The organism is Pararcticibacter amylolyticus (assembly GCF_003130405.1).
GTDB classification, from domain to species: Bacteria; Bacteroidota; Bacteroidia; order Sphingobacteriales; family Sphingobacteriaceae; genus Arcticibacter; species Arcticibacter amylolyticus.
On record NZ_QEAS01000005.1, the window covers coordinates 33,318 to 90,988 of the forward strand.

A 57,671-nucleotide genomic window follows, 5' to 3' on the forward strand; every position below is an offset into this window, starting at 1 on the left:
GCCTGATGGGGCATCTGCTGCTGCCGCTTTTGACCTTGCTGTTTTTGCTTCTCTTGTCTGCCTGCGGGGCCTGGCTGTATATGCGCAGGATAAACTCCTTGCAAGGGACGAAAATGATTTCCTGGCGGATAGGGAAGGGGAGCCTGGGCTTGCAGTATCTTCTTTACAGGCAGAAGCGGGCGATAGTGGTAGTGAAGGGTCTTTCGCTGGCTCTTGGGGTTTTTATTTGGGCTGCCTTTAGCCATTCGCGTGACCTGAGGGTGGCCGGTTTCTTCATCCTGACGGTGGTGGTGTCGCACTTTTATCTTTTTGTGAAGCATCACCAGTTTACGGAAGAGTTCTTCGGGCTTGACCGCAACCTGCCGGTCTCCCGCTTGCGGCGGATCCTGGTGCTGCTTGCTGAAGGGCTGTTTTTGATGAGCCCTGAGCTGGTATGGCTTTTTTATGAGTTTAAGCTTGTGGTGGCTGGTGAGGGTTTGTTGTTCGGTGCGGGGATCTTGCTGTTGCTCAGAACGGTGCTGTACGTAGGAGGGATTGGGCTGAAGCGGCTCTTTCAGCTGGCGTTTGTGGTCTATTTTGTTTTCCTCTTCCTGATCTTGTACCAGCAGACGCTTTTTCTGGCTGCATCTGCCGGGGTTTGTGGTTTTGTGATGTTTTATAGGGGGTATTATAAGGGGGGAAGGGGGGGACTTATTTCCCTGCAACCAATTGGTAATACTCCAGGCTTTGCAGGATGTGCTCTTCTTCAATAAACTGATTGTAGCCGCAATCGCCGATAGCATTTAGTAAAGCGAAACCGATCTGTCCGTTGCTGTTCTTCTTGTCGTTCTTCATGAATTCCATGATTGCGGGGAAAGAAGAGGTGTGGAGAGGATAGTCGGGGAATACTTTCCGGATATATTGGACGATCTCATTGAGCTCGTTTTCCGTGAGGGTGTTGTGTTTGACGGAGAGATAAGCTTCGCAGATCATGCCGAGGGCGATGGCTTCGCCGTGTAGCAGTGGATCGGAATCGTTTTTGAGGGAGAATGTTTCTACTGCGTGGCCGATGGTGTGACCGAAATTCAGGGTCTTTCTGAGTCCTTTTTCGAATGGATCGATGGTGACCACCTTGTTTTTGATCTCTACGGAGCGGTAAATAATTTCTGAAGGGATCTCTTCGGGACTGATCTTCTGTACCTGGTAATAGTAATCACGGTCGGCTATGAGGCCGTGTTTGACGATCTCTCCAAAGCCGGAAACCAACTGCCTTGCGCTGAGGCTTTTCAGGAATTCGGTGGAAATGAATACGGCTTTGGGCTGGGTGAACGTGCCGATGATGTTTTTGATGCTGCCGAGGTCGATTCCTGTTTTGCCGCCGACGGATGCGTCGACCTGTGACAGCAGGGTAGTGGGCACCTGCACGAAGTCGATGCCGCGCTTGAAGGTGGATGCTGCAAAGCCGCCCATGTCGGTGATGACACCTCCGCCGAGGTTGATGAGCAGGCTGTTGCGGTCGGCTCCGAAGTCGAGCAGCATCTGCCATACGCCGATACAGTAATCGATGTTCTTGTTCTCTTCTCCGGGATCGACTTCTATGATGTCGTAATTATCGAGCTCCGGAAGGTATTTCCCGATGAGGGGCATGCAATGTTCTGACGTGTTGAGGTCTGTCAGGAAGAATACTTTTGAATAGCTGGACTCTCTGAGAAAGGTGGCCAGCTCTGCGAGACTGTTATCAAAAAAAACGGAGTAGCCGTTACTCTCAATAGGAAGCATCATTATTTTACGATTATTTTTTTCCGGTCGAATTCTATTATGTCACCCTTTTTTACCTTCATGCGTTTCCTGAGCTCTACTTCGCCGTTGCACTTTACCTGTCCGTCGGAAACTACTATCTGGGCTTCGCCGCCTGTTTGTACCAGGTTAGTGGCCTTTAATAGCTGGATAAGGGGGATAAATTCTCCCGCGAGATGAAATTCAATCATATCACAAACCTACATAAAATCTTTTACAGAGTGATTTTTATGCTCATATTCTGGTACTTTCCTGTCGGTGACTGATTTGGATATCAATTTTTCATAACTTAGCGTAATCATGGAAAGTAAATCAGAAGCATATCCGAAAAGTGTACAACTACCTGATTTCAACAATACCGAAATTGCTTTTAGGGGAAAAAGCAGTGATGACCTTAAGCGGGCTTACTGGCTTTTTAAAGCTATCGGGAATAATTTTCTCGTGAAAGTAGGGCCGGGCATCACCAACTCGGCTATTAAGATGGGTCTTCCGGTGATCCCGTTGATCAAGAAGACCATTTTTGCACAGTTTTGCGGAGGGGAAAGCATTGATGAGTGTGATGCCACGATTGCGCAGTTGGCAGCCGGCGGCGTGGGAACGATCCTGGATTATTCGGTAGAGGGGAAGCAGGAGGAGAGGAGCTTTATTGAGACTGCTGAAGAGATTATGGCGATCATCCGCAAGGCGAAGACGGACCCGCGGATCCCGCTGACGGTGTTTAAGCCGACGGGGGTGGCGAGGTTTGAGTTGCTGAAGAAGGTGAGTGCAGGGGATAAGCTGACGACGGGGGAGGAAGCGGAGTATGTGAAGGTGAAGGCGCGCATCAACCAGATCTGCCGCCTGGCGTATGAACTGGATGTTCCGGTGATGGTGGATGCGGAGGAATCGTGGATCCAGAATGCGATTGATGATATTACCCTGAGCATGATGAGCCTTTATAATCATGAAAAGCCTATTGTGTTTAATACGTACCAGCTATACCGTCATGATAAGCTGGAATCCTTGAAGACGGACATCGCGCAGGCGGAGGCGGAAGGGTTTGTCCTGGGCGCGAAGCTGGTGAGGGGTGCGTATATGGAAAAGGAGCGGGAGAGGGCGCAGCGGATGGGCTATCCTTCGCCGATTAATGCGACTAAGGAGGCTACAGACCGTGATTACGATGCGGCGATGAAGTTCTGCGTGGAGCATCTGGACCATGCTTGTTTTGTTGCGGGTACTCATAACGAGGATAGCTGCAGGCTGCTGGTGGAGCTGATCCATAAGCACGGACTGGACCATAATCATCCGCATGTGTATTTTTCGCAATTGCTGGGAATGAGCGATAACCTGAGTTTTAACTTAGGGCATTCGGGATATAACGTGACGAAATATGTGCCTTACGGGCCGGTGAAGTCGGTGCTGCCTTATTTGTTCAGGAGAGCGGAGGAAAATACCGCGATTGCCGGGCAGATGGGGAGAGAGCTGAAGCTGATTGTTAAGGAAAAGGAAAGACGCCGGAAATAATTATTCCGGCGTATTCAGTTTTTTGAGGAGCTCTTCAGATATATCATCTGAGTAAACGCCGTATGCATTTACGAAAACCCCCTTCACATTGTATTTATCAGAAACTATTCCGTAAACGATAGAGTTATCTCCGGGGTCAGACATGCCTTCGAACCGGTGTACTTCGGTAATGCTGAAGTCTTCGGGCTGCAGGACTAAGTTTTCCTCGGTGTTGTGTAAAACTCCGTTGGCAAGATTGAAGTCGAGGGTGTAGCCCCGTTCTTTTAATCCATTGAGAGCTTCGACTAATGTTTGATAGTTTTCCATATCGCAATAACAACACTCGGGGGAGTTTGTTTAGCCCTGCATGCCGCAATTATTCGCTCAGAAGCCCTGAACGGTAGAGGAATTTCTCCAGTGAATCGTCCTTTGTCATGAGGTGGGTGTGGAGGCCAAGCTCCTGCCCGGTTTTGAGATGCTGGGGGCTGTCGTCAATGAACAGTGTTTCAGCGGGATCGAGATTGTTCTCCCTAAGCACGAGCTCGAAGATGTCGCGGTTGGGCTTGCGCATCCTGACGAGGTGCGAATAGTAAACTTTTTCGAAAAATATGTCGTTTGATTCTACCTGGTGTTCTCTTTTGAGATAGCCGGTGATGAAATCGAGATGTATTTCGTTGATGTTGCTGAGCAAAAAGGTGCGGTACTGCTTTTTGGCTTTCAGCAAAAGTTCGTGGTTGACCGGGGGCACGCCGATGAGGAGGCTTGTCCAGGCCTTGTCGATCTGCTCGTCGGTGAGTTCGGGCTTTTCGGTGATCTTGCGGATGCCGTCGCGGAACCCGGCTGCGGTGATGTTGCCTTTTTCAAATTCGTCGAACAGAGGGTCGTGACCGGCATGGGCGAAGAAGCGATCTACGTTTTTGATCCCCAGTTCGGTAAATGTATGCTGGGTTTTGAGGAAGTCAATGAGGAAGATGACGTTGCCGTAATCGAAGATAATGTTTTTGATTTGTTGCATGACGCAAATTTAAGCGGGAGAGGTTAAGATTGTGTATTCTTTTTTAATACTTTTTGCGAAATTGAAACGAATTGCTACATTTGCACACGCAAAAAACGCAAGTTTTAGCAGCGCCTATAGCTCAGTCGGTTAGAGTAGAAGACTCATAATCTTTTGGTCCCTGGTTCGAGCCCAGGTGGGCGCACTGAAAGAGCCTTAAAAAGCTTCAAAAGCCTGTAAATTGATTGATTTACAGGCTTTTTCGTTTTTTGTGATATCAAGATAAATCAAACTTTCGCAAGGTTTTCGATACCTATTCCGTAACCTGTTCTCATTTTTTACCTTCGAGATATTGAAAAGTGGTGTAATTTTCTGTGATACAGGATTTTACAATTCTCGGAAGATGCTATTTTCTGACGTTTTTTGACCCTTTTTTAGCGCTAAAATCCGAAGGTATTTATACGCCTTTCACAATAGTGTTTAATAAAAACAATACCGGGTTGCTTTTGTGTATCTTTAGTCGTCCGGGACAAATATTCATAAAATTTGACACTCCTCTAATAACCATAACATACTAGTGAAGCTTTATATTAAAAATATGGTATGCATCCGTTGCAAAATGGTTGTAAGTCAGGAACTCAAAAAACTAGGCCTGCATTTGGTAGTTGTCAATCTGGGAGAAGTAGAGATCCTGGAAAACATATCATCTGCACAGAGAGAAAAATTTAAAGCATCATTATACAGGTTTGGACTGGAATTGATGGATGATAAAAAGAGTATTCTGATTGAAAAAATCAAGAAGGTGATTATTGAACTGGTCCACTATACTAACGAATCCTTAAAAGTGAATTTTTCTGATCATCTCAGTGAAAAGCTCAATTACGACTATACTTACTTAGCTAATCTCTTTTCCCAGGTGGAAGGCATGACTATCGAGCATTTTATCATAATTCACAAAATTGAACGCGTAAAAGAATTACTTGTTTACGAGGAACTTTCGCTTAAAGAGATTGCGTTTAGATTACACTACAGCAGTGTTGCCCACCTGGCAAACCAGTTTAAAAAAGTTACCGGACTAACTACCTCTCATTTTAAGAATTTAAAGGAATACAGACGTAAAGGCCTTGAAAACATGTGAATTATGTAACTATTCTCTTCGGTGATGTAATTCTCCTTGCGTATCCACTCCTACCTTTGTAAAGATAATTTATTGGGGCATTATCCTGCCCGGTATTACCGCAACAGCTAAACAATGGAAAGCAAGGGACAAGTTGAGAAGGCAAAGGTGTTTATCCTTGCAAATACTGTGGAATATCTGCCTGATTCGGTCGTTTGCAAAACTATTATTAAGAAAATCACCGGGTCGGTAAGCGTGATGTCGTTTGACGCAGGTGAAGGGCTAACTGAAAAGATTTCCCCCTTCGACACTTATGCACAGATCATTGACGGACGTGCTGAAATTGTAATAGATGGAATTATCAGTCTGCTTGAAATAGGAGAAGGTATTATTCTGCCTGCCCATATACCAAATAGTATAAAGGCCAACGAAAGGTTCAAAATGGTACTCACTTTAATTAAAAGCGGTTATGAATAAACCATCTGAGAGAATTCCACTTACTGTAAAAATAAATGGGGCAACCTGGGTATGGACTGACTATACGTGACTTTCTTGATCAATGTTTATCGCCTTTCTCTTGATAAAGAATTCTAATAATCACTATTTGAAATAATTACGAAAAAAATGAATAAATACTATCGCGTTTATCTGAATGACACATCTGTTACAGAAGTGTCTGCAAACGATTTCAGCCGCCGGAATATACAGCGTGTTTCCAGCGATGTGTATTCTATCCCCCGGGAGGGAATGTTTTATGGCTATTCAGACAGAATTCATGCCATGGAAATGGCAAAAGCCGGTGCATTAAGTTATATAAACTCGATGGTTAAGCAGGTGCAAGCGGGGATAGACAAATTGATACAGTACAGGGAGGATCATTACGAGGATCTGAACGGCAATCTTCTTGAGGCGCGCATCAGGGAGCTGGAAAAAGAAATGTATATTAAATAGTAAGCGGAGAATTACGATACTCCTCCCGGGATTTTGCTTCTTCCAGATTCCCCTGGAGAGAACACCAATGCAGGAATACATTGTTGTTTACAATCCTGGAAAGCAAGATCAGGAATACCCTGATATGTGAATTATGTAAGTTTCATATTTAAAAGTATAACTCTTCAGGCCTGTTGTCTTATAGATTTGTATAAATGTCAATGATATAAAATAAAAGAGGATAACTTATTAAGCAAAAAAATATAATGAATCAAAAATCCGGATTGAAGTTATCTTTAGGTAAGTCATTAACCCGGCGGGCGAACAGTGGCAAAGACAAATTCATACCAGGGCAAAACCTGCGTTATTGTGGAAAAGGATTTGCGGGATTTATAAAAAATCAACCCTACATGGTGTTTATCTCCTACTATCGGGAACATGATGCACTTGTTAGCTACAATGGCATAAATCTCGTTATTAACAGATATCATGTTAATCCGGTGCAGTAGTACCGGTTCACAATCATCTGTCTAATTATTAATAAATGACGTTATTCCCCGACGTCCTTAACGGGCAATTTATAAATCCCTGCTTCTCGTAGGGATCACCGGTTTTATACTGGGATTTGTGCTCAGCCTTCAGTCTGCACCCACACTGAAAGACTTTGGAGCAGAAAGCTTTGTGCCGGGAATGGTAGCGATTTCTGTAATAAGGGAGATGGGATCTGTGATTATAGCACTGATCTGTACCACTCAGGAAAAGAACAACGGAGCGCAGAAAACCGTCGTCGTACCTGAAACTATTGCTTCCGGTATGGAAGAAAAAGAATTGACCGGAATCATAGCAGAGGCACAAAAAGCACTCGGTGAAAAACGCCTAAAAGATAAAAAATAGAATAAAAAGACAGAGATACATTTCCACTTCCGGAACTGAAATTGTCGTTTTTGTTAAATAAATCAATGTACGCAACTGCCTCTATTTGGCTAGTTATTTAATCTGTTCTAATGAAAATTAATCAGCATAATACTCCTTCAGTTTTATTTGTTACTACTTTCCCTCCCCGTGAATGCGGAATCGCGACTTACTCTGATGATTTGATCAAAGCACTTCGTAATAAGTTCGGTCAATCATTTTTACTGTCTGTATGCGCGCTCGAATCAGAACAAGAGGTTCATAGTTATCCTGATGAGGTCCGATATGTGCTGAATACATCAGACAGCACTTCCTTTGTGCAGGTATCCGGTGAAATTAATCGGGATGAAAATATTCAAATTGTGATGATACAACATGAATACGGTCTCTTTGATGCGGAACATGATCCTGATTTTCTGCTTTTTTTGCGTAACATCGAAAAAACGATTATCCTCACTTTTCATACAGTTTTGCCCAGGCCGGATATTCTGCAGCGCTTAAGGGTAATAAAAATAGCAGAACTCTGTGCACAGATTGTAGTCATGACCCAGAACTCGGCGGATATTTTAGTGAAAGACTATGGTTTGAATTATAGCACGATATCTGTCATTCCTCATGGGGTTCACCTTGTTCCCTATTCAGATAAGAAAAGTTTGAAATCAAAATATGGAGTTGACGGCCGTACCATTCTCTCTACCTTTGGACTTATCAGTTCCGGAAAAAGTATTGAGACGACAATAGATGCCCTTCCTTCGATCGTAAATAATCATCCTGATGTGCTGTTTCTTGTGATTGGAAAGACCCATCCAACCGTTGCAAAACATGAAGGCGAAATTTACCGGACTACACTGGAAAAAAAAGTAAAAAGCATGAATCTTGATCACTATGTCAAATTCATCAACGCTTATCTTCCACTGGACGAGCTGCTTGAATATCTCCAAATGACTGATATTTACCTTTTTACATCTAAAGATCATAACCAGGCGGTGAGCGGAACTTTCTCTTATGCAGTGAGTTGTGGTTGTCCGATAATTTCAACCCCAATCCCTCACGCGCGTGAGGTGCTGAATAACGATGCCGGATTGCTTGTAGATTTTGAAAACTCTGTTCAACTGGCTGAGGGTGTAAACCTTTTGCTTACTGACGAATCACTCCGGGCTTCCTATAGTTATAATGGATTGCAGCGAATTGAGTCGAGTGTATGGGAAAATGTAGCTTTAACCTATGCTTCTCTATTTCAGTTGCTTTCAGGAAAGATTCAACTAAAACTGGAACTCCCGGAGATCAAACTCAAACACATACAGGAGATGACAGACGAAGTAGGAATTATCCAGTTTGCAAAGATCAATAAACCGGATATCAGTTCGGGATATACAATTGACGATAATGCACGGGCTTTGGCAGCTCTGATCATGCATTATAAAAAGACAAAAGACGCTGAAGATCTTCGCTATATCAGGATATATCTCAAATTTATAGCCTCCTGCCAGCAACAGGACGGTGCTTTTTTAAACTATGTAGATGAAAACGGAGATTTTACCGATCAGAATCAGCAGGTCAATCTTGAAGATTCTAACGGAAGAACTATTTGGGCATTAGGTTTTCTGCTCTCTGAAAGTGATCTCCTCCCTGGCGAAGTCAGCATGATGGCTGAGCGAATCATCAGACAGGCTTTACAGATAGTAGATTCGCTGTGTTCTCCCAGAGCTATTTCATTTGCGATAAAGGGCTTGTATTACTTCCACACCTACAAAAAATCAGATCTTGTTCGCAATCTTGTTACAGTTCTGACCGAGCGTCTTATGGTAAGCTACAGGCATGAAGGCGAGCTGGGATGGGAATGGTTTGAAAGCTACCTGACATATGGGAACAGTATGCTGCCTGACGCCATGTTATGTGCTTACAAACTAACAGGAAATCCCATTTATAAAGAGACAGCCCAGGTCACATTCTCTTTTCTTATTAGTCAGACTTTCCAGGGGAATAGTATTAAAGTAGTATCCAATCAAGGTTGGCTGCAAAAAGGAAAGAAAGCTGCTGCTTTTGGAGAGCAGCCTATCGACGTAGCTTATACCATACTGGCATTAGATAACTTTTACACTGTTTTTAAAGATATTGAATATTTGAATAAAATGCACATAGCATTTGAATGGTTCCTGGGGAACAACCATCTAAATCAGATTATCTATAATCCGTGTACAGGAGGATGCTATGACGGTCTTGAGGAAGAAAGGGTAAACCTTAATCAGGGAGCAGAGTCTACGGTCACTTACCTGATGGCAAGGTTAACAGTGGAGGGATACAGAGAAAAAAAACAGGCCCTGCAGGTGCTGGCCGTGTAGTTAATTCCCTGGCAGCTCTGGTACTCTTTCATTCAGAATGCTTCCCCCAGCGGGGCATAGTGTAATCATAATCTGTTAGCATCCCATTATTATTGTATAATAGATTGTTATCAATCTATTATTCTCTTTGCCAAGCAATTTTAATAGCTGAAATTTTTGAGGATTCAATACGGCTATTGGGAAGAATACTAAATTGATTTTTGGTGTAAAAAGTCAGAGGCGAAAGATATTTATCCCCGTTCACCTTTAAATCCCGTTCGTGGTCAATTACCCATCCAACTAAATGTTGTTCCTCTTTTTTTATTTCGTTTAGAATTGCAGTGCCGTGACCCATTCCGTGAATTGCGCTATTTACGATGATGGCAAACCACTTTTCATTATTACGTTCGAATGTAGCAGCCCATGCAACTATAATTTCCTCATCGTCAATAAGGAAGTAATGTTTTTTTCTCTGTAGTCCATTTAAATATTCATCAAATTCTGTTATGGTTTTGTATCGCAGGTTTTGAGGATATTCATTATTCCACAAGTTGTATGCGCATTCTTTCTGAAACTCTGTTAAGCATATTGAGGAAGTAATCTTCATTTCGTTCTTGCCTGATGCATATACCCCCATTTACGTATTTCCCTGATAATCGGGTATAGAGTCTCCCCGTAATCACTCAAGGTATATTCGACTCTGGGCGGAAGTTCCGCAAAGCTGTGGCGCTCTATGATTCCGTCGCGCTCGAGTTCGTCAAGTTGTTTGGAGATCATTCGGGGACTGATGGTAGGCAGTGTCCTGCACATCTCCCCATAGCGGTTCCTTCCTTTTTTGATCAGGACAATCAATGTCGTCTTACATTTTCCTTTAATGATCCCGAGGAAAGTATCTGAGGGGCAAATGAACTCCGTCTGTCCAATCTCTTCCATAAAATTAAGCCTTTGATTATCAGTATTAGGGAACTTTATTTCCCTATGGGAACAAAATGTAACTACTTGTTTGGATGTAGTTTTAATGACAAATTTACAAAAAAAAGCATGACAAAAAGATTCAAAGGCTATAGGGTTGTCCAGGACGGGGATCGCTTTTATGGTGAAATTTCGGAACTAACCACCGACTCGCTAAAGGCAGGAGAAGTATTGATCAAGGTCGCTTATTCATCCCTCAACTATAAGGATGCACTATCTGCATCGGGCAATAAGGGTGTTACAAAAAATTATCCCCATGTGCCCGGAATTGATGCGGCAGGTGTCGTTGTTTTTTGCGGGGACGGGACTTTTTCAACCGGGCAGGAGGTTATCGTTACCGGTTTTGACCTTGGAATGAATACTTGGGGCGGTTTCGCTGAATATGTCCGTGTTCCTTCCAGCTGGGTTATTGAACTGCCGCACGCACTTTCCCTCAAAGAGGCAATGTGTTTTGGTACAGCGGGGCTGACTGCCGGGCTCTCCGTGCATAAGATATTAAGCTCTGCGATATTGGCCAAAGGAGAAAGTATAGCCGTGAGCGGGGTGTCTGGTGGGGTTGGGAGTATCGCTGCATCTATCCTGCTTAAGCTTGGTTATCAGGTTACAGGTATTTCAGGGGGAAAGAATGATGACTTTTTACATAACGTTATCGGTTTGGAGCAGATTATATCCCGTGAGGATTTTATCAATACCTATAATACTAAGGCTTTGTCCCCCCAGCGGTTTGCAGCGGGCGTTGATGCTGTAGGAGGAGAGATACTTTCGGGAATGATAAAAAGTTTGGCTTACAATGGAATAGTAAGCTGCTGTGGCAATGTTTCCGGACATGGGCTGGATACATCAATATATCCTTTTATATTGAGAGGAGTTCAGTTGAGCGGTATTGATTCCGTGAATGCTTCTGTGGGGCTTCGCAAAATAATCTGGGAAATGCTTTCCTCGGAATGGAAACCTGATAACTTACAAGAGCTCTGTGAAGAGATTTCGCTGGAACAGCTCCCGGAAAAACTTCATCTGATGTTAAGCGGAGGGGCAAGGGGAAGGTATGTATTGAAACATGACCCATCATAAATCTGCTGCTATGTCATTTCAGGCCGTAATGAAAAATAAGATCCCTCTTGGCTCTTCTGCGCTAAGAGGGTTTCTGTCTCGCTTAAAAAGTTCTCCGCTGCCTGCCTGATGTCAATATTTATGGGTTGGCCAGCACAATAATCCACCAGATCGATTCACTTAGCTTATGGTCACGATGATGTCGTGTTTGCCCTGCGGGCTTGCAACAAAACTGTAATGTGATTTTTCTTGTTAGTTTATAAAAATCGTTTGGAATGAATGCGGAAGAAGTTAGAGCCTTTTATCGTCGCTACATTGATTGCCTGAACAGGCGCCAATTGAATGAACTTGATCAGTTCGTTAATCCGACACTTACATATAATAGCGATTTCATCTCCTTGTATGATTATCAGGAAATGCTCTCTCAGAACTTTAGTGATATACCGGATCTGTACTTTGCAGTAGATTGGCTGATACCGGCCGAAGACCAGGTTGCAAGTCGCCTTATTTTTGATTGTACACCAGCTGGTGAATTTATGGGAATAGCCATATCCGGCAAAAAGGTAATATTTACAGAACATGTATTTTACGGGTTGCAGGACGGGAAGATCGGCCAGGTGTGGTCTCTTATCGATAAAGATGCAATCCGGAAACAGGTAAGCGACTGAGGCAATCTTCAGAGGCTGTTCAGTAAGTTCGCTTTCTTTATGACGAATTTGATTTGACGTCCTCCTGGCGTTTGTTGCGCATGAGTTCGTAAGACTCCCGGATGTAGACGAATAAGGCCGGTTTGATATCATCAACCGTTTCGATGCGAATGTGGTCCTCGAATTTGTTGCCAGAGGCCGTACTCCTGATAACCGGTTTCTCCGGATGCGCCACTGCTGAATAAAATTTGATGTCCAGCCATTTTTTCATCGGGCGTATAATGAGGAAACCGACCCTTCTGGTAAAAACAATACAGTTCGGCGTTACACCCACCAGCACTTTTTCCCAATCGGCCACCTCAGCCAATATCTTATCAAATGCTAATACCAGTTCCGGGGAGCGGCCTTCGAATAAGCTGTCCAGGCTTACCCGCTGGCAATAATGCCGGTAATCTTTCCATGGTAATTCACGATCGCAATTCGGGCAAGTCCAGCTCATACTTATATTTAACGCGATATTGCTAAAATTATGCCGAATGCTTTGATGAAGCGGCTGATGGTATGTCTTCAGGTTCTATTGCATAGCATCATTGAAAGTGATGAGATTAAAGCGCTCGTCATTTTTAATGAAGTCAAATATAATAATAATCTTATTTCACTGCCTTGAGGCTTGGTCAGGCGTGAAACCATGAACCAGGAACTGTTTAAGGTCCAATCGTCGTGATCGGACCTTATATGTAAGTAGTAAATTATGGGGATTTGCAAAGATTTACGCTCAAACGATATTATCCCACCACGGGTAAAGAACCGCCATCTATAGCGTAGATGGTACCAGTCAGGTAAGCAGCAGACGGGGATACCAGGAAATGTACAAGCCGGGCGACTTCTTCCGGCTCAGCCATGCGTCCCATCGGAATGCCGCCGGTTTGTGCCATCAGTTGTTTCATGCCTTCCTCCGGCGTAATGCCTGCTGAAGCTGCGTAGTCATTTAAAAATTTGACCATCGGTTCTGTTTTGGTAGCACCGGGTGCCACGGTAAGCACACGGACGCCCTTCCCGGCCAGCTCTGTGGCCAGGGCCTTGCTGTAACTGTTCAGGGCCGCCTTAGATACTGCATAAGCCATGTTCAGATTCCACAATGCTTGTTTACCGGCGACAGAAGAGATATGGATGATTACGCCGCCTTGTTGCCTGGTCAGTTGTGGCAGCAAGATCCTGTCCAGCCGGATGGCGGAGATCAGGTTAAGGTCCAGTTCCTGTTGCCAGTGTGCATCGGTCAATGTGCTGTGACCACCGCCCGGGGTAGTGAGCCCACCCACGTTATTGATCAGGATATCGATACCGCCAAAAGTATCCGCTATCTCTTTTGCAAGCCCGGCTACCTGGTCGGCATCGGTCAGATCTGCAGCGATAAAATGATGAGATGTCTCTTCCGGTTTCGTTCTGGCGCTTACAATCACCTGTGCTCCCGCTGCCGCCAATTCATCGGCGATCGCTTTACCAATGCCTTTGGTACCACCGGTTACCAATGCTCTTTTTCCTTGAAGATCTTTTGTTTCCATGTTCATGTAAGTAAATATTATGAAACGTTTGTTTCAGAATTAGTTAAAAAAATTATTTAGTTAATTGTCTGATAAAATATTCTGCCATACGCTTGATCTTGACCGGGTCTCGATGCAGAATAAACGATTCATACCAACCGGTCCAGGTGCTGTTGAAATAATCAGCCAGCAAAGCCGGATCTTCGTCATTGCGGATCTCGCCCTTGTCCATCGATTTTTTGATCAGGTCATGTAGAAATTGGTAGCAACGCTGGTCGTCGGCTGCCAATATCTGTTTTACCCGCTCATCATTTGTAGCCACTTCGAATGCACTTTTTACGGCCATGCAACTGTCTTCGCCATTGATGATCACTTTCACCGCTTCATGAATGTAATCGACTAAGACGGCTAAAGGCGACCTTTTACTTGCCAGGCGCTTTTCCCAATCCTGTTTCCGTATATCGGTATAGTGCTGTACACAACGTACAAACAGTTCCTGTTTGTCACCAATGGTGTTGTACAGGCTGCTGCTGTTGATCTGCATAGCATCCGTCAGGTCACGGAGCGAGGTAGCGTTATAGCCCTTCTTCCAGAAAACTTCCATTGCTTTCTGAATCGCAAGTGATTCGTCGAATTCTACATTCCTGGCCATAACGATACAAATGTATTGCAAATCTGAAACAACTGTTTCAGATTTGCGTCATAATTATTTGAGAGTCCTCACCTCAGTCTGCATTTATAAAAGGTCAAGGTCCCGGGCTACATAGTAGCTTGGCACCAAGGGCCGGAAGCCAGTTTTGCTGCGCAGTTTTGAAATATCCTGCACTCCCTGGAATGGATCCTTAAGCGGGCCTTCTGCTTCGTCAAAGGTCTCTGCCGCCTTCCCGAAAGATTCGGCCAGTTCATACAATGAAATTGGAGCGTCGTCGGCTACGTTGAAGATCTCTCCGTCCAATCCCCCGGTGGTGAGCAGCAGGATTACTGCCTGGGCAACATCGAGGTGATGCACCATATGCATGCGCGCCCCTGAATGCATATTTAGCTTTTTGATGTATGGAATAATTTCGGCTATGTGCGGGTCTTTGTCACCGTACACGAAGCCAAGGCGCAAAATACGTACGTCGAATCCCTGGTCTTGGTGCATGGCGATCAATTCCTTTTCTGCGGCGATCTTGCTGGAAGAGTAGGCACGGGGATCATTAATATCTAATTGTTCATCTTCTCTTGCAGGGCGGCGGTATCCTGAACTATATACATTGGAAGTGCTGGTAAAAACGAAGCGTTTGACGCCGGCCTCGTATGCGGCCTGTGCTAATGCTATACTGCCTTCGTGGTTGGTTTTGATAATCCCTTCGTTATCGGTAAAAGTACGGAAGAGCGCAGCAAGGTGGATCACGGCATCCATACCGGCTACGGCGGGTGGCAAGGTGGCCGGCTCATACAGATCGCCAGTGATGGCTTTTGCGCCCAGCCCGATCAGTTCGCCCGCTTTTGCTTCGTCTCTTACCAATATGGTTACGTCATAGCCTTTGGCCAGCAGGCGCGGCACCAGGCGGCTGCCTACTTTTCCTGTTGCTCCTGTTACTAAAATTTTCATGGTTAAATAAATTAATGTTACAGGGCAAAGTTGCGCCAAAAAACCGCAGGCAGCCAATCAGCATCAAACCGATAGTTATGATTTTCAAACCTTGCGGAAGGCGTTCGGCGTGCTGCCGGTCAGGCGCTTGAAATAATTGTTGAAATATGCGGGATATTCAAAACCAAGGGAATAGGCGATCTCGGCCACGCTCCAGTCACTATGTTTTAAAAGCGCTTTTGCTTCGGCAATGATCCTCGCAGCGATATGCGATGAAGTAGGCTTCCCGGTAGTTTCTCTGACAGACCGGTTCAGGTAATTGACATGCACATTAAGAAGGCTGGCGTAGTCCTGCGGACTGCGTAAGCGGAGCGGTTCGTTGCTGCGCTCTATGGGGAATTGCCTTTCGAGCAGATCGCTGAAGAGATGTGCAATGCGGCTTGCGCCATTTCTGAAGGTCTGGGCATGCTGCGCGGGCTGTATTCGCAGGGCTTCATGGATGATGAGCTCGATATAGTTTTTGATCAGATCGCCCTTATAAAGATAGTCGCTCTGGTAAACGGCCAGCATTTTCTCAAACATGCCTGTCATAAAGCTGGCTTGTTCTTCAGTTAGCGGTACGACGGGCTTATCGCCAGTCCTGAAGAGGGGCGAGTCGTGCAGTTCCCGGCCACTGAGGAAGGTTTCGGTAAAGATACAGGCATAACCACTGGTGCGGTTGATGCGGCGGACAAGAGAATGAGGCACCCGGGGGTTGACAAAAAAGAGAGCAGTTCCTTTTATGTCCAGCAACTGGCCGCCATAATTGATGGTCATGTCGCCGTTGACTAAGCCCATTTTATAAAAGTCGCGTCGTCCCGCATGGACCGGTACTTCCGTGGATGCGGTTACGGCGTGAATTTTAAAACCTTTTAACTTGAGATCGGCCAGGTTCAGTCCGGGTATGTCCGTGCTTTCTTGGTTTGCCATTCCACAAAGTTAATAAAATCAATCTTCTGTGCTTTGTCATATCCGGACAGACAACTATAGCAACAGACTGCTATTTACCCGTGGACATGGGTTTTTCTGCCTGTTCATTGAAAGGCTATAAAAAAGCCCTGCCTGTGATGAGCACAAACAGGGCACCTAAACCTTATCGAGGGTAAAAATAATATAATTCCTGAATAGTGTTTCTATTTTTGTGAAAATCTGATACTCATAGGGGAAAATTATTTAGCGGTTGCGTATCCAATCATTTATTTTATATCGAAGATTTCCTTGAGCGCGCCTTTTACATAGAAATATGCAAAGTAGAAAAATGGATGTATTCGGGATTGGTCTACTACACTTACAAGGACATTCGAAAGCTGGCGGGAAATAGGAAAGCCGTTTGTTGGGCTCTGAACTTTGTTAAGGAGTTTTAAGCCTTAGTACTTACCTTTGCAGTGTGAAGGATTGCCGTTTCGACCTCTTCAGTCTGATTCTGTTCATTTCTTTATGTCTGGTCCTGGGATCTATGACAGCGAAGGAAGAAATTGAGAAAGTCTACGCGGACGATTATGATACATACGTGCTTCCTCATTTTTCTTCGGGGCAGGGGAGTTGTCTTGTCTTTTTGCCCTTTAGCGGGGGGGCTGTATGGCACGCAGAACGTCCCCAATCTTCTTTCCATTATGATAATCATCAATACCGGAATTTTATTTCACCGGTTTTAAAGACACCTGCTTTTATTTTGCATTGCACTTATCTGATTTAACCGGTTAGATTTTCATGTGCTCATCAATAGTGTGGAAACTGACTTTTAATGAGCTGCCGAATAACAACTGTATACTATTATAAGTATCGCAGGAAGTATTAATTTATAGGTGCTAAATATGTCAAAAATAAATCTTCATGTATTCAAAAGCTTCTTCTCTTCGCAATCAGCGGGAGGAGTCCTTTTAATCTTTTGTGTTGTTATCAGTTTAATGATTGCAAATAGTCCCCTGGCCGGAGGCTTCGATGAACTGCTAAAAACTGAAATCGGGTCAAATTTTTCGGGAATTACCCTGCGTTACCCGGTTCTTCTTTGGATAAACGATGGCCTGATGGCCATATTCTTTTTACTGGTGGGGCTTGAAATAAAAAGAGAGCTGGTTGAAGGTGAATTGTCGTCTTTCCGGCAGGCAGCTCTTCCGGTTTTTGCAGCAATAGGCGGTATGGCTGTACCTGCCCTGATCTTTGCGCTCTTTAATAACAATACGGAAACGGCTAACGGATGGGGGATCCCGATGGCGACTGATATCGCTTTTGCAATCGCGATTCTATCGCTCCTTGGTGATAAGGTTCCCACAGGACTGAAAGTGTTTTTAACAGCCCTGGCTATAGTGGATGACCTGGGTGCCATACTGGTGATCGCTCTTTTCTACTCCGCGGAACTTCATTTAACTTACCTGCTTTATGCCGGGGGAATACTGCTCCTGCTTGTTATTTTTAATCGCTTAAACCTTTCGCATCCGCTGTTCTATGTGATACCGGGATTGTTTATCTGGTATTTTATTCATCATTCAGGCATACATGCAACCATAGCTGGTGTGTTAACGGCATTTACACTTCCAACTACTCCGGATGATAAAGAGTCTCCCCTGGAGAAATTGGAACACTGGCTGACAAGACCCGTCAACTTTTTGATTATGCCTCTGTTTGCTCTTGCTAATACTAATATCCATCTCGATATTTCTATGGTTGGCGGAATTTTTAGTAATATGGGTTTAGGAATTCTGCTGGGCCTGTTTCTGGGTAAACCTATCGGGATTTTCATCATGTCGTGGGTGGCCGTTAAATCAGGGATCGGAGGATTACCCGAACAAACAAAATGGAATCAGCTGGTGGCGGCAGGCGTACTGGCAGGCATTGGCTTTACCATGTCGATATTTATCGCGATGTTGTCGTATTCTGATCATCATCTCCAGATTGAAGCCAAGTTCGTAATTCTTGTAACTTCCGTCCTGGCCGGAATCATTGGCTATTCCTGGCTGAAACGGATTAAATTTAACTAAAGGGATTTGCATGAAGAGAAGAAGAAGCCGCCTGGTGCGCACAGTAAATATTTTTCTTTCCCGTAGGTTTAATCTCCACCTGGACAAGGCGGACGAGGATGACGTGGTTATCTCCATTCGCAAGAACTCTGATTTTGTGGGAGCTAACTTGTGGACCCTCATTTTTGCTATTTTTATTGCCTCAATCGGTCTCAATGTAAATTCAACCGCTGTTATTATCGGAGCGATGCTGATCTCTCCCCTGATGGGACCGATTATGGGGATAGGCCTGGGGCTGGGGACCAACGGCTTCGAGCTTATAAAAATTAAGAATGCAATTATGGCTTAAAACTAGATTGAGGGTAGACTCTGTGCGTCTCCTGATAGAATAGAACAGGCTGAAATACAATCATAGCTTGGGGAGTCCGGATCTATCCGAACTTTATCCGGAAGCCATGCATAGGCAAACGAAAATAATAATTCAGGGAGTAGCCTTGCTTGATACAGATCTGCTTGAGGATGGCCAGGCCCAAACCCACACCATCTGACTTCGGGTCTTTGTAAAATCTTTCAAATATCTGGCTCTCGGGCAATGCATTCTGATTACCTGTATTTTCAAAATAGAGTTCGCCCTCTTTTAGTGTTATATGGATTTCCCCTCCGTTTCTGTTGTGCCTTATTGCGTTGCTGAACAGATTGTTCAATAAAATGTCGAACTGGTATTTGTTGCTCAAAACAGTCGTATCATCAAGATTGCATGTTACCTGAATGTGTCGCTGTGAAATGAGTTCCTGAAAATTATTCACTTTTTGCCTGATCAATTCAGCCGGGCAAAGCTGTTCTTTTTCACCAAGCTGATCATGATCAATCTTTACCAGTAATAGCAACGATTGGTTGATTTTATTCAGCCGTTTGGTAGCTTTATAAAGGTCGAGTAGTGCTTTGCTGTCATTTTCTGCCAGCGTTCCCGACTGTAGCAGGGTGTCGAGCTTTGAATTAATGATCGCTATCGGAGTCATCATTTCATGTGAGGCATTTTCAGTAAAGAGTTTGATCTCCTTAAAATCGTCTTGTATCTGTGTTGTCATTTGCTTTAGTGCTTCATCTAATTGTCTGAATTCGTGTATATCTGTTTTTACGGATCTGTAGCCTCCTTTTTTGATGTCAAAGCTTTTAATTTGTTTTAAGGCCTGATAAAATGGCGACCATAGTTTTAAAAGCAGGTAGCGATTAAATAAGGCCATCAGTCCAAATAATATAACTACTGGAATAATTATGGCTAAAAAGACAATTTGCATCTGCCTGGATTGAGTAGCCTTTGAATTCAGGATCAGCACATGAAAAGGTTGGTTGTCTAATAAGAGATCAGCCTTCAGGTAGCGTGCAGATTCTTTTTTTTGTTTTCTTGGATTGTAGAACGTGGTATCACCGGGTACTAGTACCGCAGACGTTTTTTTTGCCGGTTTATACTCAATGACGAGGTCAAGGTCTTCTGGGGGTGCGGGGAAAATGTTTTTGACATGCAGATAGTCTTTTACTTCCATTAGTTCCTCCCGTAAATTCTCATCTATCTTGTTGTTAAGTGTATAGTTGAGAGCATTATAAAATAATATTCCTACAGAGATGAGGCCGATCAGTAGTACGACCAGTAAAACCCTGTTGTATTTCGAAAATAGGTTCATATATCTGTAAACCGGTAACCCAGGCCATAAACTGAATGAAAATAATCTTTAGCACCGGCATCCGATAGTTTCTTGCGGATGTTTTTAATATGTGTATAAATGAAATCAAAGCTGTCGGCCATATCCGCGTCGTCTCCCCAAAGGTGCTCAGCGGCTGCACTTTTGGATATGGCTTTTCCTTTGTTATATATGAAGTAAAGCAGCAGGTCGTATTCTTTCCTGGTAAAGTGAATTTCATGCCTGTTTACTGTTATGGTCTTTGCTCCCAGATCAACCTCAATTTCGTTAAAGGTGAATATATTGGAATGCTGATTGTTTTTACGCCTGATGATGGCGGCAATCCGGGCATTTAACTCTGAAAGATGGAAGGGTTTCATCAGATAATCGTCTGCACCTAAATTTAAACCTGTTATGCGGTCGTCGAGGGCATTGCGGGCCGAAATAATTATCACGCCTTCGGTCTTTTGTAATGATTTCAGATGTTTTAACAATTTCAGGCCATCACCATCGGGGAGCATCAGGTCTAATAATATACAGTCGTAGCTATAGAGGGAAATTTTCTGATAGGCCGCGTCGTAGGTAATAGCTGTTTCGCATAAATAGCCTTCAGATGTGAGGTAATCCCTTATAGCTGAGGATAAATCAAGCTCGTCTTCTATGATCAGGATCTTCATTTTCGAAAATTACAAAGAAATATTGAAGATAATCTGTCGAATACAGAGCGCTTAGGGTTTGTCTTAATTGACAGCCGGAGCCTTGCACGTGCAATGTGTAGGATCCTTCAACGATATCCTCTGCTTCAAAGTCAGATAATCGGATCTATCCTTCACTCAGACCCGTACGAATGAGCACACGGGTAATGCCTATGGTTTTACGGATTCTTATTCGCAGGAGTGTGGCTATCAATCGCTGGGCGCTGCTTTTAATCTCACCCGCTTATATAAAAGTAAAAATACACAGTTTGATCTGCGCTTGCAGACGTTTCTGGATACCTGATGATTCTCATCTGGGAAAGGTGCTTTTAACGCGGCAGTAGAGCCTGATTTTTTTCGTAAATGATCGTTTGGGTGTAATTTGAATTGCAATATGCAGCATTCAGGTCTTGAAGTGGGAAAAAATGATTAGCTTACGGGCTTAATTATGGGGCGCTATAATTTGTATACCGATTTGGAGTTGTTTGGTCTGATGAAAGTTGATGATCGGGGTGCTTTTGCAGAATTATATGGGCGTTATCATGCGGATATTGTTCGTTTTCTGCGTAAATTTCTGAAGTCTTCTAATTTGTCTGAGGATATTTGTCAAAATGTGTTTCTTAAATGCTGGGAGGGGCGTAGTGAGTTGCCTGAAACTATTGCCCCGGCATCGTGGCTTTACACGGTTGCTAAAAGCCGTGCTCTCGATTTTTTACGGAGAGTTTCTGTAGAGCAAGCCGCTGCCAGCATGATCCTGAACGAATACCCCACTGGCCGGAACCTGCCGGAAGAGAACCAGTTTACGCGTGATTACCTTGCTTTTATAGAGAAAATACTCGACACCATGCCGGAGCGCACGCGGGAAGTGTTCAAGCTGTGCCGGCAGCAATATCTTACCTATGAAGAAGCCGCTGTTCAATTAGGAATTACACATCATACTGTAAAAAAGCACATGGGATATTCTATGCGGATTTTAAAAAGGGCTGTGGACAAGGAACTGGGCATCGATCTTAAAATATTGCTGGCAGCCTTAATGCTTACCCTGCATTGATAATTCTACCGGCTTAATAAATTCTTTTCAAAAAATTAATATTTCTTTCATCATGCGTACCCGGTGATGTGCTCTTGTTCGTAATGCAGTCTGAAAACAAGATATAAATGCTGGAACAAGACGAAAATGCAAAGAGAACACTCATTGAGCGTTATATCGAAGGTGCCGCCAGTGAAAGTGAACTGATGGTGTTTTTTGACTTAATGGGCAGGCAGGAGATCGATAGACTTGTCTCGGAGTATATGGATAAGGAAGTAGAGCAGATGCTCGCGCGGCAGCGCCCCGCCCCTGTGTCTCCTGTCCGCAGATATGCTGCCATTGCCGCCGTTATTCTGATTACTTTGTCGGCGGGTGTGTTCTTTTTAGTCCGAAGTGATCCTGATAAACAGGTGATAGACAGGCGTCCTGCTTTGAGCCAGGGCACTCTGACTTTGGCTAATGGCCGGAAGATCATCCTCAATAAGGCCTTGAATGGGAAGATAGCGGATCAAAACGGAATGGTGATATCGGTTGATGATCAGCGTCAGATAACTTTTTCGGGCAAGGTAACTGATCAGAATGCTAATTTGTTTAATTCGGTGGCCACAGCCCGTGGAGAGAAATTAGCCTACCCGGTAGTCCTGGCAGATGGTACTAAAGTCTGGCTCAATGCAGCTTCATCGATTACATTTCCGGTCGCCTTTAATGGTAAAAAGCGTATTGTAAAATTAACGGGAGAGGCATATTTTGATGTAGCTCATGATGAGTCCAGGCAATTTGAAGTGGAAACGCGTGACCAGATTATCAAAGATATAGGCACTTCCTTTAATATAAATGCTTATGAAGATGAGCCTGCTATGCATACCACGCTTATCAGCGGCTCTGCAAGTGTAAATAATATCGTCATTAAACCAGGCCAGCAAGCTGTGGGTGCTGGCGCTCAGTTGAAAATTACAGATGTAAATACCGATGGGGTTGTCGCCTGGAAAAATAACTATTTCAAACTGGACAATGAGGAGCTGACTGCCATCATGCGGGAAATATCACGTTGGTACAATGTGGAAGTTGTTTATGCTGACCAGATCGATAACCAAAAATATTATGGTACCATCAACAGGTTTAGTGATTTGTCAAAGGTGCTGGATAAGCTCGAGAGTACGGGTACCGTAAAGTTTAAAGCGGAAGGAAACAAGGTAACTGTATATAAAAAATAAGTAAACAGTAAATAATAATGATTCAACTCCGAAGGAACTATATGGAATATTAGAGGAACAAGGAAGGTACGCGGCCTGGTAAGAAACGGAAGCGCTGGACACGCCTCCGTTTGAATTGTCCGGTCGTAAAGTTTTATCTGCAAGGCAGATAAACATTTAAAGAATTGCTTCGAACACAATTTTCATTTTAACCGAATACCCAAATGTATAAAATTTTTACGCGACTTTTTTGCGCGCGCCCTGGTACGGGTACGCATCAATTTTTGTTGGTCATGAAACTTATTACGCTTCTTTTATTTGCTGGCTTATTGCAAGCAAGCGCCTCCAGTTACGGCCAGAAGATCACTTATCATAAGAGCAGGGTAACGATGGCTCAAATGATCGATGAGATCAGGAAGCAAACCGGGCTTGACGTGCTGATATCTTCTGATAACATGAAAAAAATAAAAGTCCGCAGTGTTAATTACAATAATGAGGATATTAACAATGTGATGGCAGATTTTCTTCAGGGTCTGTCGTTTGATTTCAGAATAGAAGATAAAACTGTTTTGATCAGTCCCAAAGATGTTTCCCTTCTGCATAAAGTTAAAGAACGCCTTATTGCGGGCTTTCAGCAAATAACGGTACAGGGAATTGTGACAGATTCTATCGGGCATCCCATGCAGGGTGTCGTCGTTCGTGAAAAAGGTACCAGTAATATCGTGCTCACCGATCAGCGGGGCACTTTTAAGATCATCGCGAAAGATGAGAAGTCACTTATTACATTCTCTCACATTGGTTTCATTGTAACTGAATTAAAAGCAGGAGAAGTTCCGGCAAGGATTGTGATGCATGCCGGCGTCGCAAACCTGCGCGAGGTGGTGATTAATAAAGGTTATTATACGGAAAAACAAGCGCTTAGTACAGGTTCGGTAAGCAGTGTCAGTGCGAAAGAGATCAGCATGCAGCCGGTTACTGATCCGATTCAGGCGTTGATAGGGCGTGTTCCCGGTTTATATATTCAGCAGCAATCTGGTGTTCCCGGAGCCAATTCCCTGGTACGTCTGCGGGGGCAGAACAGTATTGCCAATGGAAATGATCCGCTTTACGTGATAGACGGAGTTCCCTATTCCAATCGTACGCTTACGCCGGGTGCAGGTGTTACAAGCGGCCCGCTGGGATCAGGCACCGGTTTCAGCAACACTTCTGCAGGCGGCTTAAGTCCTTTTAACCTGCTTAATCCTAATGACATCGAAAGTATTGATGTACTTAAAGATGCGGATGCTACGGCCATTTATGGATCGCGTGGTGCTAATGGTGTTATTCTGATCACAACGAAAAAGGGCAGACCCGGTAACACGCTGGTTAACGTCGATTTTTCCCAGGGTGTTTCAAAGGTGACGCGCACCATGGATATGATGAATACCGAACAGTATTTACAAATGCGCCGCCAGGCTTATGCGAATGATGGTATCGATATACCCGCCACCGCTTATGATTTAAATGGTGTATGGGATACCACCCGTTATACCGACTGGCAAAAGGAATTAATAGGCGGAACAGGTCATTATACCAATGCGCAGGTTTCTGTATCCGGAGGAAGTGAATCTACGCAATTCTATGTTGGAGGGGGCTTTAACCGTCACACTACTGTTTATCCAGGTGATTTTGCAGACCAGAAGGGTACCCTGAATTTCAATTTGAACCATTCGTCTGCGAGTAACCGTTTTCAGCTAACGCTTTCCGGAGGATATACTCATGATGAAAATAATCTGCCGCAATCAGATCTCACAAATTATGCATTAACCCTTTCGCCGGTTGCCCCTGCGGCTTTCAATCCTGACGGGACACTCAACTGGCAGACCAACGGTACAACCGCAACATGGGGCAATCCCTTAACTTATACCGTTAGAACGGCCGACGCTACCAGTAACGGGTTAACCAGTAACCTTACGCTGAGTTATAAAATCCTGCCGGAGCTTACTTTTAAAACAAATACCGGTTATAATTACGCAACGACTGAACAGGTCAATATTACGCCGTCGTTAGCTATTGCACCGCCGAACACCAACAACGCTGCGCGACGGAGTAACAACTATGGCAACGGAAAATCTACTAACTGGATCATTGAGCCGCAATTGAACTATATCAGGAAGATTGGCAGAGGTGAGCTGAATGTGTTAGCCGGTACAAGTTTTCAAAGCCAGTATACTAATTCTGCCTCCTATCTCACTTCGGGTTACGCCAGCGATGCCTTGCTGACTAATCCGGCCAACGCATCTAATTTCAGGTTCTTTGGCTCTACCGATATTACCTATAAGTATACAGCCGTTTACGCGCGCCTTAACTATAACTGGGAAGAGAAATACCTGTTGAATCTGACTGCCCGACGGGATGGAAGCAGTCGTTTTGGACCAGGGAAACAGTTCGGGAATTTTGGAGCCGTTGGTTTGGGCTGGGTTTTCAGCCGCGAAGGTTTTTTTGACAATCACCTGGATTGGCTGAGCTTCGGTAAGCTTCGTGCAAGCTATGGGGTAGCCGGGAACGACCAGATAACTGACTATACTTATCTCAGTTCTTATTCCAGCAATTCTACTACCTACCAGGGTATCACGGGACTCTATGCAACCCGCATTCCTAACGCGTATTTTGCCTGGGAAGTAAATAAAAAGCTGGAACTCGGACTCGATCTGGGATTCCTGAATGACCGCATTAATCTTACTGCCGGTTATTATCTTAACCGCAGCGGTAATCAACTGCTATCTTATCCCTTAGGTGCAACAGCCGGTTTTCCCTCGGTACAGGCGAATCTGCCTGCCGTTGTCCGGAACTCGGGCGCAGAGTTTACCCTGAACACTACCAATCTCCAGCGAAAGAACTTTAAGTGGAGTACCTCTGTAAACTTAACTCTTCAAGGCAATAAGCTGGTGTCATATCCAGGACTGGAAACTTCTAACTACGCAAATGTGTATGTAGAAGGGCAAAGCATTTTTATATCCAAGCGTTATGTTTTTGCCGGTGTAAATGCGGAAGATGGTTTGTATAATTTCATAAAATCCTCAGGAGAGACCACTACCGACCCGGAATACCCCGCAGATCTTATGGTGACAAAGCCGGTTACACAACAGTATTATGGCTTGTTGGGCAATGCTTTAAAGTATAAGGGTTTGCAGCTGGATTTTTCGTTTCAGTTTGTTAAACAACAGAAAGTGAATTATTACGGGGAAAGTTCAGTGTTACAATCAGCCGGTACCTTTAACTACAATCTTCCTGCAGCAATGGCCGGTAACTTTTGGATACGCCCGGGCGATGAAGCGCTTTTTGGGCGCCTGTCAACTTTCAATCTGGCCGATCCGGGCTATCGTTCGACAACCAGTACCTTTGGATATGGCGATGCTTCTTTCATTCGCTTAAAAAATGTTTCACTGTCTTATAACCTGCCTTCTTTATGGCAGAAAACGATGCGTTTAAAAAATGTGAACGTTTATCTGCAGGGGCAAAATCTGGCAACTTTCAGTAATTACTTCGGGCTTGATCCGGAGACAGGTTCACTGGGTCTGCCGCCATTGCGGACGATCGTATTCGGTATACATGCATCCATTTAATTTGGCCATCAAGAAATTAGTAATGAAAATACATCATACACACAATAACGTGAGCAGGTTATTTTTGGTCCCATCCCTGCTAATACTGGCTCTGATTTCGGGATGCCGGAAATTTGTTGAAATTCCCCCTCCCAACTCTGAGCTTGTCACTTCATCTACTTTTAATAATGCGGCGGCGGCTACTTCAGCGGTCACGAATATTTATACCCAGATGTTTCAGAATACGCCGGAGTCTGTTGTGATTGCCATTCAAAACGGCGTACTGGCCGATGAATTAACCACTTATTCAAACTCGGCCATGTCGTCTTACTTTTCGTTCTACCGTAACGCCATGACCAGTGCGATGTCGCTAACATTTGGTGAATGGGAGAATGCTTATAGTTATATTTACCAGGCTAATGCGGTCATACAGGGCCTGGAGCAATATGGTGGTGGTTTGAAGACCAATGTGAAGAATCAGCTGACCGGCGAAGCTTACTTTATCCGGGCTTTCTGGCATTTTTACCTGACTAATGCCTACGGCGATGCGCCGATTGCGCTAACTACAGATTATAAGATCACCAGCCAACTATCCCGATCGCCACGTTTGCAGGTATTACAGCAGGTAATCTCAGATCTTACTCTTGCACAAAGTTTTTTAAATAGTAATTATATAGATGCAACCGATACGGCAACAACCACGGATCGTGTGCGCCCTAACAAGGCGGTAGCTTCAGCCTTATTAGCCAGGGCATATCTGTATAAAGCCGACTACGATAAAAATGATCCGTCGGGCTACCAGGCGGCAGTCACAGCAGCCAGCAGTGTTATTGGGAATAGTGCGTATAAACTCTGCGACAATCTCAGCGGTGAGAATAGTGTATTTTTAAAGAATAGCACAGAAGCAATCTGGCAGCTTTTTACTCCATTACCTGCAAATTATAATACCAATGATGGCAATGCTTTCATATTGCTTGGCATGCCTAACGATTCAGGTACTGAACAAGGTAACACGATAAGTCCGCAGCTACTGGGTGCCTTTGAGAATGATGATAAACGGAAAGCTAACTGGATAGGTTCTATAACCGAGGAGGGAGAAACCTATTATTTTCCCTATAAATATAAAGTCCAAACAGGCAGCGCGATTTCTGAATTTACAATGGTACTGCGCCTGGCAGAGCAATTCCTCATCCGGGCTGAAGCCAAAGCTGAACTTGGTGATGTTACTGCCGTAGACGATTTAAATGCAGTCCGCAGGCGGGCAGGTTTACCGAACTACGCCGGAGCAAGGGACAAAGCATCTTTGCTTACCGCTATTCAGCATGAGCGGCAGGTAGAGTTGTTTACAGAATGGGGGCACCGCTGGTTTGACCTGAACAGGGCTGTTCATACGGCCAGCACCATAAATGTGAATACGGTTATGGGTGCGCCGGGGAATGTTAGTGCGGCTAAAGGTGGCACCTGGAGTTCAGACGGGCACCAGCAGCTTTATCCGATTCCACTGAACGAAATCACAGTTAATCCACATATAACCCAAAATCCGGGATATTGAGCAATCTTTTAGTAGTTTGATAAAGGGTGAGCCCCGGTTGCACAAACCGGGGCTTTTAATTGCAGGGCTGATTTTATTGATAACCAGGATATTATCGTGGCTGTGCCTGTATCCGTTCCAGTATCTTCCTGCCTGCCTCATTACCGGGTTTCAGCGTAATAGAACGCTGGTACATCAGGATGGCTTCTTCTTTTTTGTTAATCGCTGCATCTTATGAGAGAAGTTCTGTCCCCTTTTTTACTTCTTGATCGTCATGATCAAAAAGAATGAAAAGCAAGCAATTGTATTATTGGCTATTAACCGGTTTAATGTCTTTTTTTATGTTTTTTGCGGCATGGTTCGCAGAAACACATCAGACGGAATTTACGGATAGGATGGGATTCCCGGCTTACTTTCGTGTTGAGCTTACCATTGCGAAGATACTGGGGGGCATTGCGCTGTTGATTCCCGGAATACCGGCAAGAATTAGAGAATGGGTATACGTGGGGTTTTGTATCTGTATGATATCGGCTTTAATTGCAAAAATACATAGTGGGTACGGTTTTGTAGAAGCGTCTCAACCTGGCTTTTCTCTTGTGCTTTTCCTGCTTGCGATCTTCCTGCTGCATAAAGTGGAGCAGCAGCCGGATTGAGGCAATCATTGTGATCACGTCACGTTTAGACATTTGTGCTACAAAAAAACGTTTATTTAAACGTTGCAAAATATCCATATATCCATTTTTGTGCTTTGCCAACCTTGCTGCTTACTGTAATAACGGGAATAATCCCCGGCTTATGTGAGCCAAAACCGGATAGAAAAACTATGAAATATTTTGCAAAGCCCTTTTTAATGTTCATGCTGGCCGCTTCCGAAGCGTCGGCTCAGAATCCCATTATTCAAACCAAGTTTACGGCAGATCCTGCACCGATGGTATACCAGGACACCGTATTCCTTTATACGAGCCATGATGAAGACAACGCTCCCGGAGGGATGGGCAGGTTCCTGATGCGTGACTGGCTTTGTTATACTTCTACTGATATGGTGAACTGGACAGACAGGGGTACGGTAGCATCGTTACGGAATTTTAAATGGGCGGATAAGGCCATTACTGGCTGGGGAGGTTTTGAGAATGGTGCCTGGGCGCCGCAGATCATAGAGCGGGACGGTAAGTTTTATATGTACTGCCCGGTTCAGGGACGCGGCATAGGAGTGCTTGTTGCCGATACCCCCATAGGTCCCTTCGTTGATCCTTTGGGAAAGCCCCTGATCGGGGATAAATATGACAGCATTGATCCCACGGTGTTTATCGATGATGACGGCCAGGCATATATGTATTGGGGGAATCCTAATTTATGGTATGTGAAGCTCAATAAGGACATGATCTCTTTCTCCGGAGAAATTGTCAAAGACGCTTCAATAGCTAAAAAGAAAGATCAGCCTGACCCGTTCCATTACCAGGAAGGTCCCTGGGCTTATAAGCGTAATGGGAATTATTATATGGCCTATGCTTCAACTTGCTGTCCTGAGGGAATGGCGTATGCGATGAGCAAAAGTCCTGAAGGTCCCTGGGAGTTCAGGGGATATATCATGCAACCTAACAAAAAGTCGTCAGGCAATCATCCCGGCATTATTGACTATAAAGGAAAATCTTATGTTTTCGGATTCAACTACCGGCTAAATTTTATGATCACCGAGAAACATCACGAAAGGCGATCGGTATGTGTGGCCGAATTGAAGTACAATCCTGACGGGACGATACAGGAGTTGCCCTGGTGGACTGAAAAAGGCCTTGATGAACCGGGGGATATTAATCCGTATATGGTGAATGAAGCCGAAACGATTGCCTGGGCATCGGGTTTAAAAACATCAAAAGACAGTATAGGCGGCGGTATATATGTTACGGCGGTAGATAGCGGTGATTATATAAAAGTACGTGGTGTAAAATTTACCAGGAATACAAAGGATTTCAGAGCCAGAGTGGCGTCCATGTCGGGCGGAATTATTGAGATCCGTGCCGGTGCTGTGGATGGAAAGCTGCTGGGAACATGCGTCGTGAAGAGTACTGGTGGGGCAAATCTCTGGAAAACCTGTACGGCAAAGATCAATAATGTAAACGGAACACATGACCTGTACTTTGTTTTTAAAGGCAAAGGTGATAATTTGTTTAATTTCGATTCTTGGCAATTTAAATAGCAACCGCTCTCTTTGGCAGCTCCTGCGTTGCCTATCGGGTGATATCTGGCTTACCGGTATGATCCTATTGCTGACCGGGTTCTGTTAAACGATAGAAATATTTTCATAACACTCTTGCTAAATCGGTTTTTTAGCTACATTTGTTTTGCCGGGCAGATTGGTTCTCTGAACCTGAACCTGAACCTGGTCCGGTACTAACCAATGATGTCTTTGATATATGCTAACTAACCAAATTCTTAAATATGTCATGAGTGTTTTAATTCAAAAGCTGCCCGGAGTTTTGAAGGCAATGGTACTCCTCGCCGGACTGCTCGTTCCTGGTCCTGCGATTACTTTTACCCAGACCAGGAAGCCTGCTGATTTCGTGAATCCCTTTATTGGAGCTAGTACTAGTGAAGGTGCCGCCGGGATATATCATGGCTTAGGTAAAACCTTTCCAGGAGCAACCACCCCTTTTGGAATGGTTCAGGTAAGCCCAAATACCATTACGGGCGGAGATAATGGATCCGGATACAGCTTTGAACACAAAACCATAGAAGGCTTTGCTCTTACTCAGATGAGTGGAGTGGGCTGGTATGGAGATATGGGAAATTTTCTTGTCATGCCCACTACAGGTCCTTTGCAAACCAGTTCGGGCAAGGAAAATGGTGCTAAGGGGTATCGGTCATTCTACGATAAGGCGAGTGAAAAAGCATCGGCCGGGTACTATTCCGTTTTTCTTACCGACTATAAGATAAAAGCTGAGCTTACGGCCACTCCACATTGCGGAATAATGCGGTTTTCTTTTCCCCGGAATGCCTCATCCAGAATACAGATCGATCTGGCAAGACGGGTGGGGGGAACCTCTACTTCCCAGTATGTAAAAGTTGTAAACGAAAATACCATCGAAGGATGGATGAAGTGCACCCCGGAAGGAGGAGGTTGGGGAAATGGGGACGGAAAGGCAGATTACACCGTATATTTTTGTGCAAAATTCAGTAGGCCATTAAAAGATTACGGCGTTTGGAGTGCCGAAATTCCGGACAGCTGGAGCAGAAAGCGTGAAGATGTAGAAAGCATGGCTTATCAGGATCTTGTGGCTAAGGCTAAAATATCAACCGGAATCTCTTCTTCAGGTAAACATTTAGGCTTTTTTGCCAATTTTAATACGGAAGAAGGTGAGCAGATCCTTCTTAAAACAGGAATTTCATACATAAGTATTGAAGGCGCGAGAAATAATTTGGCGGCTGAGGCCCCTGACTGGAACTTTGAAGCAGTTCGACTCAAAGCCAGGCAACAATGGAACACAGCGCTTAGCAAGGTTAAAGTAAAGGGAGGGACGGATGAACAAAAAACCGTTTTTTATACAGCGCTTTATCATACCATGATTGATCCCCGGATTTTCGAAGATGTAGACGGACGGTACATGGGCGGTGACGGGCAGCCTCATATTTCCAGAAGCTTCACAAAGCGGACTATATTTAGCGGCTGGGATGTGTTTCGGAGCCAGATGCCTTTACAAACGATCATTAATCCGTCTTTGGTAAATGACCTGATTAATTCCCTGGTAACGCTGGCGGATGAAAAAAAATTTGATTACCTGGAACGCTGGGAAATGCTGAATTCGTACAGTGGTTGCATGATTGGTAATCCTGCCATTTCGGTAATCGCCGATGCTTATGCAAAAGGTATCAGGGGATATGATATAAAGGAGGCTTATCAGCTCTGCAAAAACACCGCTGAAAAATTCGGGAACGGAAGCCGGGGTTATACATTTGAGTCGTTTGGTATTGCTAATACGCTGGAATATGCTTACTTCGACTGGTGTGTTTCGCGCCTTGCAAGTGATTTAGGCCGGGCAGAAGATGCTGCGAAGTACCAGCTCCGGGGCCAGGCTTACCGCAATATATTTGATCCTGAGGTTGGCTGGTTCCGCCCCAAAGATAAGGACGGAAACTGGGAGCTGTGGCCCGAAGAGGGCAGATTAAAACAATGGTATGGCTGCATCGAGAGTAATCCTTATCAGCAAGGCTGGTTTGTGCCTCATGACGTGCCCGGAATGACACAACTGATGGGGGGACGTGAGAAAGTGGTAGCGGATCTGGAGCAATTTTTTGAAAAAGTTCCCGGGAATATGATGTGGAATGATTATTACAACCACGCTAACGAGCCGGTTCATCATGTGCCATTCTTATTTAATCAGTTGAAATCTCCGTGGTTAACCCAAAAATGGACCCGGGAGATTTGCGCAAGAGCTTATAAGAATAAAGTGGAAGGCCTGGTCGGAAATGAAGATGTGGGGCAAATGTCGGCCTGGTATGTACTTGCTGCGGTTGGGTTGCATCCGGTTTGTCCGGGTGACACCCGGTATGAAATTACAAGTCCGGTTTTCGATCAGGCAGAGATAAAGGTTGGGGAGCATTCGTCTAAAATCTTCAGAGTAGAGGCGAGGAATAATTCTCCGGAAAATGTCTATATACAAAGAGCTACGCTTAACGGAAAGCCATACAATAAAAGCAGTATCGACCATTCGGTTATCGTAAAAGGAGGGGCTCTGGTCCTGGAAATGGGGCGTATTCCTAACAAGAGCTGGGGGATTTGATATGTTCATGCATCTGAAAGTATAAAGCAGCCTCGTTATAAATGGCCTGAGCCGCCGGACAACTAAAGTTAAGTGTCCGGCTTTTTTGTGCGCGCCGGGGGGATTTTGCTGAAATAAATCTTAGAAAGATCCGGTTCGTATCTGATTTTCATTCTTTAGTAAATCGATTTTGCAATTCTGCGTTCGGTCGGACAAAAAGCCTTTGTCTGACCCGTATTATTCTGTAGATATCATATTCTGATATTTTTCGAAATTTCAATTAAAATAGGGTGTATTGAATAATAATGCATTCATCTGTTCCTTTTGTTTTATAAATATCATTCATTCTGAATGATAAATGTATTTTTTATAAAACTGTATTTTTGGTTTGCTAAATCGGTTTTATTAAATAATTTAGTGAGAGAATATTACTGCACAGATCGAAGTTTTCGTGATGATAAAATGCCTGAATTGACATGGCAGATTGCAGCAAGTAAAATAAGACTTTGAAGTAATTTCTGGTAAAATATTAACTAATCAATTTTCTCACTAATTATGGACAAAGTATTATCGTTTATTTCTTTGATCCTGTTTTCTGTGGTCTTCGTGTGCTGTAAAAAGGAAAGCTTTTTAGGGAAAACGAAGTCTACGGACCTGGATGAAAAAACTGTTTTTGCCGACAGTGCCTATACGATGAACTTCCTGAATGGCATTTATTCGGATATAGGGTTCAGTGTTCATCCCGACAGATTCGACGGGGGAGGTCTCGATGCGGCTTCAGATGAATCTGAAGGGGTTGCCTCTGGTTCGGTGAACACGTATATTCAGTTTGCGACAGGTACGGTTAATCCGGCGATTATAACGGATGATGCGTGGCGTATCAGCTATACCAATATTCGCAGGGCTAATATTTACCTTAAGCACCTGGCTGGGGCAAACTTTTCTAAGGAGCTCAAAACGCGTACTAAAGCTGAAGCGCGTTTCTTAAGGGCCTGGTATTATTTCATCCTGCTTGAGCATTATGGTGGTGTTCCACTGATGGGAGATAGTGTCTATAGTGCTGATGACAATGTTCCGCGAGTAAGGAATACGTTCGAAGAATGTGTAAACTACATAGTTAGTGAATGCGATACTGCTGCGAAGTACCTGGATTGGGTCCGCGTAGCTGAGAACTATGGACGGGTGAGTAAAGCGGCCTGCAAGAGTTTAAAATCCCGCGTCTTATTGTATGCTGCCAGCCCCTTATTTAACGGAGGACAAGTAGCGGACCGGGCGGAACTGAAACCAATAACAGGTTACCTGTCTGCCGACCCTGCCCGCTGGAAGCTGGCAGAAGATGCTGCGCTGGAGGTAATGAACAGCAATAATTATAGTCTATTGATTGATAATACCACCGAGCCGGGCTTCGGCTTCTACCAGGTGTTTACCCTTAGAAAAAGCCCGGAACTCATTTTCGCACGAATGCAGGGACCTAACCGAGAGCTTGAAGGGTTATGGCAGCCACCCACCCGTGGGGTAAGTAATCCGGCGGCGTATCCATATCTTGAGCTGGCAGAAGCTTTTGGAATGAGTAATGGTCTTCCCATAACAGATCCGGCATCGGGGTATGATGCGGCGCATCCCTATAGCAACCGTGATCCGAGGTTTAATAACACCTTTATCCGCGACCAGACATTGATTGTCCGCAGGCCGGAGATCACTAAGTTTCCTGTAAATATCTATATAGATGCCACTGATCCGGGCAGGGTTAGCTCAGGGCAGGATGCTATTTATAAAGGTACGCCTACAGGTTTCTATACGAATAAAATGCTGAACAGGGATGTTGTGTCCGACTGGTTTAACACCAATACGAACCGCTGTTTTCCTTTAATCCGGTATGCCGAGATCTTATTGAATTTCGCTGAAGCAAGGAACGAAAGGCTTTCTGCCCCGGATGTTGAGGTTTACAAGGCTGTAGAAGAGATCCGGAAAAGGGCAGGTCTGAATCCGTATAATTTACAGACAGGACTTAATACCAGCAGCATGCGTGCAATTATTCAGAATGAAAGACGGCTGGAACTTGCTTTTGAAGGCCACCGTTTTTTTGATGTCAGGAGATGGAAAATAGCTGAGATGACGGAGAACCGGCAAATGCATGGAACTGAGCCTACTAAAACGGCTGCTGGTACAACCTTCCGTACGATTGCTGTCCGCAAGCATATTTTCGAAAAGCGAATGTATTTATGGCCGATTCCGCTTTCTGAGGTTTCCAAGTCAACGCAGCTTCTGCAAAATCCAGGCTACTGAGTGTACTGCTAATTTAACCAATAGAGCAATGAAATCATCATACACCGAAATAGGGACAGGCGTTAACAGACGTTGCCAGGATGATCACTCATGCTATTAAATAAACAAATTACTCTAATGAAAAAGTATAGAATTACTTTGAAAATCTGTGTGGCTTTGGCAGTGTTAAGTGCCGGGTTCTCCGGATGCAGCAAGGAAATGACGAGTGCAACGGTGGAACCGATGAAAAATATAGCCGGTACCTGGAAGGTGGTGCAGATAACCAGAAATGAAGAAGATTTATCCCAAAGAGTGGATTTAAGCACCTTCCGTTTTATTCTGAAAGAGGATTATACCTACTCCTTTGTTGACAAGCTTCCTTTTGTGGTGAACATACCGGGTACGTTTAATTTAGACGACCCTCAATATCCCTTTTATCTTCTGCTCAAGCCCACAGGCGGAGCCTTCGAAAACAAGGTGTCGCTGCAAATGCCCGTGAAAAAAGGTAAGACGCAGTTAAGCATGACCCTTAGTCCGGGTTGCGAGACCAATAAGTACAGGTACGTTTTTGAAAGAGTTCAAGATTAAGAATTCATATATGAAGAAATTATTAAAAAATATAAAGCTTGTTTTATTTATTGCTGGCTTGTTCCTGGTGGTGTTCCTTGCAAATTGCGGATTAACTCCGCTGACCATAGAAGTGCCTTCTGAAGTAAATGCAGAGCAGGTTGCTACTTTTACCCTGAACTGCGGAACTGAACCCCGCATTGCAAACACAGATCCGCCTTATACTACCAAGCTGATAGTTGGTTTTATGGTGCCAAAGAGCTGGAAGGCTTCTCAGAACACCACTGTCGAGCTTATAAGCTCGGAAAAGGGTAACAGTACCCTGCAGCTGATTCCGGCGGGAGAAAAAGAACCTGTATCAGGGCTTTCCTGGTCTGATGCCGCCAAGAAGAGGTTTGGGATAGGCCCGAACTTACTGGATGACTTTGAATGGCTTGTTTATAGAAGTGTGCCTGCATATACTTTTGTTAATAATGAGGATATTAAGTTTAAAGTAAAGATATCTTCAAAAGTTGGTTCTGAAAATAGCCTTTGCAGGCTGGGTTTCTTCGTTCTGTCTTCTAAAGAAAATCTAAGGCCGGAGGATACTGATTATACTAAATATGCATTCTCCAACAATTTTTCAGTAGTTAACGGTTCCGGTGAGCTGGTTGATTATGTCAATCCTCAGCTAGCTAAAGTGGAACCGGTAAAAAGTCTCGACAATGATTTTGTCTCCATGACATTTGATGCCGGTATCCTGGAAACTGCGCTGTCTAATACGGATGATATTTTCCTTGAAGCAAGGGGGATCACTGAAAGCGGACAGCAAATTGCCGTGAGCTCTAAAGTTGATAAAACAAAGTTGAAGCCTCTTGGAGGTAAGAAATACAGGATAGATATCTGGCCCAGAGGTTTGTTGAACGTGCCGGGAAATGAAAACCTGGTGCGATTAGAATACTATTTTACGAATGAGACAGGAAGCGCCAGGGTTGGGTACGGAAATACCGCAGATCCTTTCAGATATACCTTTAAATGTCCATAGGGTCTATTCATTCAAACGGGAATAAAATTATAAATCTTAATACTGATAAAATGCTGAATCGCTACTTAAAAAAGTGCATATGTGGGATGCTATTGCTTTTGTGTCATGTATATGTCGCCCAAGCACAGTCCGTTCCCACCGGGTTATCTGGTCAGGACCTGCGCGCAAAGCATGTCATAAAGGGTACGGTGCTGGATGAATTCGGTAAGCCGCTGGTTAACGCCATTGTTAAATTTTCTGAAGGAAAGACATCTGTAGTTACCGATAATTCGGGCTCGTTCGAAATAAATGAATCGGGGGAGGATGAGACGATCATCGTGGAGCATCCGGATTATATTGCCAGGAAATTACGATTCAAACGGGATGTTCCGGTCCTGGTGAGAATGGACGAGAGTTACCTGAAGACGCCTGATAAAGTCCAGGTACTATATAATGTACGAAACACGAATGAACTTACCGGCGCGGTAACTTCGATCTATAATAAACAATTAACGAGTACGCCAACTCCGCTATACCTGAATGCTCTTACCGGTCGTCTTGCCGGCTTTTACACGCAGGAAGTGAGCGGATTCAGGAGCGCCCGTACTACCTCTATTACTGTAAATGATCTGGCCGGGACGCTTCCCAATGAAGCCACAAGATATGCTTCCGGCATAAGCGATAATTCTGAGATAAATTTCAGTCTGAGGGGGCAGGCGCCTGTTACCATTATAGATGGGGTTCAACGCGACATCTATTCGATAGATCCGGAACAAATAGAGTCTGTTACGGTGCTTAAGGATGCTCTTTCTACCTTATTGTTAGGTCAGAAGAGCTCAAGGGGAGTACTACAGGTTATTACCAAAAAAGGCATCGCAGGCCCTCCAAGAATATCATTTACGGCCCAGACCGGCTTTCAAAAAGCACTTAAAACACCTGAGCCGCTTAATGCTCATCAATATGCCTACTTATATAATGAAGCTTTACTGAACAGCAATTTACCTGCTGCTTATTCAGCGGAAGCTTTTGAAGCTTACCGGAATGGATCATCGCCATATATTTACCCCGATGTTAACTGGTATAATACTATTCTGAAGGATAACAGTCCTATCAGTAAATATAGTCTGAATGTAAACGGCGGTTTGAAAAATGCCAGGTATGCTCTTGCTCTCAGCTATATGAATCAGCAGGGAATGTTCAAATCGGCGGATCAGTTTGATTATAAAACCAATCTTGAGCAGAACCGCTATCTCCTTAATTCTAATATAGATGTAGATGTCTCCCGGGATTTTACTATCGGACTGCAGGTTTTCGGCCGTATTCAGGAAGGCAGGCAGCCGGGTGCAGGGGTAACGGAAATTCTAAACAGGCTATACAGGACTCCCAACAATGCTTATCCCATTTTTAATCAAAACGGTTCTTATGGGGGCTCTTCCGACTATATAGCAAATCTTTACCAGCAGGCTATGGGATCGGGGTATCTCCTTGATAATGGCCGCGACCTGATGGCCAACCTTGATTTACATTATAAATTCGATCATTGGCTTCCCGGGTTGTTTGCCAGGGCGAAAGTGAACTTTTCCTCCCTGTCTTCGACTGTGGTCAACAGGGCTTTCGTTCAGCCGGTGTATGATGTTTCGCTGGATGCAGGCGGCAACCCTTCGTATACAAGGTTTGGTTCTATTTCTGATCAGCCAAATTCTATGAACGCTACCTCTACCGCTCAGCAATTTTATGTACAGGGAGCGCTGGGTTATAATTTTAGCACGGAGGGACATTCGGGAAGTGCGATGCTTTTTGCAGATCAGCAATCTTCAACGTACCAGTATGATCTCCCCGGAAAATACACCAATATAGCGGCGACTGTTAATTATAGCTATAGCCATAAATACTTTGCAGAGGCTGCTGTAAATTATGCTGGCTTCGACCGGTTCGAGCCGGGTCACCAGTACGGTGTTTTTTATGCAGCGGGATTGGGCTGGGATATTGCCCAGGAGAACTTTTTTAAGGACAATCTTAGCTGGATAGAGCAGTTTAAGCTTCGGGGGACTTTTGGTAAGACAGGAAACAGCAATGAAAATAGCCTTGGTTATTTCTCATGGCGCGGAGCTTTTGGCCAGGACGGTACAAACAGTTATCCAACATCTACTAATTATTCACCCATATATGGATTAATCGAGAGGAACATGGCGAATGTTCATGCAACCTGGGAAAAAGCACATAAACTGAACATTGGCATGGATCTTCAGGCGCTAAAGTATTTCACACTGAATGCCGATTACTTCCGGGATACCTACTATGATCTGCTGCAGCAAAGAGGTTCCACTACTGAAATAATCGGGCTGGCTTACCCGAATGAAAATGTAGGAAAAAACCTTTATACAGGCCAGGAATTGACTCTTACGTATAAAAATTCCATTAATAAATTCAATTATTTTATCACTGCCAATGCTTCGCGCCTGCGTACCAGGGTGTTGTATATGGACGAGCTGCAGCAGCGTTATGCCTGGAACAGGAGAACCGGAATGCCTGTAGGACAAACATTCGGTTACCTCGCTGATGGCCTCATTCAAACGCAGGAAGAAGCGAACAGGGCACCCTTGCTTGCCGGAACGGTTGTCTATCCCGGGGATGTTAAGTTAGTGGATCTGAACGACGACGGTGTCATCGATCAATTTGACCAGACCGCTCTGGGAAATACAAAACCTCAAATAAATTACGGAGCTACCCTAGGGTTCAACGTAGCCGGATTTGACTTCAGTGTATTGGTACAGGGTGTCAGAAACAGAACGTATCAGCAAACGGATTACTCATTCGGAAATGAAGGGAAAGATCAGGGGTACAGTTACATGCTGGGCAGATGGACTCCGGCTACTGGTGCAACGGCTACTTACCCGAGACTAACAGTAGGGTTTAATGCCAATAACACTCCATTTTTAAACAACTCAAGCTTTTGGACGCATTCAGGTGAGTATTTCAGGATCAGGAATATTGATGTAGGCTATACTTTGCCCTATCGTATAACCAGGAGGTTAAGGGTTGCTGGATTGAGGGTCTTCGCCAATGCTCAGAATCTGTTTACTGAGACGGCTTACGAGCGCCTCGACCCAGAAGTGTACAGCAACGCAGCTTACCCTATTCAGAGAACGATCAATGCTGGCGTTAATATTAAACTTTAAGTGTTCATAAAAATAATCCAATGAAAAATTCACGTGATCTTATTTCAAGGAGAGTTATAGCCGGCAATTGCAGGGGCACTTTAGTGATATCAAAAAAGCTCATTATTCTGATGAAGAAGTACTATAAAGTATTGTTTCTGCCATGCATTATATCATGGTGCACCTCCTGTCAGAGAGACCTGGAAACAGTGCCGATCGAACAGCAGACTTTAGACGTTATATTTGACCCGAGAGATTCTGCCGGGACAAATGCGAACCGATTTTTATATGATTCTTATCTGCACCTTCCGGGGATCCACAACAGAGTGGGGGGAGATTACCTGGACGCTGCTACAGATGACGCTGTTTCATCGAATACCAGCAATACTTCTGTTTTTCAATTAGCAACAGGTGCTTATACTTCCAGCAGTTATCCCGATAATCAATGGCCTAATTTTTATGCTGGTATCAGACAAACTAATATTTTTATTTCCAACATAGACCGTGTTCCTCTTAAAGGTAAGTTAAGTAACGGTACTCCATTTAACCGCGTTTGGAAAGCAGAGTCTAAATTCCTCAGGGCATTGTATTATTTCGAATTACTGAAGCGGTACGGAGGAGTGCCTTTATTGGGTGACAAGGTGCTTTCACTGGCGGATGATGTCAATATACCGAGGGGATCGTTCAGCGACTGTGTGGAGTTTATCGTTAGTGAATGTGATGCGATGAAGGATAGTTTAAGGACCAATCCGATTGACGCTAATAATATAGAAAGGCCGACCAGGGCCGCCGCAATTGCATTGAAAGCCCGTGTATTGCTGTATGCTGCAAGTCCTCTTTATAATGGTGGCAATATAGATGCCGGTAACCAGTATACGGGCTATAGCTCTTATAATGCGGAACGCTGGCAAAGAGCTGCAAACGCCGCCCGGGAGCTGATCGATCAGAATGTTTTAAGCCTCGACCCGTCTTTCGGGAATGCCTTTCTCAATCAGATGAGCCCTGAACGGATTTTTGCCAGGCAGGGAGGCAACGATCAGTCTGTTGAAAACAGTAACGGACCGATCGGATATACCTCATCGATCAATAACGGCAGGACTAGCCCGACTCAGGAATTGGTGAATGCTTTTGGAATGGCTAATGGAAAGTCCATTACAGAAGCGGGCTCGGGATACGACCTGAATTCGCCCTACGAAAACAGAGATCCGAGATTTTATGCAACGATTCTGTATAATGGTGCTCCCTGGTTAGGGCGACCTGCGCAGACCTATGAAGGCGGAGCAGATAAACCAGGCGGGATCCGGCAACAGACCCGTACCTCGTATTACTCGCGGAAATTTATGGGCAATTATACCAGCTCTGCTCAATACAGTAATATTTCTCATGATCACATCCTGTTTCGCTACGCTGAGGTGCTTCTGAATTTTGCTGAAGCAAGAAATGAGTATCTGAATGCGCCGGATGCAGACGTCTACAACGCTGTGGAAGCTATCAGAAAGCGGGCTGGTTTAGATCCTTTCACTCTTACTCCCGGTTTGAGTAAAGATCAGATGAGGACTGTCATCCGGAATGAGAGGAGGGTAGAGTTAGCATTTGAAGAACACCGTTACTGGGATGTGCGCCGGTGGAAGATCGCCGAAACAGAGTTTAATAAAGAGCTGCACGGAAAATTGATCTATAAGCTGGGCTCCGGTACTCTTAGTTACCAGGATAACCCGGTACTGCAGATGAAGTTTAAGGCGCCGCAAATGTATTTCGCTCCGATACCATATTCGGAAGTAGCTAAAAATCAAAATATGGTGCAAAACCCGGGATGGTAGAATTTCCAATTTAAATCTAATTCTCAGATGAAAAAATATTTATATACGATTCTGTTCATCTTTTTGATGAGCCCCATGATCTCCTTCGCCCAGACCAGGGTTTCGGGGATAGTGAAAGATGCCAGCGGGCCGCTGCCGGGAGTGAGTATAAAGGAGAAAGGTGTTGAGCGAAGCGGCACAAGTACCGATGTGAATGGAAAATTCACCCTGGTTCTGAAGGGACAGGCGAATGTGCTCGTATTCTCAAGTATCGGCTTCCAGAGTCAGGAGTTGAAGGTTCACGATGGGCAAAAGCTGGAAGTTATACTACAAGCGGGTAACCGAAGCCTGGAAGAGGTGGTGGTAGTGGGTTTTGGGAAGGCAAAAAGAATTACTACTACTGGTTCAGTAAGTGCAATAAAAGGGGCTGAGATAAGAGAAGTGCCCACTTCCAATGTTCAGAATGCGTTGCAGGGCAAGCTTCCGGGTTTTATCGCGCAGCAGCGTTCAGGACAGCCCGGGCGGGACGCTTCTGACTTTTTTATCCGCGGTGTAAGTTCTTTAAATTCTGCCGGGAACCAGCCTTTAATTATAGTAGATGATATTGAGTATTCGTATGAACAACTTTCTCAGATCAATGTCAATGAAATAGAAAGCATCTCGATATTGAAAGATGCCTCTACAACTGCTATTTACGGTATTAAGGGCGCGAATGGAGTGCTGATCGTTACGACACGCAGAGGAAGTGCAGGAGCGCCGAAGATCAATGTCAGGGTAGAATCCGGACTCCAGGCACCGGTTAAAAAGCCAACTTTTTTAAATAGTTATGAATCTGCCCTGTTAGTGAATGAGGCCTTAACGAATGATGGCCTTACACCTCAGTTCAGCAATGAGGACCTTGAACATTTCAGAACAGGCGACGATCCATACGGTCATCCCGACATAAACTGGTATAAGGAAATATTCAAGCCCAGCTCTATGCAGTATAACAGTAATATTGATATCTCGGGAGGCGGAGAGGCAGTTAAATATTTTATTTCGGGGGGAGGCTTTAAACAGAATGGGAATGTGAAGACTTTTCAGGATGCAGAGAACCAGGTTAACCCGAATTATTACTACAGGAGGTTTAATTTCAGATCGAACCTGGATGTACAGGCTTCTAAAACACTGAATTTACGATTTGATGTCAGCGGAAGGTTTAACAGGATCAATAGTCCCTATGCCGGCAACATAGTTGGCGAGGTATATGATTTCACCCGGATTCATCCTTATTCTGCCCCTTTCTTAAATCCCAATGGCAGTTATGCCTATGCCAGCGATACGAAAGGCCTCCTCCCTACTATTAACGCCCGGCTGGCGACACAGGGCTATAAACTTGAGAGGAGGAACGATTTGAATGTGCTTTTCGGAGGAACGCAGAAGCTGGATGCGGTGACTAAAGGATTGTCATTCATAGGAAGGGTTGCTTATGCCAGCGTCGAGTCGAATGCACGGTTGCAGAGAAGGGATCTCCCTCCATCGTATTTATATGATCCTGACAGTGATACTTATACGCTGAACGGGCCTACGTATACTTCGGGAAACTACCTTTTGAGTGCAGAACAGGGCTTATTTAACAGCCGTGTCAATATCCAGGCGTATTTTAATTACGACCGGAGTTTCGGGTTGCATAATGTGCACGGGATGTTGTTGTACAACCGGGAGTCCTATAAGGAAAAGGATCTGTTTGTGAATGCGAATAACTGGATACCCCAGAATTTTCAGGGTTCAACGTTCAAGGCAATTTACGACTATAAACAGAAGTACATTGTCGATTTCAGTGCCGCATATAATGGATCGGATCGTTTTAACACGAATAACCGCTTTGGATTATTTCCGGCAGTATCAGTAGGATACAGTATCTCGAAAGAGAATTTTTTTAAGAAAAAAGCGCTTGAATTTGTTGATTTGCTTAAAGTAAGGGCTTCTTACGGTGTTGTAGGGTCGGATAAAGTGGATGGTAATCGCTACCTGTATGATCAGGTTTATTTACTTCAGCCCGGTATTTCTTTTGGCGAAACCAATACTCCTGACAATTCAATTATTGAAGGCCCGTTGGGTAACCCCGACGTTACCTGGGAAAAGCAGAAAGAGTTTGATCTGGGCCTCGACGCCAATTTATTCGCCAGCAAGTTAAACCTGACTATCGACTATTTTAATAACCTGCGTTATCGCCAGTTAATAACGCCCTCTTCCCTCCCTTTGAATATCGGAGTTGGAGCATCGCCTGAGAATATTGCCCGGGTGCGCAACAGAGGTTTCGATGGAGAACTGGGTTATCGCAGTAATGCGGGAAACTTTAGTTATAATATTTCAGCGGTGTTCTCTTACTTCAAAAATAAGATATTGTACATGGATGAGCCTTCTCCTGCTTATCCATGGCTGAGACAGACCGGTCATTCAATTAAGCAGCCTTTCGGATATACTTTCATCGGTTTTGACGACAACGGAAACCTGAAGTATAAAGATTTTAACGAAGATGGAGTGATTGATGAGAATGATAAAACTGCCATTGGGAAACCTAATTTACCGAGTACTTCTTACGGTCTGACCCTTGGAGGGAGATATAAAGGTTTTAGTATCAATATTCTTTTACAAGGTACAGCCGGGTACAGTTTTGTGGTAAAAGGAACGGGAATTGAGCCCTTTCAAAGCCAGTTTCAGCCTATTCACCAGCAGAGGTGGACGCCTGAAAACAGCCAGCATGCCCAGTTTCCCCGTCTGACGACGAATCCGACCTCCATAAACAGTCCTGCGGCGTACCTGTCTGACTTTTGGCTGATAGATGCAAAATATCTTCGGTTGAAAACCCTTGATTTGGGGTACCAGGTGCCCGATAAAGCACTGCCTTTTGGAATAAGCAATGCGCGGATTTACCTCAGCGGATATAATCTGCTTACCTGGACTAACTATTCAAAATATCAGCAGGACCCGGAGGTGGAGTCTAATACAGCCGGAGATACCTACCTGAATCAACGGGTAATTAACTTAGGGTTTCAGATAGGCTTATAGTGTGATGGTCATTTATTAAATGTAGTATGAAAAAAATTGTATTTCTGTTAATATCATGCCTGGTCCTGACATGGGCATGCAACGAAGACTACGTCATGCCCCCGCTGCCGGGAAGGATGATCAAACAGTTTAAACTGGCAGAGGGGCAAATAGGGGATGCCGTTATCTCACGGAGTGGCGGTAAAAATAAAGTGGTGGTAACGGTTGGGAAAGCAGTTAACCTGAAAGCTGTGACTCCGCTTATAACCATTTCCGATAAGGCGACTATTGCTCCGAAATCGGGAGAGGTAGTGGATGTCTCGGCAACAAAAACGATCATCTATACGGTTACAGCCGAAAGCGGGCAGGTGGAAGCCTGGGAAGTCGTGTTCCAGGTGTTTGATCCTGCCGCAGTAGATTACGCTTCCTATACCATTAAAAATGCAGCTGCTACAAAATATCTTCAGGTAGCCGGTGATATTAAATTCACTGAAAAATACAGAAATAATCAGAAGATAGATTTGTTTCAGGCTTCCGCTGAGGGTGTGCCCGATATCTGGCAGAAATGGAAACTCATTTATAAGCTGACAGAAAATAACATAAGATACTATGAGATTATGAACCTGCATAGCGGAAAGCTGCTGACTTCTCCCGGGAATGCCAGCGGCGCCGAACTGGTGCAGCTTTCGGAAAAGGGCGTATTGGGAAGCGATCAGTTATGGGAGATCAGGGAAAAACCGGTACAAGGTGCGTATTCTTTTATCAATAAAGGCAATGGAATGGCTGTTTCCTATGTTGCCTCAGTAGGCAGTAACCCCAAAGTAGTACAGGAGACGGCCAGTACAGACAACAAGCAGCAGTGGAATTTAAATCCCATTGCGGAAGAGTCGTACCGGGATGATAAAGCAGTCACTTTTTTCGAACGGAATTCCGCCAGTCAGGGATCGGTTGCTTTTGACCAGGGAACCAGTATTCCTTTAAGCGATGGAAGGGTATTATGGATTACGCAGGACGCCTGGGATGGTATTTCGCTAAGGGCCGGAAATGTATTTGATTGTAACCATTTCTTTAGTTACAACAACTCGGTGATGATTCAGCCCTCAAAAACAGACTGGGACCCAGCTCATACACCGAACATGACCATCGCCAACAGTGCTCACAATCGTCCTAAACAGGTCTTCAACAATCAGCCGGGAACCAGCTGGTCATGGCCAGGTCTCGGAGTTCAGATCGGCAACGATGTTTGGGTACAGTGTGGAGAAGGAAATGACTTAAATGCCACCAATCAATCATTGTATAAGCTTAACGAAGTGGCAGGAAATCAATGGAGCGCGGTACGTATGACTCCTGCTGGTATGAGCAACCAGGTTGCTGTCAGTTACGCTGCGGGGATGGTTAAAAGCAATGACGGTTATGTCTATTCTTTTGGTACCAGTGGTACAGGTATAACCACTACCAATGTTTTTGTAGCAAGGTTTCCTCAGAACAACCCGATGAGCTGGACCTTTTGGGACGGATCAAAGTGGGCGAATACACCTACAAATGCGACAGAGGCAAGGATAAGTCCGGGAATGGCTACTGTTAGTGTTTCTTACTGGAAAGGAAAATATGTAATGATGAATATGACCCAGGGCTTCTTCTGCGACAATTCCGTCAGGGAGATCTACATGTCTTATTCGGACAGCCCAACCGGTCCGTTTACTACACCAAAAAAGGTGTATAATATTGTCGAGTTTTTTAAAGGAAGCTTTGCAAGGTACTACACTCCAGCTATTCATCCTGAGTTTGATAATGGTCATGATGAATTATTACTTACTTACTGTCTGAATGTAACAGGGTGCGATTTAAGTTGGTGTGAGAATGGAGGAATGGATCCTTATTACTACAGGGTTAAAGGATTACGCGTACCGGCCTCCCTGATTTTTCCTCAATAGTATGCATAAGTGATAATGATAAAGAAATTACAGAATCCCGAAAAGTATATGAAACTTCATTTTTTATTGGCAGGCCTGGCCTGCCTGTTTTTCCAACTGTCCTTTGCTCAGCCTAAACCTCAGCCCTTTAAATCAGGAGACCGGGTTGTTCTTGCCGGAAACAGCATTACTGAAGCGGGTTTATACGGAGCAAACATCTGGTTATATTATATGACCCATTTTCCGGACAGGAAAATACAGGTGTTAAACGCAGGCGTGGGCGGAGACGTCGCAGAACAGATCTACAAGCGGCTTGATGGAGATATTCTTGCCCAAAAACCAACTGTACTGGCGGTAACGTTCGGTATGAACGACAGTAAATATTTCGAGTATAACTCTCCTAATCCGGATGTGAATAGTTTTGTAAAGACTTCCCGCGACAGTTATCTCAGGATAGAAAAGAAACTGCAGGAGCTGAAGGGTGTAAAAAAGATCATCATGGCTTCGTCGCCTTACGATGAAAATGTTCAAATACCTAACAATAATGCGTTTAAAGGGAAATGGAAAACGATGGAGAAGATTATCGAATTTCAGAAAAAGTCGGCTATTGATAACCAGTGGGGGTATGTTGACTTCTTTTACCCGATGACAGAAATCAATTTACGCGAGCAGAAGAAAAATCCGGCTTATACTGCTTGTGGAAATGATCGTATCCATCCGAGCAGCGCAGGACATCTGATAATGGCTTATATTTTTCTCAAAAGTCAGGGACTAACGAATTCCTGTATTGCCGATGTAAATGTCGACTATAACAAAGGAAAGGTCATCCATTCAGTTAACGCAAAAAGCAATAACATTGTGAAAACTAAGAATGGAATCCGCTTTGATTATTTAGCCAATTCCCTGCCCTTCCCCATAGATACTCTCCCCCGGGTGTGGATGAACCCGGAAGTCCAAAGCGAAGCATTGAAAATAATTCCTTTCAATCAGGAACTCAATAATGAGAGATTGGTCATCAGGGGTCTTCCGGCGGGAAGGTATACATTGAAAATAGATCAGAATCAGATTGCCGGGTTTTCTGCGGAAGAGCTTGCTGCGGGAATAAACCTGGCATTGTTAAAAACTACTCCTCAGTATCAGCAATCGCTGCAGGTACTTAAGCTGAGCAATCAAAGACGTGAAATTGAAGCAAAGTTCAGGAATTATTTCTGGGTAAACTATAACTTCCTGCAGGATAAAAACATGCTGTTTGACCATTCTGATGCTGCCCGGGACACCATTGAAAAACATTCACCTGAAAACGGCTGGTTGAACGGAAAGAAAGGTGACTGGCAAGCGGTGCGAAGCTCGGGAAAAGTGCTTCAAAGCCAAATGGATGCCCTGGTAGACGAAATTTACCGGATCAACAAACCAAAGAAGCATACCATTGAAATTACAACGGCTGCATCCCGGTAGAGCCGCTTATTGTATGTATGCAGCAGAGACCTGATATATGAGAAAGCTCATTCTTGTGTTTTTAATTATTCAGCAAAGTGTTAAGGCTCAGAATAATCTCGTTAGCTATGTCAATACCCTACAGGGTACTAATTCGGATTATAGTCTTAGTGCCGGTAATACTTACCCGACAATTGCTTTGCCTTTTGGTATGCACACGTGGTCGGCGCAGACCGGTAAAAACGGCGACGGATGGAAGTATTCGTATAAGCAAGAGACAATCAGAGGGTTTCAGCAGGCGCACGCCTGCAGTCCCTGGGTGGGAGATTATGCCGTGTTTTCTTTGATGCCGGTAAAAGGCGAACTGAGAGTGGCGGAAGAAGAACGGGCAAGTTCTTTTCGTCATGCTAACGAGATTGCAAAGCCCCATTACTACAAGGTCACTTTTGACAATAAGATAAGCACCGAAATCTCTGCTACAGAAAGAGGAGCGCATCTGCGATTCTCTTTTCCTAAGCGTGAAAGGGCCTATGTGGTATTGGATGGATACACAAGAGAAAGTCAGGTGACTATCCTGCCTGCTGAGAGAAAGATTGTGGGCTGGGTAAATAATGGCCGTTTTATCCCGGAGAATTTTAAGAATTTCTTTGTGATAGAGTTTGATAAACCCTTTAAAAGTTATGGTACCTGGGATAATGTAAGTAATAAAACGGAAGCAGGCCGCGCAAGCCTTTCAGGCAAGGGTGCGGGAGTTTACCTCGAATTTGCAGAGGGAGCTACGGTGCAGGCTAAAGTTGCTTCCTCCTATATCGACGGACAACAGGCGGAACGCACTTTGAAAAATGAGCTGGGTAAATTCAGGCGGCTGGAGCAAACCCGTGATGCCGCTGCAGCTGCCTGGAATCGCTTATTCAGCCGGGTACTTGTAGAAGGAGGGACAGAGGATGATCTGAAGACATTCTATTCCTGTTTGTTCCGTGCGAATCTTTTCTCGAGGATGTTCTTTGAATATGACAAAGACGGGAATTCATACTACTATAGTCCCTACGACGGGAAAATTCATTCCGGTTATATGTATACCGACAACGGCTTTTGGGATACATTCCGCGGACAATTTCCGCTGAATAATATTTTGCACCCCACTTATCAGGGCCGGTATATGCAGGCTTTGCTGGATGCGCAGAAGCAATGCGGCTGGCTTCCGGCCTGGTCATTTCCGGGCGAGACCGGAGGGATGCTGGGGAATCATGCGATTTCTCTCCTGACGGATGCCTGGGTAAAGGGAATCCGTTCTTTCAATCCGAAGCAGGCATTAGATGCCTATTTTCATGAAGCGAATAATAAGGGGCCCTGGGGAGGAGCTAACGGAAGGCAGGGTTGGAAAGATTACTACCAGTTAGGCTTTGTAGCTTACCCTGGCTCAGAAGGGGCACTGTCGCAAACGCTTGAGTATGCCTACGATGATTTTTGCGGATATACCCTGGCTAAAATAACGGGGCACAAGTTTTATGAAGACCGGATGGGAAAACAGATGTATAACTACCGGAACGTTTATGATCCTTCCACCCGGTTTATGCGCGCAAGAAAAGCCAGCGGCGAATGGCTGGATAATTTTGACCCCTTCTCGTGGGGCGGCCCTTATACCGAAGGAAATGCCTGGCATTGGCACTGGTCTGTTTTTCATGACATACAAGGACTAATCAATTTAATGGGGGGCAATCAGAATTTTACGGATAAGCTGGACTCTGTTTTTTGGGTGGGAAGTAAAGTGAATGTTGGAGCTTATGGGAATATGATTCACGAGATGACCGAAATGGTGAACGCTGGCATGGGACAATATGCTCATGGGAATCAGCCCATTCAGCACATGATTTACCTGTATAATTACGCCGGACAGCCCTGGAAGTCTCAATATTATGCGCGGCAGGTGATGAAGAAACTTTATAATGCTACTGAAAACGGTTATCCTGGCGACGAGGACCAGGGGCAGATGTCATCCTGGTATGTCCTGAGCGCGCTGGGTTTTTACAGTGTTTGTCCGGGTACAGACCAATATGTGCTTGGAAGCCCTCTTTTCAAAAAGGCCACCATTACAATGGAAAATGGAAAGAAGTTTATCATAAATGCCTCAGGTAATTCTGTTTCCAATTTTTATATAAAAAGTGCAGCATTAAACGGCAAGGCTTATACCAGAAATTATCTTACCCATTCGGATATCGTGAATGGAGGAGTGCTAAACTTAGAGATGGCGGGAAGTCCGGAGAAGAACAGGGGGCTTTCTAGGGGAGATCTTCCTTTTTCACTTTCTGATCCGAAAGACGGGAAGTGACTGGCGGGGGCACCAGCGAAGTTTTAATTGTAAAGCGGATTTAAAACCAGATGAAACGTTTACTCAGGAGTTTTTTTACCATTGTTATCATATTAACAGGAAACCTGGCTTATAGCCAGTCTAAATGGCATGCCGAATGGATCGCAGCAAAAAATATTACCGGGAACGAATACGGGGTTTATCATTTTCGTAAAACTGTAGACATCCCTTCCAAACCGTCATCTTTCATTGTTTATGTATCGGCTGACAACCGTTATAAATTATATGTCAATGGAAAGCTGGTATCGCTGGGTCCTGCCCGTGGCGATAGTTATTCCTGGAACTATGAAACTGTTGATCTGGCCCCTTACCTTATTGCCGGAAGCAATACAGTGTCAGCCCTTGTTTTTAACGAGGCGGAGTTCAGGCCTGAAGCTCAGATTAGTTTTCGTACCGGGTTCATTCTGCAGGGCAGATCGTCTACTGAGGAGATCCTGAATACGAATAATACATGGAAATGCATCCGGAATATGGGCTACAAGCCGGTCCCTGGTTATTTTTTTGCAGCAAGTAAAGGGGAAATGGTCGATATGAAGCAAACGGTTAAGGGTGACTGGACTTCAAATCATTATGATGATGCCTCCTGGCCTGCTACTGAAAAAGTAGCTGATGGAAGACCAAAGGGTAAGGCGTGGGGAACTGAATGGGCGCTGGTTCCGTCAATCCTGCCTGCAAGGGAAATGTCTTATCTCAGAATTCCGCAATTAAGAAGTGCCACTGGTGTAAAAGTGCCTTCAGCTTTTCCGGCAAAAAAAGCTCCGTTCACAATCCCTGCCAATACAACGGCTGTCCTGTTGCTTGACCAGACCTATGAAACAAATGCTTACGTTACGCTAAATTTTAGCAGAGGAAAGGATGCGGGAATTTCCATCGGCTATGCCGAAACTCTTTATGACAAGGGTAGTAACGGAAGGCGAAAAAGCAACCGGAATGAAGTAGAAGGGAAAGAGTTTATAGGGCGGATTGATAGCCTGATCGCTGACGGGACTGATGACCAATCCTTCACTACCCTGAACTTTCGTACTTATCGTTATGTTCGTCTCATAATCCATACTAAGAACGAGCCTTTGGTCATTCAAGACCTTTACGGGACTTTTACAGCTTATCCTTTTAAACGGGTAGCGGTGTTCGACTCTCAGGATGCCGGAATCAGGCAGATACTCGACATTGGCTGGCGTACAGCGAGGTTAAATGCCTGGGAGACTTATATGGATTGCCCCTATTACGAACAGCTGCAATATATCGGTGATACTCGTATTCAGGCTATGATTTCTTACTTCAATACAGATGATGACCGGCTGGCCAGGAATGCCATTATCCAGATTGACCACTCACGTTTGCCGGAAGGGGTCACAAGAAGCAGCTATCCAACAAAGGGCACACAGGTAATACCTCCGTTTTCTTTGTGGTACATCGGGATGTTACACGATTTCTGGATGTACCGTAACGACCCGGATTTTGTCAAAGGTAAACTTATGGGAGTCCGGGGTGTGCTTGACTTTTTTTCCAGATATCAGCAAGCGGATGGATCATTGAAAGATACACCGTACTGGACCTTTGTTGACTGGGCGGGTAACCTCGCCGGAGAAGTCAGGGGGTCAGACGGCAGTGCCGCAATTCATGATCTGCAGCTCTTGTTAGCCTATCAATGGGCCGCCCAAATGGAGGCGAAACTTGGCTTGCAGGATTATGCGTCCATCTACGGTCAAAAAGCCGCGCAGCTAAAGAATACCATCCAGCAGAAATACTGGGATCCGGGCAGAAAGCTGTACGCTGATACAAAGGAAAAGACGGGATTCTCCCAGCACGTCAATTCACTGGCTATACTTGCCGGCATCGTAAGCCCTGATGATATGCAGGCAGTTGCTGAAAGTATGTTGAAGGACAAAAGTTTAACACAGTGCACCGTTTACTTCAAATACTACCTTAACCAGGCACTTGTAAAGGCTGGTCTTGGAAATGATTATATGCAGTGGCTGGATATCTGGCGTCAGAATATCGCCCTGGGAATGACAACCTGGGCAGAAGATTCCAGTCTGGAAACTGTTCGCTCTGAATGTCATGCCTGGGGAGCAAGTCCGAATATTGAGTTTTTCAGAACTGTATTAGGAGTGGACAGTGATGCTCCGGGATTCAGCAAAGTGAGAATCAAACCCCATTTGGGCTCGCTGACTAAAGTAAGAGGGCTGGTTCCCCACCCGGAGGGAACCGTAGCCGTCAGTTCCCATTTGCAAGGAGATAAATGGAAAATCAATATCAATCTTCCATCTGGAATTACTGGTGTTTTTGAGTGGGGAGGGAAGAGCTACGGGCTTCAATCAGGTACAAATTCTTTCGTGATCTAATTCTCTAATAGTATGTTTCCAACTTTGTCTCATCTTATTAAGTATCTGACAGGCCTGGATGTTAAGATCCCGGGACAAACATTCGGATTATTTGTTGTACTGGCCTTTGTTGCCTCCTGTTATGTCTTCAGGCTGGAATTCATCCGGAAGGAGCGTTTGGGTATAGTCAAGCTGTCGCCTTCACGCATCAGGCCGGGAAAGCTGGAGCATCCGTTTCAGTTGATGGATAAGTTGCTCTTATGGGCTGCAATCTGGGGATTCATAGGAGCAAAGCTTTTCAGTTGCCTGGAAAAGCCGGCACTTTTTTTCAAAGATCCTATAGACATGTTTTTTTCCGCTGAAGGCTGGACTTTTTACGGAGGCCTCATATTTGGGGCAATCTCTTATCTTGTTACAGGATTCAGGTATGGCATGCGTTTAATAGACCTTGCAGATATAGGATCGCCGGGTATGCTTGTAGCGTATGGGGTGGGCCGGATAGGATGTCATCTCTCCGGAGATGGTGACTGGGGAAAAGTAAACCTGAATGCTAAACCCATTACCTGGCTGCCGGACTGGATGTGGGCTACCACTTATCCTCATAACGTCTTAAAGGAGGGAGAGTACATCCCCGGCTGCAGGGAAGAGTTTTGTTCTCAGCTTCCGCAGCCTGTTTATCCCACCTCTCTTTATGAAGCGCTGATCATTCTGTTCCTGTTTTTGCTTTTATGGACTTTTAAAGACAGACTGCAAATCCCGGGGCTGATGTTTTCACTGTACCTTGTTATAAATGGAGGTGAGCGGCTTTTGATCGAGCAGATCAAGGATAATCTGAATTATCATATAGCGGGTTTCTCTTTTTCTCAGGCCGAACTGATCGGTGCATTTATGTTCATATCAGGACTGGTTGGTTTAGCCATACTGTTTCTAACCAAATTCTCCTTCCAACCTAATGAAGAAAAACAGAAATAAAAGAATTGTTTCACCGTATGCGTTGTGCTAAATCGATTTTATTGATATATTCGTATTCTATTTATAAACTTAAAAAAACTCCGATGATTTTCTTTTCGAAACCGGTTTCCCCTGATACGAAACTTCCATTAAGAAAAATATTGTCACTTATTCTGATCGGCTCTGCCACGTTAGCCCATTCCCAGTCCAACAAGAGTGTTGATTACGCCAATGTTGTAAATACTCAAATTGGTTCTAAAGGAAAAGGGCACGGGAAGCATGAGCAATACCTCGAGGCCGGATATACATTTCCCGGTGCCATGTCGCCGTTTGGGATGGTTCAGTTTACCACCACATTTTTTAATGAGGACCGTGGTTTTGTCATCAATCAAATGAGTGGGGCGGGCTGTGAACACATGGGAAATATGCCGCTTATTCCTTTAGACGGAGCATTGAAAGTGTCGCCGGATTCCATGACAACCTTCAGACCTGGATTTAAGATTCTGCGTTCTGTTGCCGGATACTATAAGTCTGAAAGTAGCCAAGGGGTAGTTTCCGAGCTTGGTGTTACTACCCGTACAGGGATGGGCCGGTTTAGTTTTACAAATAATCAGGGCACTATTATCATAGGAACCGGGATAAATGCAACAAAGGTTTCGGAAGCCAGTGTTAAGATCACCAGTTCGAAAAGCTTTGAGGGCTATGCCGACGGAGGCCAGTTCTGCGGTGCTCCAGCCAATTATAAGCTTTATTTTGTAGCTGAATTCAGCGAACCTGCAAGTGCCTATGGCACCTGGGAAGGAGCCAGTCTCCGGCCCTCAGTTAAAGCGGCTGAGGGAGAAAATTCCGGAGTGTATTTTACTTTCAATACGCAGGTAAAGAAGAAAGTTTTATACAAGGTGGGAGTTTCGTATGTTTCTCTTGAAAATGCACGTCAAAATCTCAAATCGGAAAACAATGCATGGAATTTTGATGCAGTGGTTTCTAAAACGCAGGCTGCGTGGAATAAATGTCTTGGCAAAATAGAAGTAAGTAAACCTGCTGAAGCAGTACAGTTTTATACGGGCCTTTATCATGTTTTTACTCATCCGAATATTTATAACGATGTTAATGGCGAGTATATCGGAGCCGACTACAAGGTTCATAAGGTAAGCAGCGGGAATTATTATACTGCTTTTAGTAACTGGGATACTTATCGCACCCAGGTACAGCTCATTGCCATGTTGTTTCCCAGGGCGACTTCCGATATGATGAACTCTGTTATCACATTTGCTGAACAGGCCGGAGGAGGATTTCCAAGATGGGTATTAAACAGCACGGAAACCGGAATCATGCAGGGAGACCCGACTTCGATATTAGTCGCTAATGCTTATGCTTTCGGCGCTAACCGCTTCGATTTGAGTAAGGCTTTGAAAATTATGCGGCGGGGTGCCGAAGATCCGGAAACAAAGTCCCAGAAAGAACTAACCCGGCCGATGCTGAAGCAGTATCTCGAAAAAGGCTATATGAATGCCTCCATGATGCTGGAATATACTTCGGCCGATTTTTCTATCGGCCAGTTCGCTTTGCAGGCTTTTAAGGATTCCAGCCTCTACCGCCGCTACCTGAAACGTGCCCAATACTGGAAAAATTTGTATAATCCTGAAACTACCTGGCTGCGGTCACGAAACGAAGACGGAAGCTGGAAGTCTTATAACGAGGACTGGAGGGAATTGAGTTATAAGGGCTATTTCTGGATGATCCCCTATAACTGGAAGGCGTTAATTGATACCATTGGGGGAAAAGAGGTGGCAGAGAAGAGGCTTGATGGATTCTTTAGCAAGCTGAATGCAAACTATCATGAAGAGTGGTTTGCCTCCGGAAACGAACCGGATTTTCAGGTGCCATGGGCATATAACTGGACCGGGCAGCCTTATAAAACGCAGCATGTAGTAAAGCGGATTATAAAAGAACAATATTCTAACCGTCCTAACGGCCTTCCGGGAAACGACGATCTGGGAGCCATGGGAGCTTTTTATGTCTTTGCAAATATCGGGATGTTCCCGGTGATTCCGGCTGTGGGTGGTTTTTCTGTAAACAGTCCCTCTTTCGGGGAGATTAAGGTACATCTCGCAAAGGGAACACTGGTTATTAAAGGCGGCAATCCCGACAAAACCTACATTAATGATCTTCAGCTGAATGGAAAACCGCTTAATGGTACCTGGATTTCCTGGAAGGAAATTGAAAACGGGGGGACATTAACTTTCAAATTGTCTGATGTCCCCAATAAAACCTGGGGAACACAGACCGCGCCACCTTCGTTCGATTATTAATACGTACGCATACTTAATTCACGCACACTTAATTAAAGTATTTTATGAAAAAGTTATTACTGGTATGGCTGTTACTTTGGGCGGTTTCTTCTAATGGACAAGTATTACCTGACTGGGCTTTAGGCCCTTTTGTCAGACCCGAAAACGTGAATCCCGTCATATCTCCAAAAGCGTCTTCCGTGTTTAACTGTCCCATGCTTGATAAACTGGTTGCGTGGGAGGTTAATGATACCTTTAATCCGGCTGCCGCGGTGAGGGACGGAAAGATCTACGTGCTTTACCGGGCGGAAGATAAAAGGGGGGTAGGAATAGGCCAGCGTACATCAAGGATCGGTCTTGCCGAAAGTTCCGATGGGTTTAAAATGAGGCGAAATGAAGAGCCTGTTTTCTTTCCCGGCAAGGATAAGGAGAAAGAGCATGAATGGTTTGGCGGCTGCGAAGATCCGAGGGTGGCGGCAACGGAAGACGGACGTTTCGTCATGCTGTATACTATGTGGAATAATAAAGTGCCGAGATTGGGAGTAGCGGTTTCAAGAGACTTGAAGAACTGGACAAAGTATGGCCCTGCATTCAGGAAGGCCTATGACGGAAAGTTCTATAATATGGCTACTAAATCGGCCTCCATTGTGACGAAACTCACAGATAAGGGTCAGGTTGTTACGAAGATAAAAGGACAATATTGGATGTACTGGGGGGAAGAAAATGTTTATGGGGCTACATCTGAAGATCTGATAAACTGGAAGCCGCTTGTTGACGGGGAGGGAAAACTTGTGAAGCTGATGTCTCCCCGCCCTGGTTATTTTGATAGTCAGTTGACGGAGTGCGGGCCTCCTGCCATTGTTACAAAAAAAGGGATTGTATTACTCTACAACGGAAAGAATCATGCTTCAGACGGGGATAAGGCGTATACAGCAAACGCTTATTGCGCAGGACAAGCACTCTTTGACCTGAATGATCCTGCAAAACTGGTTTCTCGTTTAGACAAACCGTTTCTTGTTCCTTCAGAACCTTTCGAGAAGAGCGGCCAGTATCCGGCCGGTACGGTGTTTATTGAAGGCATGGCGTATCTGAAGAATACCTGGTATTTATATTACGGATGTGCAGATTCGCGTGTAGGGGTAGCCGTTTATAGACCTGACGGACTTAAGCTTTAACAGACTTAGTAATGAGTAATCAATTAAAAGGAATCTGCCTGTCTTTCGCCATGCTGTTGATGCACCAGGTGGTATTTTCGCAAAGCCGGTATAAACAGCTGAAGTGGAAGACTGCTCCCGAAAGTGATGTGCCCGGGGTATCGGTACTTTCATCGCCGCAGTTTAATACCGATAAGTGGGTAGAAGCAATTGTTCCCGGTACAATATTTCATTCCTATGTAGTCGCGGGCAAAGAAAAAGATCCGGATTATGGTGAAAACATATATCAGGCAGATCATTCGAAATACAACAAACCGTACTGGTATCGCACAGAGTTTTCCGGTAAAGATTTTTCGAAGGGGAAACAGGTCTGGCTGAACTTTCACGGAGTGAATAAAAGAGCCGATATCTTTCTGAATGGTAAACCTGTTGGCAGTATAGCGGGCTTGATGAGAAGAGCTAAGTTTAATATCACTCAGCAATTAAACAGAGATATCAATGTTTTGCTGGTGCTTGTTGTTCCGCCTCTTTACAAGGCCACTCATGGGCAGGGCCTGGCGAACAGGGAAGCACCTACGTATCTGAGTAGTGCCGGCTGGGACTGGATGCCCGCGGTTCCGGGTTATAATAGCGG

45 protein-coding genes and 1 tRNA gene (1 of these 46 only partly in view) are annotated in these 57,671 nt (G+C 44.6%); 33 read left to right on the forward strand and 13 right to left on the reverse strand.

Features of this window, described 5'->3' with window-relative positions:
* Positions 1–752: hypothetical protein (locus DDR33_RS25765; protein WP_158280672.1), on the forward strand; the 752-nt coding region annotated here is incomplete at its 5' end.
* On the opposite strand, the gene aroB is transcribed toward DDR33_RS25765, so the two are convergent.
* Positions 691–1,758 carry a 3-dehydroquinate synthase gene (gene aroB / locus DDR33_RS07370; RefSeq protein WP_109415290.1) on the reverse strand — a complete coding sequence of 356 codons (1,068 nt, stop codon included), beginning with the start codon at positions 1,756–1,758 and terminating at the stop codon, positions 691–693. The genes DDR33_RS25765 and aroB overlap by 62 nt on opposite strands.
* A 2-nt stretch (positions 1,759–1,760) precedes the next feature.
* Complete coding sequence (locus DDR33_RS07375) at positions 1,761–1,967, reverse strand: RNA-binding S4 domain-containing protein (protein WP_109415141.1); 207 nt, start codon at positions 1,965–1,967, stop codon at positions 1,761–1,763.
* Between the two features lie 109 nt (positions 1,968–2,076).
* Here DDR33_RS07375 and DDR33_RS07380 point away from each other — a divergent pair, with 109 nt between their 5' ends.
* Complete coding sequence (locus DDR33_RS07380) at positions 2,077–3,279, forward strand: proline dehydrogenase family protein (protein WP_109415142.1); 1,203 nt, start codon at positions 2,077–2,079, stop codon at positions 3,277–3,279.
* On the opposite strand, the gene DDR33_RS07385 is transcribed toward DDR33_RS07380, so the two are convergent.
* Both DDR33_RS07385 and DDR33_RS07390 read right to left on the reverse strand, forming a co-directional pair.
* On the reverse strand, positions 3,280–3,585 hold the full coding sequence (locus tag DDR33_RS07385) for a phosphoribosylpyrophosphate synthetase (protein ID WP_109415143.1): 306 nt from the start codon (positions 3,583–3,585) through the stop codon (positions 3,280–3,282).
* Between the two features lie 49 nt (positions 3,586–3,634).
* Positions 3,635–4,273 carry an HAD family hydrolase gene (locus DDR33_RS07390; protein WP_109415144.1) on the reverse strand — a complete coding sequence of 213 codons (639 nt, stop codon included), beginning with the start codon at positions 4,271–4,273 and terminating at the stop codon, positions 3,635–3,637.
* A 110-nt stretch (positions 4,274–4,383) separates the two neighbouring features.
* Between DDR33_RS07390 and DDR33_RS07395 the strand changes: the two genes are divergently transcribed.
* The 6 genes from DDR33_RS07395 (at position 4,384) to DDR33_RS07425 (ending at position 9,553) form a co-directional block, all read left to right on the forward strand.
* A tRNA-Ile gene (locus tag DDR33_RS07395) sits at positions 4,384–4,457 on the forward strand.
* 393 nt (positions 4,458–4,850) lie between these two features.
* Complete coding sequence (locus DDR33_RS07400) at positions 4,851–5,390, forward strand: helix-turn-helix domain-containing protein (protein ID WP_238387704.1); 540 nt, start codon at positions 4,851–4,853, stop codon at positions 5,388–5,390.
* Positions 5,391–5,504: 114 nt separating this feature from the next.
* Positions 5,505–5,846, forward strand: a complete 342-nt coding sequence (locus DDR33_RS07405) for a cupin domain-containing protein (protein ID WP_109415146.1) — start codon at positions 5,505–5,507, stop codon at positions 5,844–5,846.
* Positions 5,847–5,993: 147 nt separating this feature from the next.
* Positions 5,994–6,320 carry a hypothetical protein gene (locus tag DDR33_RS07410; protein WP_109415147.1) on the forward strand — a complete coding sequence of 109 codons (327 nt, stop codon included), beginning with the start codon at positions 5,994–5,996 and terminating at the stop codon, positions 6,318–6,320.
* A gap of 567 nt (positions 6,321–6,887) precedes the next feature.
* Complete coding sequence (locus DDR33_RS07420; protein ID WP_262509933.1) at positions 6,888–7,193, forward strand: ABC transporter permease; 306 nt, start codon at positions 6,888–6,890, stop codon at positions 7,191–7,193.
* Positions 7,194–7,303: 110 nt separating this feature from the next.
* Positions 7,304–9,553 carry a glycosyltransferase gene (locus DDR33_RS07425; protein WP_109415150.1) on the forward strand — a complete coding sequence of 750 codons (2,250 nt, stop codon included), beginning with the start codon at positions 7,304–7,306 and terminating at the stop codon, positions 9,551–9,553.
* Positions 9,554–9,671: 118 nt separating this feature from the next.
* On the opposite strand, the gene DDR33_RS07430 is transcribed toward DDR33_RS07425, so the two are convergent.
* Positions 9,672–10,139 (reverse strand): hypothetical protein, encoded by a 468-nt coding sequence (locus tag DDR33_RS07430; RefSeq protein WP_109415291.1) that lies wholly within the window; start codon positions 10,137–10,139, stop codon positions 9,672–9,674.
* A complete protein-coding gene (locus tag DDR33_RS07435) occupies positions 10,136–10,465 on the reverse strand; it encodes a winged helix-turn-helix transcriptional regulator (protein WP_109415151.1) in 330 nt (109 codons plus the stop codon). Before DDR33_RS07435 ends, DDR33_RS07430 begins: the two co-directional genes overlap by 4 nt.
* Positions 10,466–10,573: 108 nt before the next feature.
* Between DDR33_RS07435 and DDR33_RS07440 the strand changes: the two genes are divergently transcribed.
* Complete coding sequence (locus DDR33_RS07440) at positions 10,574–11,575, forward strand: YhdH/YhfP family quinone oxidoreductase (RefSeq protein WP_109415292.1); 1,002 nt, start codon at positions 10,574–10,576, stop codon at positions 11,573–11,575.
* A gap of 254 nt (positions 11,576–11,829) precedes the next feature.
* Positions 11,830–12,222, forward strand: coding sequence for an ester cyclase (locus tag DDR33_RS07445; protein WP_109415152.1), 393 nt, complete (start codon positions 11,830–11,832; stop codon positions 12,220–12,222).
* Positions 12,223–12,259: 37 nt separating this feature from the next.
* Here DDR33_RS07445 and DDR33_RS07450 read toward each other — a convergent pair whose 3' ends face one another.
* The 5 genes from DDR33_RS07450 to DDR33_RS07470 form a co-directional block, all read right to left on the reverse strand.
* Complete coding sequence (locus DDR33_RS07450; protein ID WP_109415153.1) at positions 12,260–12,700, reverse strand: DUF5655 domain-containing protein; 441 nt, start codon at positions 12,698–12,700, stop codon at positions 12,260–12,262.
* 286 nt (positions 12,701–12,986) lie between these two features.
* Positions 12,987–13,763 carry an SDR family oxidoreductase gene (locus DDR33_RS07455; protein ID WP_317047426.1) on the reverse strand — a complete coding sequence of 259 codons (777 nt, stop codon included), beginning with the start codon at positions 13,761–13,763 and terminating at the stop codon, positions 12,987–12,989.
* A gap of 52 nt (positions 13,764–13,815) precedes the next feature.
* Positions 13,816–14,394, reverse strand: coding sequence for a TetR/AcrR family transcriptional regulator (locus tag DDR33_RS07460; RefSeq protein WP_109415155.1), 579 nt, complete (start codon positions 14,392–14,394; stop codon positions 13,816–13,818).
* A gap of 84 nt (positions 14,395–14,478) precedes the next feature.
* On the reverse strand, positions 14,479–15,339 hold the full coding sequence (locus DDR33_RS07465; protein WP_109415156.1) for an NAD-dependent epimerase/dehydratase family protein: 861 nt from the start codon (positions 15,337–15,339) through the stop codon (positions 14,479–14,481).
* Between the two features lie 84 nt (positions 15,340–15,423).
* Positions 15,424–16,287, reverse strand: a complete 864-nt coding sequence (locus DDR33_RS07470; protein ID WP_202913677.1) for a helix-turn-helix domain-containing protein — start codon at positions 16,285–16,287, stop codon at positions 15,424–15,426.
* Between the two features lie 884 nt (positions 16,288–17,171).
* Here DDR33_RS07470 and nhaA point away from each other — a divergent pair.
* Together nhaA and DDR33_RS07485 are read left to right on the forward strand one after the other, a co-directional pair.
* Positions 17,172–18,335: a Na+/H+ antiporter NhaA gene (nhaA, locus tag DDR33_RS07480; RefSeq protein WP_109415158.1), complete on the forward strand. Its 1,164-nt coding sequence runs from the start codon at positions 17,172–17,174 to the stop codon at positions 18,333–18,335.
* Between the two features lie 10 nt (positions 18,336–18,345).
* Positions 18,346–18,663: a DUF389 domain-containing protein gene (locus DDR33_RS07485; RefSeq protein WP_109415159.1), complete on the forward strand. Its 318-nt coding sequence runs from the start codon at positions 18,346–18,348 to the stop codon at positions 18,661–18,663.
* Positions 18,664–18,745: 82 nt separating this feature from the next.
* Here the strand turns inward: DDR33_RS07485 and DDR33_RS07490 are convergent, their stop codons facing one another.
* Positions 18,746–19,996, reverse strand: a complete 1,251-nt coding sequence (locus DDR33_RS07490) for a sensor histidine kinase (RefSeq protein ID WP_109415160.1) — start codon at positions 19,994–19,996, stop codon at positions 18,746–18,748.
* Positions 19,993–20,670, reverse strand: coding sequence for a response regulator transcription factor (locus tag DDR33_RS07495; protein ID WP_109415161.1), 678 nt, complete (start codon positions 20,668–20,670; stop codon positions 19,993–19,995). Before DDR33_RS07495 ends, DDR33_RS07490 begins: the two co-directional genes overlap by 4 nt.
* 466 nt (positions 20,671–21,136) lie before the next feature.
* On the opposite strand from DDR33_RS07495, the gene DDR33_RS07505 reads away from it, so the two are divergent.
* The 21 genes from DDR33_RS07505 to DDR33_RS07605 all read left to right on the forward strand — a co-directional run.
* The gene (locus DDR33_RS07505) at positions 21,137–21,739 is read left to right on the forward strand and encodes an RNA polymerase sigma factor (protein ID WP_109415162.1); all 603 of its coding nucleotides are present in this window, start codon (positions 21,137–21,139) and stop codon (positions 21,737–21,739) included.
* A gap of 107 nt (positions 21,740–21,846) precedes the next feature.
* The gene (locus tag DDR33_RS07510) at positions 21,847–22,932 is read left to right on the forward strand and encodes a FecR domain-containing protein (RefSeq protein ID WP_109415163.1); all 1,086 of its coding nucleotides are present in this window, start codon (positions 21,847–21,849) and stop codon (positions 22,930–22,932) included.
* Positions 22,933–23,204: 272 nt separating this feature from the next.
* Positions 23,205–26,516 carry a SusC/RagA family TonB-linked outer membrane protein gene (locus tag DDR33_RS07515; protein ID WP_158280673.1) on the forward strand — a complete coding sequence of 1,104 codons (3,312 nt, stop codon included), beginning with the start codon at positions 23,205–23,207 and terminating at the stop codon, positions 26,514–26,516.
* Between the two features lie 22 nt (positions 26,517–26,538).
* Positions 26,539–28,047, forward strand: coding sequence for a RagB/SusD family nutrient uptake outer membrane protein (locus tag DDR33_RS07520; protein WP_158280674.1), 1,509 nt, complete (start codon positions 26,539–26,541; stop codon positions 28,045–28,047).
* A 308-nt stretch (positions 28,048–28,355) separates the two neighbouring features.
* Positions 28,356–28,679 (forward strand): DoxX family protein, encoded by a 324-nt coding sequence (locus DDR33_RS07525; RefSeq protein ID WP_262509934.1) that lies wholly within the window; start codon positions 28,356–28,358, stop codon positions 28,677–28,679.
* Between the two features lie 170 nt (positions 28,680–28,849).
* Complete coding sequence (locus tag DDR33_RS07530) at positions 28,850–30,220, forward strand: glycoside hydrolase family 43 protein (RefSeq protein ID WP_109415294.1); 1,371 nt, start codon at positions 28,850–28,852, stop codon at positions 30,218–30,220.
* A gap of 247 nt (positions 30,221–30,467) precedes the next feature.
* Positions 30,468–32,801 carry a GH92 family glycosyl hydrolase gene (locus DDR33_RS07535; protein ID WP_238387707.1) on the forward strand — a complete coding sequence of 778 codons (2,334 nt, stop codon included), beginning with the start codon at positions 30,468–30,470 and terminating at the stop codon, positions 32,799–32,801.
* Between the two features lie 534 nt (positions 32,802–33,335).
* Positions 33,336–35,066, forward strand: a complete 1,731-nt coding sequence (locus tag DDR33_RS07540) for a RagB/SusD family nutrient uptake outer membrane protein (RefSeq protein WP_109415167.1) — start codon at positions 33,336–33,338, stop codon at positions 35,064–35,066.
* Positions 35,067–35,183: 117 nt separating this feature from the next.
* Complete coding sequence (locus DDR33_RS07545) at positions 35,184–35,633, forward strand: DUF5004 domain-containing protein (protein ID WP_158280675.1); 450 nt, start codon at positions 35,184–35,186, stop codon at positions 35,631–35,633.
* 10 nt (positions 35,634–35,643) lie between these two features.
* Positions 35,644–36,636, forward strand: coding sequence for a DUF4961 domain-containing protein (locus DDR33_RS07550; protein ID WP_109415169.1), 993 nt, complete (start codon positions 35,644–35,646; stop codon positions 36,634–36,636).
* A gap of 86 nt (positions 36,637–36,722) precedes the next feature.
* Entirely contained in the window at positions 36,723–39,794 is a 3,072-nt protein-coding gene (locus tag DDR33_RS07555; protein WP_238387708.1) for a SusC/RagA family TonB-linked outer membrane protein, read from the forward strand.
* A 20-nt stretch (positions 39,795–39,814) separates the two neighbouring features.
* Positions 39,815–41,593 carry a RagB/SusD family nutrient uptake outer membrane protein gene (locus DDR33_RS07560; RefSeq protein ID WP_238387709.1) on the forward strand — a complete coding sequence of 593 codons (1,779 nt, stop codon included), beginning with the start codon at positions 39,815–39,817 and terminating at the stop codon, positions 41,591–41,593.
* Between the two features lie 27 nt (positions 41,594–41,620).
* The gene (locus DDR33_RS07565) at positions 41,621–44,623 is read left to right on the forward strand and encodes a SusC/RagA family TonB-linked outer membrane protein (protein ID WP_109415170.1); all 3,003 of its coding nucleotides are present in this window, start codon (positions 41,621–41,623) and stop codon (positions 44,621–44,623) included.
* A gap of 26 nt (positions 44,624–44,649) precedes the next feature.
* A complete protein-coding gene (locus DDR33_RS07570; RefSeq protein WP_109415171.1) occupies positions 44,650–46,536 on the forward strand; it encodes an RICIN domain-containing protein in 1,887 nt (628 codons plus the stop codon).
* 15 nt (positions 46,537–46,551) lie between these two features.
* Positions 46,552–47,970, forward strand: coding sequence for an SGNH/GDSL hydrolase family protein (locus DDR33_RS07575; protein ID WP_109415172.1), 1,419 nt, complete (start codon positions 46,552–46,554; stop codon positions 47,968–47,970).
* Between the two features lie 37 nt (positions 47,971–48,007).
* Entirely contained in the window at positions 48,008–50,278 is a 2,271-nt protein-coding gene (locus DDR33_RS07580) for a GH92 family glycosyl hydrolase (RefSeq protein ID WP_109415173.1), read from the forward strand.
* Between the two features lie 50 nt (positions 50,279–50,328).
* Positions 50,329–52,662, forward strand: a complete 2,334-nt coding sequence (locus DDR33_RS07585) for an alpha-L-rhamnosidase-related protein (RefSeq protein ID WP_109415174.1) — start codon at positions 50,329–50,331, stop codon at positions 52,660–52,662.
* A gap of 12 nt (positions 52,663–52,674) precedes the next feature.
* Positions 52,675–53,613 (forward strand): prolipoprotein diacylglyceryl transferase, encoded by a 939-nt coding sequence (locus tag DDR33_RS07590; protein ID WP_109415175.1) that lies wholly within the window; start codon positions 52,675–52,677, stop codon positions 53,611–53,613.
* Between the two features lie 83 nt (positions 53,614–53,696).
* Positions 53,697–55,904: a GH92 family glycosyl hydrolase gene (locus DDR33_RS07595; protein WP_109415176.1), complete on the forward strand. Its 2,208-nt coding sequence runs from the start codon at positions 53,697–53,699 to the stop codon at positions 55,902–55,904.
* A 44-nt stretch (positions 55,905–55,948) separates the two neighbouring features.
* Entirely contained in the window at positions 55,949–57,058 is a 1,110-nt protein-coding gene (locus DDR33_RS07600) for a glycoside hydrolase family 130 protein (protein WP_109415177.1), read from the forward strand.
* A gap of 11 nt (positions 57,059–57,069) precedes the next feature.
* On the forward strand, positions 57,070–57,671 hold the 5' end (the start) of the coding sequence (locus tag DDR33_RS07605) for a glycoside hydrolase family 2 protein (RefSeq protein ID WP_109415178.1). It continues 2,056 nt past the right edge of the window; 602 of the gene's 2,658 nt are visible here — the first part of the coding sequence; the start codon lies at positions 57,070–57,072; the stop codon falls past the right edge of the window.

What these genes read in the sequence shown, in the direction of transcription:
- aroB (WP_109415290.1), bottom strand. Translation starts at nt 1,758, where the DNA reads ATGCTTCCTATTGAGAGTAACGGCTACTCCGTTTTTTTTGATAACAGT.
- DDR33_RS07375 (WP_109415141.1), bottom strand. Translation starts at nt 1,967, where the DNA reads ATGATTGAATTTCATCTCGCGGGAGAATTTATCCCCCTTATCCAGCTA.
- DDR33_RS07380 (WP_109415142.1), top strand. Translation starts at nt 2,077, where the DNA reads ATGGAAAGTAAATCAGAAGCATATCCGAAAAGTGTACAACTACCTGAT.
- DDR33_RS07385 (WP_109415143.1), bottom strand. Translation starts at nt 3,585, where the DNA reads ATGGAAAACTATCAAACATTAGTCGAAGCTCTCAATGGATTAAAAGAA.
- DDR33_RS07390 (WP_109415144.1), bottom strand. Translation starts at nt 4,273, where the DNA reads ATGCAACAAATCAAAAACATTATCTTCGATTACGGCAACGTCATCTTC.
- DDR33_RS07400 (WP_238387704.1), top strand. Translation starts at nt 4,851, where the DNA reads ATGGTATGCATCCGTTGCAAAATGGTTGTAAGTCAGGAACTCAAAAAA.
- DDR33_RS07405 (WP_109415146.1), top strand. Translation starts at nt 5,505, where the DNA reads ATGGAAAGCAAGGGACAAGTTGAGAAGGCAAAGGTGTTTATCCTTGCA.
- DDR33_RS07410 (WP_109415147.1), top strand. Translation starts at nt 5,994, where the DNA reads ATGAATAAATACTATCGCGTTTATCTGAATGACACATCTGTTACAGAA.
- DDR33_RS07425 (WP_109415150.1), top strand. Translation starts at nt 7,304, where the DNA reads ATGAAAATTAATCAGCATAATACTCCTTCAGTTTTATTTGTTACTACT.
- DDR33_RS07430 (WP_109415291.1), bottom strand. Translation starts at nt 10,139, where the DNA reads ATGAAGATTACTTCCTCAATATGCTTAACAGAGTTTCAGAAAGAATGC.
- DDR33_RS07435 (WP_109415151.1), bottom strand. Translation starts at nt 10,465, where the DNA reads ATGGAAGAGATTGGACAGACGGAGTTCATTTGCCCCTCAGATACTTTC.
- DDR33_RS07440 (WP_109415292.1), top strand. Translation starts at nt 10,574, where the DNA reads ATGACAAAAAGATTCAAAGGCTATAGGGTTGTCCAGGACGGGGATCGC.
- DDR33_RS07445 (WP_109415152.1), top strand. Translation starts at nt 11,830, where the DNA reads ATGAATGCGGAAGAAGTTAGAGCCTTTTATCGTCGCTACATTGATTGC.
- DDR33_RS07450 (WP_109415153.1), bottom strand. Translation starts at nt 12,700, where the DNA reads ATGAGCTGGACTTGCCCGAATTGCGATCGTGAATTACCATGGAAAGAT.
- DDR33_RS07455 (WP_317047426.1), bottom strand. Translation starts at nt 13,763, where the DNA reads ATGGAAACAAAAGATCTTCAAGGAAAAAGAGCATTGGTAACCGGTGGT.
- DDR33_RS07460 (WP_109415155.1), bottom strand. Translation starts at nt 14,394, where the DNA reads ATGGCCAGGAATGTAGAATTCGACGAATCACTTGCGATTCAGAAAGCA.
- DDR33_RS07465 (WP_109415156.1), bottom strand. Translation starts at nt 15,339, where the DNA reads ATGAAAATTTTAGTAACAGGAGCAACAGGAAAAGTAGGCAGCCGCCTG.
- DDR33_RS07470 (WP_202913677.1), bottom strand. Translation starts at nt 16,287, where the DNA reads ATGGCAAACCAAGAAAGCACGGACATACCCGGACTGAACCTGGCCGAT.
- nhaA (WP_109415158.1), top strand. Translation starts at nt 17,172, where the DNA reads ATGTCAAAAATAAATCTTCATGTATTCAAAAGCTTCTTCTCTTCGCAA.
- DDR33_RS07485 (WP_109415159.1), top strand. Translation starts at nt 18,346, where the DNA reads ATGAAGAGAAGAAGAAGCCGCCTGGTGCGCACAGTAAATATTTTTCTT.
- DDR33_RS07490 (WP_109415160.1), bottom strand. Translation starts at nt 19,996, where the DNA reads ATGAACCTATTTTCGAAATACAACAGGGTTTTACTGGTCGTACTACTG.
- DDR33_RS07495 (WP_109415161.1), bottom strand. Translation starts at nt 20,670, where the DNA reads ATGAAGATCCTGATCATAGAAGACGAGCTTGATTTATCCTCAGCTATA.
- DDR33_RS07505 (WP_109415162.1), top strand. Translation starts at nt 21,137, where the DNA reads ATGGGGCGCTATAATTTGTATACCGATTTGGAGTTGTTTGGTCTGATG.
- DDR33_RS07510 (WP_109415163.1), top strand. Translation starts at nt 21,847, where the DNA reads ATGCTGGAACAAGACGAAAATGCAAAGAGAACACTCATTGAGCGTTAT.
- DDR33_RS07515 (WP_158280673.1), top strand. Translation starts at nt 23,205, where the DNA reads ATGAAACTTATTACGCTTCTTTTATTTGCTGGCTTATTGCAAGCAAGC.
- DDR33_RS07520 (WP_158280674.1), top strand. Translation starts at nt 26,539, where the DNA reads ATGAAAATACATCATACACACAATAACGTGAGCAGGTTATTTTTGGTC.
- DDR33_RS07525 (WP_262509934.1), top strand. Translation starts at nt 28,356, where the DNA reads ATGTCTTTTTTTATGTTTTTTGCGGCATGGTTCGCAGAAACACATCAG.
- DDR33_RS07530 (WP_109415294.1), top strand. Translation starts at nt 28,850, where the DNA reads ATGAAATATTTTGCAAAGCCCTTTTTAATGTTCATGCTGGCCGCTTCC.
- DDR33_RS07535 (WP_238387707.1), top strand. Translation starts at nt 30,468, where the DNA reads ATGAGTGTTTTAATTCAAAAGCTGCCCGGAGTTTTGAAGGCAATGGTA.
- DDR33_RS07540 (WP_109415167.1), top strand. Translation starts at nt 33,336, where the DNA reads ATGGACAAAGTATTATCGTTTATTTCTTTGATCCTGTTTTCTGTGGTC.
- DDR33_RS07545 (WP_158280675.1), top strand. Translation starts at nt 35,184, where the DNA reads ATGAAAAAGTATAGAATTACTTTGAAAATCTGTGTGGCTTTGGCAGTG.
- DDR33_RS07550 (WP_109415169.1), top strand. Translation starts at nt 35,644, where the DNA reads ATGAAGAAATTATTAAAAAATATAAAGCTTGTTTTATTTATTGCTGGC.
- DDR33_RS07555 (WP_238387708.1), top strand. Translation starts at nt 36,723, where the DNA reads ATGCTATTGCTTTTGTGTCATGTATATGTCGCCCAAGCACAGTCCGTT.
- DDR33_RS07560 (WP_238387709.1), top strand. Translation starts at nt 39,815, where the DNA reads ATGAAAAATTCACGTGATCTTATTTCAAGGAGAGTTATAGCCGGCAAT.
- DDR33_RS07565 (WP_109415170.1), top strand. Translation starts at nt 41,621, where the DNA reads ATGAAAAAATATTTATATACGATTCTGTTCATCTTTTTGATGAGCCCC.
- DDR33_RS07570 (WP_109415171.1), top strand. Translation starts at nt 44,650, where the DNA reads ATGAAAAAAATTGTATTTCTGTTAATATCATGCCTGGTCCTGACATGG.
- DDR33_RS07575 (WP_109415172.1), top strand. Translation starts at nt 46,552, where the DNA reads ATGATAAAGAAATTACAGAATCCCGAAAAGTATATGAAACTTCATTTT.
- DDR33_RS07580 (WP_109415173.1), top strand. Translation starts at nt 48,008, where the DNA reads ATGAGAAAGCTCATTCTTGTGTTTTTAATTATTCAGCAAAGTGTTAAG.
- DDR33_RS07585 (WP_109415174.1), top strand. Translation starts at nt 50,329, where the DNA reads ATGAAACGTTTACTCAGGAGTTTTTTTACCATTGTTATCATATTAACA.
- DDR33_RS07590 (WP_109415175.1), top strand. Translation starts at nt 52,675, where the DNA reads ATGTTTCCAACTTTGTCTCATCTTATTAAGTATCTGACAGGCCTGGAT.
- DDR33_RS07595 (WP_109415176.1), top strand. Translation starts at nt 53,697, where the DNA reads ATGATTTTCTTTTCGAAACCGGTTTCCCCTGATACGAAACTTCCATTA.
- DDR33_RS07600 (WP_109415177.1), top strand. Translation starts at nt 55,949, where the DNA reads ATGAAAAAGTTATTACTGGTATGGCTGTTACTTTGGGCGGTTTCTTCT.